We start from the raw sequence: 57671 nt of genomic DNA on the forward strand, positions 1-57671 counted from the left end.
GCGACGCCATTGCGCTCGGCGTTGTCCAGTGTGGCGGTCAGTGCCTGCGGGTCGTTGTCCACGCCCACCGCGCGTGCCGCGCCCAGCTTCAGCGCGGCGAGTGCGAGAATGCCGCTGCCGCAGCCGAAGTCCAGGACCGGCGCGTTGCGCAGCACTCCTTCCTCGGCCAGCGTGTCCAGCCACTGAAGGCACAGCGCCGTGGTCGGGTGGGTGCCCGAGCCGAAGGCCAAGCCGGGGTCGAGGCGGACGATGGCCGGTGCCCGTCGTGGATCGTCGCCGGCGGCGTCGAGTTGCCGCTGCGCGTCCTCCGGCAGGTCCGCATTCCACGGCACGATCCAGGTGCGCTCGCCGAAGCGCAGCGGCTCGTACTGGTCCATCCATGCGCGTTCCCAATCCTGGTCCTCCACCTCGCGAAACGTCGCGCGCGACCAGTCCAGCCCGGCGTCGGCCGCCGACAGGGCGTATAGCAGCAGCGCCTGGTTGGTGCCGCCCTCGAACAAGGCGGTAAGTACCAGCTCATCCCACAGCGGCTGCTCGCCCACGCCCGGTTCGAAGATCGCCTGTTCGTCGGGGGCATCGGCGTGTGCATCGGCCAGCGTCACCGCCAGCGCGCCGACGTCCTCCAGCGCGCGCTCGTATCGCGGCTGCTGGGTTTCGGTGCAGGGCAGGGTGAGTTCAAGGAAGGGCATGGCGGCGGTCGTGATGGCAGGTCGCCATTCTAGCGGCCACGGTCCCGGCATGCCGGGCAGGGAGTCCGTGGCACGCGTCTACGTCGCCGCGATGCGCTCGCGTGACGTCGGTCCGCCTTCCGTTCGACTCACGCGACGACGCGTCGTGCGCGCTGCTCAGCCACCGCCCAGCAGGCCGCGCAGCAGCCGCTTCATCTGCTTCTTCTTGTCCTGCGGCTGGTCGGTGCGATTGGCTTCGTCATGGGTGGCGATGTCCATGCCCAGCGGTGCGAAGGCCGTGGACTTGGTGCGCACGCGCACGCTCCATTCCGGCGTCCATGGCGCCTTGCCGGCGGGGCGGGGCGGGTAGGTCAGCGTGGTTTCGGGGCCGTACGCGATCATGCGCAACATGGCACCTGCGTCATCGCCCTGGCCGAAGATGCCCTTGGGCAGCGCGCACGAGGTGCGGTCCGTCCCCAGCAGCACCTTTTCCCGCACCCATTTGTCCACGGTGGCCTCGGGCAGGTAGTCGAACATGCCCATGCCCGCGTCGGCCGACTCCGCGCTGCTCCAGAGCACCATCGCGTCACCGCTGACGCCCATGGCGTGCAGGAAGTAGCCACGGGCGCGGGCCACCGGCTGCCAACCCAGGTTGAAGCCGCCGGCGAAGGAGCCGCTGCTGCTCAGCGCAATCGTGGGCATGAAGTCCTGCGCCTGCTGCAGGTCGAAGCGCAGCGATTCGGGGATCTGGGGCCCGGTGAGCCGGTGGCTGCCCACGAGTGAGGCGCCTTGCGGCACGGATCGTTTGTCCCGGTCATTCGGCCACAGCGCATAGGCCGGGCCGACATCGGGGCTGCGATCGGGCGCATAGCGGCCCTGCAGCGAGCCACTGACCTGGACCTGCCCATCCTTGCTGCTGACGGTGATCACCCGCGGCTGTCCCGCACGCACTTCAGTACCGCAGCCCCAGTAGACCAGGATGCGTGACTGGTGGTCCTGGGGCTTGCCACCCGGCTGCGTCGGTGCACGCGGCGTGGCTACGGGCGGCAGCAACGGCAAGCGCTCGCCCAGACGCAGGCCGGCGGGGATGTGCTGTTCCGCGTCCTTGCCGGGTGCCGCGCCGTTCCACAGGCTGATGTCGACGAAGCGCCCTGGCATCGCGCCGTGGCGCGCCGCGCCGTAATGGTTGCCCATGCCTTGGCCGCCCAGCGCGCCCATGGCGGCGCCGGCCAAGCCATCCAGCTCCGGCATGCCCGCCATGCTGTGGGTCGCGACGTCCATCCAGACCTGGGTCTTGGGCCCCTTGCTGGTCTGGCTGGCAGCGGGCTGGGCGAGCAGGCAGGTGGCCGCCACCAGGGCGGCCGTGCGGAGCGGGGCGTGGGGCATGGCAAACCTCGTGGCGCGGACGGGGACGAGGTCGGCCGTCGATCATTGCCGCGACCTCTGCGGGATCAACGTGGCCGCATCGGGGGGCAGGTCAGGGCCGGCGGACCTCCGTCTCGCAGGGCGGGCCGGCGCTTGAAACGACAACGCCCGCGACCTGGGTCGCGGGCGTTGCGTGGGGCACGGCCTGGCAAGTGGATCAGACGATTGAGATCGTCTTTTCCTTCTGCTCCTTCAGGCGCTTTTCCAGGTAATGGATGTTCTGCCCACCCTGCTGGAAACCGACGTCGGCGAGGATGCGCTGCTGCAGCGGGATGTTGGTCTTGATCCCGTCCACCACCATCTCGCTCAGCGCTACGCGCATGCGCGCGATCGCGGTCTCGCGGTCGGGGCCGTGCACGATCAGCTTGCCGATCATCGAGTCGTAGTTCGGCGGCACACGGTAGCCCTCGTAGATGTGGCTGTCGACGCGCACGCCAGGGCCGCCCGGGGCATGGAAGTGCTGGATCAGGCCGGGGCACGGCAGGAACGAGTCCGGGTCCTCGGCGTTGATGCGGCACTCGATGGCGTGGCCTTCGAGCACGATGTCTTCCTGCTTCAGGCTCAGCTTGTGGCCGGCGGCGACCATCAGCTGCTCCTTCACCAGGTCGATGCCGGTGACCATCTCGGTGACCGGGTGCTCCACCTGGATGCGGGTGTTCATCTCGATGAAGTAGAAGTGGCCGTTCTCGTACAGGAACTCGAACGTGCCCGCGCCGCGGTAGCCGATGCGGATGCACGCTTCCACGCACACCTTGCCGATCTCGGCACGCTGCTCGGGCGTGATGCCCGGCGCCGGCGCTTCTTCCACCACCTTCTGGTGGCGGCGCTGCATCGAGCAGTCGCGCTCGCCCAGGTGGATGGCGTTGCCCTGGCCGTCCGCCAGCACCTGGATCTCCACGTGGCGTGGGTTCTCCAGGAACTTCTCCATGTACACCATGTCGTTGCCGAAGGCGGCCTTGGCCTCGGACTTGGTGGTCTGGATCGCGTTGTTGAGGTGCGCTTCGGTGTGCACCACGCGCATGCCGCGGCCACCGCCACCGCCGGCGGCCTTGACGATCACCGGGTAGCCAATGTCACGCGCGATCTTGATGTTGGTCGCGGCGTCATCGCCCAGCGGGCCGCCGCTGCCGGGCACGCACGGCACGCCGGCGGCCTTCATCGCCTTGATCGCCTCGACCTTGTCGCCCATCAGGCGGATGGTGTCGGCCTTCGGGCCGATGAAGATGAAGCCCGATTCCTCCACGCGCTCGGCGAAGTCGGCGTTTTCCGACAGGAAGCCGTAGCCCGGGTGGATGGCCTGCGCGTCGGTGACTTCCGCCGCGGCGATCAGCGAGGCCATGTTGAGGTAGCTGTCGGTGGACGCGGCCGGACCGATGCACACCGATTCGTCGGCCATGGCGACGTGCTTGAGGTTGCGGTCCACGGTGGAATGCACCGCGACCGTGCGGATGCCCAGGGCGTGGCACGCGCGCAGGATGCGCAGCGCGATCTCGCCGCGGTTGGCAATGACGACTTTATCCAGCATGCGCCGCGCCTCAGCCGATGACGAACAGCGGCTGGTCGAACTCGATCGGCTGGCCGTTCTCGGCCATCACCTTGAGTACGGTGCCCGACACGTCGGCTTCGATCGGGTTGAACATCTTCATGGCCTCGATGATGCCCAGCGTGTCGCCGGCCTTGACGGCCTGGCCGACGGTGACGAACGCGGGCTTGTCCGGCGACGGGCTGGCGTAGAACGTGCCGACCATCGGCGCGCGCACCACGTGGCCGGCCGGGAGGTCGGAAGCGGGCTTGGGCGCGCCGCCGCTGGCGGCTTCGGTCGGGCCCTGCATCGGCATGACCGGCGCGGCGGCCGGGGCGGCGTGCATCACCGGCGCGGCGACGGCGATGCCGCCCTTCGGCGTACGGGCCAGGCGCACGGACTCTTCGCCTTCCTTGATCTCGATTTCAGCGAGGTTGGATTCTTCCAGCAGGTCGATCAGTTTCTTGATTTTGCGCAGGTCCATGTCGGGCCTCTAGGTCGGGCCCCGGCGGGCGGGGCGTGGATGCGAAAGGAGGGTGGCGCGGCGCCGTGGGGGCAGCCGCGGCCGCGTCAGGAAGGTTTGGTCTTGGAGACCGAGTGGCTGTCCAGCCACGCCAGCGCCGCGTCGAGGGCGAAGCGGTAGCTGTTCTCGCCGAAACCGGCGATCACGCCCAGCGCCAGGTCGCTGAAGTAGCTGTGGCGGCGGAACGGTTCGCGGGCATGCGGGTTGGACAGGTGGATCTCGATGAACGGAATCTCCACCGCCGCGAGCGCGTCGCGCAGGGCGACGCTGGTGTGCGTGAACGCCGCGGGATTGATCAGGATCAGCGACGTGCCGTCGTGCCGGGCGGCGTGGACGCGCTCCACCAGCACGTGTTCGGCGTTGGACTGCAGGCTGTCGTACTGGTGGCCGGCACGGTGGGTGCCGGTGCGCAGCGCCGCATCGATCTGCGCCAGCGTGGTGCGGCCGTAGATGCCCGGCTCGCGGTCGCCGAGCAGGTTGAGGTTGGGGCCGTTGAGTACCAGCAGCTTCGCCATGGCCGTCCATACGGGCATCGGGAAGGCGGCAGTGTGCGCGATGGCGGCCGGGCTGTCCAGAAGTTCGCCGCCATTTCGCAGAAGTTGTCGCGATTTAATCAGTTGCTTGAGTTTTGGCTCTAAAGTGCTGACCAGCCTTCGATTTCGCCGTGCGTGAACGGGCCGATGCGTTGCTTGAGCAGCCGACCGTCGGCCGAGACCAGCACCGAATAGGGCAAAACGCCCTTGGGATTGCCCAGTTGCACGCCGCTGTCCCGGGGGCCGGCGGTGTCCAGCAGGATGGGGTAGCCCACCGGGGTGCGCCGCAGGAACGCGCGGACGGCCTCGGCGTCGTCGAGCGCGATGCCGACCACTTGCGTGCCGTTCGGCCCCTGGGCCCTGGCGTAGCGATCCAGCTCGGGCATCTCCTGAATGCACGGCCCGCACCAGCTGGCCCAGAAGTTGATCAACAGCGGTCGCCCGGGATAGGCCGAGGGGAGTTCGACGACGTTGCCCGACAATCCCTTCAGGCGCAGGGTCGGGATGGTCTCGCCCCGCTGGGCGACGGGCAGGCCTTCGGGGGCGGCGGGCGCGTTGGCGCTGACCACCGCCTGCAGCGCGCGCTGGCCCACCTCCGAGCGCAGCAAGGGGCCGGGTCCGCTGGTCAGCAGGCTGGCGCCGATGCCCGCCACGCCGGCGGCCAGCGCCACCAGCACGATCTTCGTGGTCGGGGTCATGGTGCGGCCGCCGCCTCGCGCAGCGCGCCCTCGACGAGACCTTCGGTCAGCACCGTGGGCAGCACCCGGCCCTCGCCACCCCCACGCGGGAACATCACGTACAAGGGCACGCCCACGGCCTTGTAGCGCTGCAGGAAGGCGGTCAGGGTCGGGTCGACATCGGTCCAGTCGCCGACCATGTAGACGGCGTTGGCGGCCTCCATGGCCTCACGGAACGCGACGCCCTTGAAGACCGATTTCTCGTTGACCTTGCAGGTCACGCACCAGTCGGCGGTCATGTTGACGAAGACCACGCGGTTGGCGGCGCGCAAGTCGGCCAGGCGCTGCTCGCTGTAGGGCACGGCGGTGATGCCTTCGGCCGGCGCGCTCGGCGCGGTGACCTGCGCGGTGGGGCGCGGCAGTCCGTGGATGGTGTGCAGGGGCCACGCCAGCGCCAGCAGCGCGAGCAGCGCGCTGGCGGTGGCCCAGCGGTGACCCGTGCGGCGCGAGCGGGTCCACGCCCATGCGGCGAAGGCCAGCAGCACGGCGGCCATCAGCCACCAGCCCACCGCATCGGCACCGCGCTGGCGGGCGAGCACCCAGGCGAGCCATGCGGCGGTGAGGTACATCGGGAAGGCCAGCGCCTGCTTAAAGGTTTCCATCCATTCGCCCGGCCGCGGCAGCCGATGCGCCAGCCCGGGAATGAAGCCGATCAGCAGGAACGGCAGGGCCAACCCCAGGCCCAGGGCCAAGAACACGGCGATGGCGGTACCGGTGGAGGCGGTGAACGCCCAGGCCAGCGCCGCCCCCATGAAGGGTGCGGTGCACGGGGTCGCCACCACCACCGCCAGCACGCCGGTGAAGAAGTCGCCCATCGGCCCGCTCTGCGTGGTCAGCGCATGGCCGGCGCCGGTCCAGCGGCCGCCCACGTGCCACACACCGGACATGCTCAGGCCCAGGCCGAACATCACCAGCGCCAGCACCGCGATCACCACCGGCTGCTGCAGCTGGAAGCCCCAGCCCAGCGCGAGGCCGGCGTGGCGCAGGGCGAGTGCGATCGCGCCCAGCGCGGCGAAGCTCAGCATCACGCCGGCGGTGTACCAGAGCGCGTGGCGGCGCGCGCGGGTCGGGTCCTGGCCGTTGCCGGCGAGCGAAAGCGCCTTCAGCGACAGGACCGGCAGCACGCAGGGCATCAGGTTGAGGATCAGTCCGCCGAGCAGGGCCAGCAGCAGGGCCGACCAGAGGCTGAGGTCGGCGCCGCGCGGGGCGGCGCCCAGTGCGGAGGCGCTGTTGGCGGCCGGTGCGTGGCCCGGGGCCGCCGTGCCGGTGTTGGCGGCGGTGCTGTCGGCAACGGAGGATGCGGCGGGGCCCGCGGCGGCGGTGCCGTCATCGCTGGCGATCGTGCCGGGCGGCGTCACTGCCGCGTCCGTGCCGGACAGCGTCGTGCCATTGCCCACGGCGCCGGTCGCCAACCCGGCCGCGTCGGCCGGCGTCACCGTGCCACGTGGCAGCGACACCGCGACAGTGCGGGTCATCGGGGGATAGCAGATGCCGTCGTTCTGGCAGCCCTGGAACGTAGCAGTCAGGCGCAGGTCCACCGCGTCGGTGCGGGTGCGGACCACCGGCACCGGCACGTCGATCTGGTCGAAGTAGACCGTGGTGCGGCCGAAATACTCGTCCTGGTGCGCGGTGCCCTTCGGCCAGCGCGGTGCGCCCAGGCGCAGGCCGGCCCGGGCGGCGGCGGCATCCAGCGCCAGGCGGGTCTTGTCGCGGTACAGGTAGTAGCCGCGCGCGGGGGTGAAGCGCAGCAACAGCGTGTTGCCGTCGCCGGCGATGGCTTCAAAGCCATACGCCTGCTCCGGCGGCAGCGGCAGTGCGTCCGTGCCCGTCGCCGTGCCCGCCCAGCCGGCGCCCGCCAAGGGGGCGCCACCGCCGGCGTTGCCGAATGCCACCACCGGGGCCTGCGCGGCCGCCGGCAGCGCGACCGTGATGCGCCGCGTCTGGGGCGGGTAGCAGATGCCCGCATCGGCGCAGCCCTGGTATTTGATCGTCAGCGTGGTGCGTTCCGCGTTGGCGGTGCCCGGCAGGGTCGCGACCAGCTGCCCGCGGTAGGTTTCCACGTCGCCGAAAAACTCATCGCGATACGCCTTGCCCTTGGGCAGCTGCAGTGCCCCGGCGGTGAAGCCCGCATCGGCCTGCACCGACGTGCGGTGCCGATACAGGTAATAGCCGTTGGCGATCTTCCACTGCACGTTGATCCGGCCCGCGTCGGTGGCCTGCGCGCTGAGGACGAAGACCTCGTCCACTGGCGGCAGCTGGTCCGGCGTCACGGCGGCGGCCGGGCCGGCCAGCAGGGCGGCGAACAGGGCGAAGGTGGAGCGGAGGCGCGTGGGGCGCGGGAGCGGCGCGGTTTCAGTCATCGTCTCGGGTCTGTTGGGCCACCCAGTCCAGGTACTCGGGCAGGCCGGCGCTGGCTTCGACCGCCAGCACCTCGGGGAGTTCATAGGAGTGCAGTTCGCGCAGGCGCGCGGTCAGCGCGTCCAGCCGGGCGGCAGTGGTCTTGATCAGCAACAGGACCTCGTCGGCCTGTTCGACCTGTTCCTTCCAGCGATAGGTGGAGCGCACGCCCGGCAGCGCATTGACGCAGGCGGCCAGGCGCGCCTCGACCACGGCCCGTGCCAGTCGGTCGGCGGTGGCGGCATCGGGGCAGGCGCAATACACGAGCATCGTGGACATCCGGCGATTCTAGCGGTCCGGCCGGGCGGTTATTCGGCGGCGCCGTGGAGGCGTTCGTCGCCACGGCGGCCGCGCCCGGTCCGCATGCCGGCCAGCTGCTCGGCCAGTTCCACCAGCGGTGGGCGCGCACGCATCGGGGTCTCGCGGAACGCGCGGATCAGGCGCACCTCGATGGGGTCGTCGACCAGCAGGGCATCCGCGGCGGCGATGGCGTCCAGTTCCTGCTCCGCCGACTGGCGCATCAGTCCGCGCCCAGTGGCGAGCCATTCGAACTGCACGCCCGTGGACAGGGCGATGGCGCGCAGGTGGTTGACGCTGGGATGTTTGCCATTGGTGGCCTCCCAGTGGCTGACCGCGCTGCGCTGGACGCCGACGGCGGCACCCAGGGCGGCCTGGGACAGGCCGGCGTGACGGCGGGCGAGGCGGATGCGCTGTTGTGGGGTCATCGTGGGCTTGGAGGGGGTGGTGGCGGGAGGGTGGCACCAAAAGTAACCAGGTGATCAATAGACACGCAACGTGTGCGCTTGTGGTAGCCACCCTGCTCATTGAGCGCCATGTATTCACGTTTTGTTGCGACATCTGTCGCGGTATGGACACCCGAAGTGGCGTCCTGCGCCGCGGGCAGGGCTGTTGACGTGACGCAGCGTGGTCAATACTGACGCATGCCGGCAGGAGGCCGGTGCGACATGGGGTGTCTGGTCTGGGGAGGGGGCGCGGGATTGCGCCAAGCTGAGGATGGCCATCTCCGTACCGGAAAGGGCGTGGACCTTCGGGGGCACGCCCTTTCTTTTTGCGCCGTGCATGCCCGTGCCGGGCAGGCCCTTGAAAGGCTTCCCGGGGCGCCCCATCTCTGCGCGGTCCCGGTTCGACCGGGCGCTGCCGTCCCGGGTTTTGGCACTCGCCTTGGCCGACTGCTAATATTTGTAATCTTTCCCCACCCTTTCAACCACTTACGAGGTTGTCATGTCGAATATCAAGCCGCTCTACGACCGTGTTGTCCTGAAGCGCATGGAAGAAGAAAAGATGTCCGCCGGCGGCATCGTCATCCCCGACTCCGCCACCGAGAAGCCCATCAAGGGCGAAGTCGTCGCCGTGGGCGAAGGCAAGGTGCTGGACAACGGCAGCGTGCGCGCGCCGAAGGTCAAGGTTGGCGACAAGGTGCTGTTCGGCAAGTACAGCGGCACCGAGGTCAAGCTCGACGGCAACGAGTACCTGGTGGTCAAGGAAGACGACATCTTCGCGATCCTCGGCTGATCGCACGCGGCGTGGGCCGTGCCGGGCGCGACCTCGCGTCCGCGACCGGCGACCGCCTCGGCGGACCCCGCGCCGCACCGTCGCATTCCCCTTCTTCAATCCAATCTTTTTTTGCTGAGGTAATCCGCAATGGCTGCCAAGGAAATTCGTTTCGGTGAGGACGCACGCGCCAAGATGGTGCGCGGCGTCAACGTGCTCGCCAATGCCGTCAAGGCCACCCTGGGCCCGAAGGGCCGCAACGTCGTGCTCGAGAAGAGCTTCGGCGCGCCGACCATCACCAAGGACGGCGTGAGCGTCGCCAAGGAAATCGAACTGGCCGACAAGTTCGAGAACATGGGCGCGCAGATGGTCAAGGAAGTCGCTTCCAAGACCTCCGACAACGCCGGTGACGGCACCACCACCGCCACCGTGCTGGCGCAGGCGTTCATTCGCGAGGGCATGAAGGCGGTCGCCGCCGGCATGAACCCGATGGACCTCAAGCGCGGCATCGACCAGGCCGTGCATGCCGCCGTCGCCGAGCTGAAGAAGATCAGCAAGCCGTCGTCGACCTCGAAGGAAATCGCCCAGGTCGGCACCATCTCGGCCAACTCCGACGCCAACATCGGCGACCTGATCGCCCAGGCGATGGACAAGGTCGGCAAGGAAGGCGTGATCACCGTGGAAGACGGTTCGGGCCTGGAGAACGAGCTGGACGTGGTCGAGGGCATGCAGTTCGACCGCGGCTACCTGTCGCCGTACTTCATCAACAACCAGCAGTCGATGCAGGCCGAACTGGACGATCCGTTCATCCTGCTGCACGACAAGAAGATCTCCAACGTGCGTGACCTTCTGCCGGTGCTGGAAGGCGTCGCCAAGGCCGGCAAGCCGCTGCTGATCATCGCCGAGGAAGTGGAAGGCGAAGCGCTGGCGACCCTGGTGGTCAACACCATCCGCGGCATCGTCAAGGTCTGCGCCGTCAAGGCCCCGGGCTTCGGCGACCGTCGCAAGGCGATGCTGGAAGACATGGCCATCCTGACCGGTGGCACCGTGATCTCCGAGGAAGTCGGCCTGTCGCTGGACAAGGCCACGATCAAGGACCTCGGCCGCGCGAAGAAGGTGCAGGTCTCGAAGGAGAACACCACCATCATCGACGGCGCGGGCGACACCGCCGGCATCGAGTCGCGCATCAAGCAGATCAAGGCGCAGATCGAGGAGACCTCCTCGGACTACGACCGCGAGAAGCTGCAGGAGCGCGTGGCCAAGCTGGCCGGCGGCGTGGCGGTGATCAAGGTCGGTGCCTCGACCGAGATCGAGATGAAGGAAAAGAAGGCCCGCGTCGAAGACGCGCTGCACGCCACCCGCGCTGCGGTCGAGGAAGGCATCGTCCCGGGCGGCGGCGTCGCGCTGCTGCGCGCCAAGGCCGCCATCACGGGCCTGAAGGGTGCCAACGAAGACCAGAACCACGGCATCCAGATCGCCCTGCGCGCGATGGAAGCCCCGCTGCGCGAGATCGTGACCAACGCCGGTGAAGAGCCGTCGGTGGTGCTGAATCGCGTGATCGAGGGCACCGGTGCGTTCGGCTACAACGCCGCCAACGGCGAGTACGTCGACATGCTGGAAGCCGGCATCCTGGACCCGACCAAGGTCACCCGCACCGCGCTGCAGAACGCCGCGTCGATCGCCGGTCTGATGATCACGACCGAGGCGATGGTCGCCGAGCTGCCGAAGAAGGACGAGCCGGCGATGCCGGGCGCCGGTGGCATGGGCGGCATGGGTGGCATGGACTTCTAAGTCCGGCCGCACCGCGCAGTACCCGACAGGCCCGCTTCGGCGGGCCTGTTTTTTTTGTCCGCCGCGGGGCGCCGGGTGTGGCCGGTCATTCCCGCTTTATGCGTGGAGATTCTTTGACGCCGCCGCTTCGCCACTCCCCACGTCGGGAGGTCGCCGGGCGGGGCGTTGCTTCAACCAGGGATCACTTCTTCCATAGGGGACAACCATGACCACGCTCAACCGGGCCATCGTGCTCGCGCTGGGCTGCTTCGGCGCCGCATCGGCCCAGGCAGCCACGTACGTCGTTACCGCCAACGCCCAGTCGTTCGACAAGTCACTCGCCAACAAGGTGGAAGCCGCCGGGGGACGCGTGACTGCGCGGCTGCCGCAGATCGGCGTGGCGATTGTCGAATCCGACGATGCCGGTTTCGCCGTGCGCGCATCGCGGGTGCCCGGCGTGCGCTCGGCGGTGGCCGACATCGCGCTGCAGTTCGATATCCCCGAGTCCACCGAGGTGATCGGCCCCGACATCGCCAACCCGCCGGCGTCGGGCGACGACGACACCCGCTTCGACCTGCAGTGGGGCAGTGCGGCGATCGACGTGGCCGGTGCCTGGAACGCCGGCTACCGCGGCGCGGGCGCCACCGTGGCCGTGCTGGACTCGGGCGTGGCGTGCCAACATCCGGACATTGCCGGCAACCTGTTGCTGACACAGTCGGCTTCGTTCGTCCCCAATGAGGGTGTCTGCCGCGTCTACACCAACGGCTTCAACCACGGCACCCACGTGGCCGGCACCATCGCGTCACCTGACAACGGCATCGGCACGATCGGCGTGGCCCCGCAGGCCAAGGTCATTGCGGTGAAGGTGCTGTCGGAGTTCTCGGGCAGCGGCAGCTTCGGCGGCATCATCCAGGGCATCGTGTACGCCGCCGATCAGGGCGCGGATGTCATCAACATGAGCCTGGGCGTGCGCGGTGGCTTGCCGGTGAATGGCAAGGGCGCCAATGACGTCGCCGAACTGGTCAACGCCACCAAGCGCGCCGTGCAGTACGCGCGCCGGCACAACGCGCTTACCGTGGTGTCCGCGGGCAACGATGGCCGCGACCTCGACCACGACAGTGGCGTGGAAGTGTGCGACGTCGACGGCTGCTACCGCGCGAACCTGCGCGCGTTCCCGGCGCAACTGCCCGGAGCGCTCGCGGTGTCGGCCACCGCGCCGAACGGCTGGGCAAAGGCGCCCACGAGCACCGGATTGGACGGTCTGGCCTCGTACTCCAACTGGGGCCAGTCGGTGATCGCGTTCGCGGCGCCCGGTGGTGACAGTGCGTATGCCGGCAACGAGAACTGCACCGCGTCGGGCCTTGTTCGTCCGTGCTGGGTGTTCGACATGGTCTTCGCGTCGGGCGGCTATGCCATCAGCGGCGGGCAGGTTTTCGCGTCGTACTCCTGGTCGGCCGGCACCAGCATGGCCGCGCCGCACGTGTCGGGCGTGGCCGCGCTGGTCATCGGCAAGCACGGCGGCGAGATGGCGCCCGCGGACGTGGAGCGCATCCTGCGGGCCTCGTCGGACGATCTGGGCAAGCCGGGTAACGATGATGCCTTCGGCGCCGGGCGGGTGAACGCTGCGCGCGCCGTGCGCTATTGATCGCAGCGCCCGTTCTGCCGCAGTAAACAAAACGCCCCGCGGGTTCGCGGGGCGTTTTGCATTGCCACGCGCCGTCAGGCGCGCATGCTGCCCGTGTCCAGCCACCGCTGGTGCCACGACAACGCCTCCGGCAGCAGGTGCGGCGTGTGCTTGCCGTAGCTGTCGCGGCTGGCGCGATCAAAGTAGTCCTGCAGCGCATCGCGATAGTCCGGGTGCGCGCAGTGCGCGATGACCTGCCGTGCGCGCTGCTTGGGCGACAGCCCGCGCAGGTCCGCCAGGCCTTGCTCGGTGACGAGGATCGAGACGTCGTGTTCGGTGTGGTCCACGTGGCTGACCATCGGCACGATCGAGGAAATGGTGCCTCCCTTGGCCGTGCTCGGGCTGAGGAAGATTGACAGGAAGCCGTTGCGTGCGAAGTCGCCCGAGCCGCCGATGCCGTTCTGGATGCGCGTGCCCATGATGTGGGTGGAGTTGACGTTGCCGTACAGGTCGGCCTCCACCATGCCGTTCATGCCAATGCAACCCAGACGGCGCACCAGTTCGGGGTGGTTGGAGATTTCCTGCGTGCGCATCACGATCCGCTGGCGATAGAAATCGATGTCCTGCTTGAAGCGTTCGTTCGCGTCCGGGCTGAGTGCGAAACCGGTGCAGGAGGCGCTGGTGATGATGCCTTCGCGCAACAGGTCGAGCATGCCGTCCTGGATCACTTCGGTGAAAGCGGTCAGGTCGCGGAAACCGCTCGCCGCCAGCCCTTCCAGCACGGCGTTGGGGATGTTGCCCACGCCGGACTGCAACGGCAGCAGGTTGGGCGGCAGGCGGCCGGCCTTGACCTCGTGCTTCAGGAATTCGACCAAGTGCGCGGCGATCTGCTGGCTGGTCGCGTCGGCCGGATTGAACGGACTGTTGCGATCCGGGCCGTGGGTGCGCACCACCGCGACGATCTTGGCCGGGTCGCAGCGCAACGCGGTCTCGCCGATGCGGTCGTCAGGATTGACCAGCGGGATCGGTTTGCGATGCGGCGGCAGCGCGGTCCCGTAGTAGATGTCGTGCATGCCGTCGACGCCGGCGGGCTGCCAATCGTTTACCTCGACGATCACCTTCTTCGCCAGGTCCAGCCAGGTCTTGTTGTTGCCCACGGACGTGGAAGGCACCAGCGCGCCATCCTCGCGGATCGCCGAGACCTCGATCACCGCGGTGTCGATCTCGCCATAAAAGCCGAACCACGCATGCTGCGCGACATGGCTCAGGTGCGCGTCGATGTATTCCAGCGTGCCTTCGTTGATGCGCTTGCGCGCGTCCGGGTCGGACTGGAACGGCAGGCGCAATGCCAGGCCATTGGCCTTGGCCAGCGCGCCGTCGAGCTCGGGCGCGGTGGAGGCGCCGGTCAACAGGCGGATCTGGAATGGCTGGCCCTGGGCATGCACGTGTTCGATGCGGCGGGCCAATGCCATCGGCACCACCTTCGGGTAGCCGGAGCCGGTGAAGCCGCTCATGGCGACGGTGGTGCCGGGCTCGATGAATTCGGCCGCCGCCTCGGCGGACATGACGCGGTCCAGAAGGCGGGGGTCGCGGATACGGTCGGGGGTCATGGAGGGAAAATGGCCGGACACGAGGGCATTATCGCCCCGGGTATGGCGGGGGACTGTACGCCCAACGTAGGGCTTGCATTGCGTTTCTGTACCGGATAGTTCTTTTTTGCACTGCAGCGTGCAATCCCCCTAACAAATCCTTCACGATCGACCTGCATCCCGACGTGGGGGAGGGAGCAGGCCCGCAACCGGTTCGACCGGGGCGGGCTTTTTTATTGCGCGATCCTCGGGGGTGGCGCTGCGCCAAACAGCTCTGGTGCCCCGCGGGTTTCGCGTGCCAGTGATCCGTGTCCCGCCATCGGCCGCGGAAGCGGGCATGACAGAATCGCGCCATGGATTCCGCTCCCCACGCCGTCGCCTCGCAAGCTCCTGTGTACTCGCCGCACGTGGAGCGGGCCTTCGTGCGCCTGCGCGCCAGCGGCCCCGGCGTCGCCGAGCGACTCGACCAGCCCGAAATCGCCGCCCGGGTGGCGCAGGTGGTCCAGGTCAGCGATTTGGCCGCCCACACCCTCGCCTCCCAGCCGTCCCTGCTGGATCGGCTGCTGGAAGACGACGGCGGTGACTGGCCGGTCCCTGCGCTCACCCTTGAGCAGCGTGCGGAATGGCCTGCGCTGTTGCGGCGCCACCGCACCGCGGTGTCGACCCGGCTGATATGGCGCGACGTGCTGGGCTTCGACGATGTCGCCGCCACGCTGCGCGGCGCCACCCAGCTGGCCGACGACTGCCTGCAGGCAGCGCTGGCGGCACTGGAGGGCGAATTCACCGCCCGCCACGGCATCGTGCGCGATGCGGAGGGGCGCGCGCAGCGGCTCGTGGTGTTCGGGCTGGGCAAGCTGGGTGGCGGCGAACTCAACTTCAGTTCCGACGTCGACCTGGTCTACGCCTATGAGCACGAAGGCGAATCCGACGGGCCCAGGCCGTTGCCGGCCGAACAGTATTTCGCGCGACTCGGCCAGCAACTCGCGAAGCTGCTGGACGACATGACCGCGGACGGTTTCTGCCACCGCGTGGACCTGCGCCTGCGCCCGTATGGCAATGCCGGTCGCGTGGCCTGGTCGTTTGCCGCAATGGAGCAGTATTTCCAGCGCGAAGGCCGGGACTGGGAGCGCTATGCATGGCAGAAGGCGCGGCCGGTGGCGGGTGACATCGAGGCGGGCGAGCGATTCCTCGATGCGCTGCGCCCCTTCGTCTACCGCCGCTACCTCGATTACGGCGCACTGGATGGCCTGCGCGCGATGAAGGCCGCGATTGCCGCGGAAGTGGCGCGCAAGGAGATGGCGGACGACATCAAGCGTGGACCCGGCGGCATCCGCGAGATCGAGTTCCTGGTGCAGGCGTTGCAGCTGATTCGCGGTGGGCGCGAGCCGGAACTGCGCGGCCGGCAGTTGCACCCGGCGCTGCAGGCGCTGGTGGCCGCGCACCAGGTCACCCCGGAAGCGGCGCAGGCGCTGGTCCAGGCCCATCGCTACCTGCGGCGTCTGGAGAACCGGCTGCAGATGCTGCGCGATGCGCAGACCCACGCCCTCCCCACCAGTCCGGAGGACCGCGAGCGAATCGCCAGCGGCTTGGGGTATCCCGGGTGGGATGCGCTGCGTGCCGAACTGGACACGCACCGTCACCGCGTGAGCGAGGAATTTGCCGCGTTGTTGTCACCGCGCCAGCGCAGCAGCGCGCCCGACGCGCTGGCCACGTACTGGCAGTTGCTGCCCGACGGCGGTGAGGCCGAAGTCTTGGCCGACGCGGGTTTCGTCGAAGCCGGCAACGCCGACGCGATGCTGCGCGACTTCTCCCGCAGCCCGGGCGTCCGCGGCTTGTCCACGGGCGCGCGGCAGCGTCTGGATCGGGTGCTGCCGGCATTGCTGCAGGGTGCGGTCACGGCGACCCAGCCGATGCTGGCGCTGCGGCGATTGCTCGACCTGCTGCACAACGTGCTGCGCCGAAGCGCGTACCTCGCGCTGCTGGACGAACAGCCGGCAGCCTTGGCCCGGCTGGTCGAAGTGGTGGGACGCAGCGCGTTGCTGGCCGAACGCCTCGCCACCCATCCTTTGCTGCTCGACGAACTGCTGGATGCGCGTGTCGCCGGCCCACTGCCCGGGCGCGAGGCGCTGTTCGAAGCCTGCACCGCGGTGGATGGCGGCGATGACACGGAAGCCACGCTGCAAGCACTCAACGAGGTGCGTCAGGCGCTCAGTTTCCGCATCGCATTGGCCCAGCGCGACGGCCGCCAAGGAGCGGTGGACAGTGCGCGGCAACTCGCCTGGCTGGCCGACGGCGTGGTCGCGCGTGTGCTGCAACTGGCGCAACAGGAGGTACGCGGCGCCCACGGTGACGTGCCCGGCGCGCAGTTCGCGGTGATCGGTTACGGCAGTCTGGGCGGCGAGGAACTGGGCTTCGGTTCCGACCTCGACCTGGTCTTCCTCTACGACGCGCCGGCAGATGCGCAATCCGATGGCGGCCGACCGCTGGAGGCCGTGCGCTGGTTCGCGCGCCTGGCGCAGAAAGTGGTGGCCTTGCTGGGCGCGGTGACCGCCGCTGGCCGCCTGTTCGACGTGGACGTACGCCTGCGCCCGGACGGGGCGAAAGGGCTGCTGGTGTCCAGTCTGGCCAGCTACAGCGAGTACCAGCGCGAGCGCGCGTGGACGTGGGAACACCAGGCGCTGGTGCGTGCCCGCGGCGTGGCGGGCGACGCGGCGCTGCTGTCCCGCTTCGAGGCCGTGCGCGCGGAGACGCTGTCGCGTCCGCGCGATCCCGCCAAGGTGGCCGAGGAAGTGGTGGCGATGCGCCAGCGCATGCGGGCCGAGTTGGACCGCACCGACGGCGCGCTGTTCGACCTCAAGCAGGGCGCGGGGGGTCTGGTGGATCTGGAGTTCCTGCTGCAGGCCACGGTGCTGGCGCATGCCGGCGCGTGCACCGCGCTGCAGGTGCCGCGCGAAACCGCCGAGTTGATCACCGCCGCCGAGGCCTGCGGCCAGCTGGGCGCCGACGAGGCCGCACGCCTGCGGCAGGCGCACATCACGCTGCTGACGCTGGGGCTGGAATGCACGTTGGACCGTCGCCCGCGGCGAGTGCCTTTTGACGAGCGATTGGAGGCGGCACGTGCGGCGGTGCAAGCGGTGACGCGGACCCACGGGCTGGCCTTCGACGTCGGCTGACCCCGACCGGCGCTGTCGGTCAGCGCTGCTCCTGCCACCCCAGCCGTTGCATGACTTCGGCCGCCACGCGGGGCGTCTCACGGAGGGCGGTGACGTCGTAAGGCGTCAGCCGGTCTGCCAGTGGACGCACCCGCCCCAGCGTGTGGAGTCGCTCGACGAATCGCCTGGGACGTCCCTGGGCCTCCCCCGCGACAAACACCGGGACATTGGTCGCCGCGGCCTCCGACAGCATGTTGACCGAGTCAGCGGTGCACACGATGCGGTCCGCCCAGCCCAGCAGGCCGGGGTAGGGGTTGGCCTCCCCGGCGAGGGCGGTTCCGGTCCACATCACGCCAGGCACCTCCGCCAGATGCGCCTGCATCCGCTCGATGGCCGCGGCCGGCGTGCGTCGCGAGGCGGTGGCCAGCACGCTGCCGCCCTCGGCACGCACGAAAGTCACCAACGCCCCCAGCCACCGCTCGAACGAGGTCACGTCGAAGTCGCCCGCATGGGTCGCGCCGCCCACCAGCAGCGTCGTTCGCGGGCCCGGCAGCGCGCCCAGCGGCGCGAAGTCACGGCGGGCCGCCGCGAGCCACAGGTCATCGACCGGGTTCAGGCTGCCCGTCACCGGGATCACGTTGTCGCCGCTCAGGCCGTCGTGGGTGGGCACCACCAGCAGATCCCAATGCGTGGGCGGGAGGCGAGGGTCAAGGATCTGCACGGCGCGTGCGCCGCCCTCGCGCGCGAGGCGGGTGGCCAGCGCGGCCTGTCGCCCGCAGCCGATCACCAGCGCGGGTGGGTGCGCCAGCGCGTTCGCAAACGCAGGTCCGAAGGCATGTCGGCTACCGGGGCAGCGACGGGGTGCCACCCAGCGCCAGGGCGCCCGCGACTGCAGCGTCCACGCCTTGGCGGCGAGGCCCAGGGCACTGGCCAGCGCCTCGGCCTGGCGAACGTTTCCGGCGGCGCCGTCGGTCAGCGTCCAGGCGTCGGGCGGGCGCCGCCCCCCGCGTTCCTGCCGGTCGGGTTGTTGCACGTTTGTCATCAATCCGTTCCGGAAGGCGTCACTGTGCCGCTGCTCGCGAGACTCTACACTTTCCTCCAACGGTCGCGTCACCCGGCGCGACACCCATGGAGATGATGATGTCCCGGACCCTGCCCACCGCGTCGCTCGAGCAACTGTTCACCACCGCCCGCACCCACAACGAACTGGGCGGCGAAGTGAGCGACGACACCCTGCGCCAGCTGTACGAACTGGCCAAGTGGGGCCCGACCAGCGCCAACTCCTCGCCGGCGCGCTTCGTCTTCGTGAAGTCCGCCGAAGCCAAGGCCAAGCTCGGCCCGGCGTTGGACGAGGGCAACTACGCCAAGACCATGGCTGCCCCGGTCACCGTCATCGTCGGCTACGACCTGGCGTTCTTCGAGAAGCTGCCGTTCCTGTTCCCGCACACCGATGCCAAGGGCTGGTTCGACACCAAGCCCGACGACGTGCTGGAGACCATCTGCCTGCGCAACGGCAGCCTGCAGGGCGCGTACCTCATCCTGGCGGCGCGTGCGCTGGGCCTGGACTGCGGTCCAATGTCGGGCTTCGACAACGCCAAAGTCGACGCCGCGTTCTTTGCCGGCACCCGGATCAAGTCCAACTTCCTCGTCAACCTCGGCCACGGCGATCAGGCCAAGTTGTTCCCGCGTTCGCCGCGCCTGCCGTTCGACGAGGCCGCGCAGATCCTCTGATCGTTCGCGGGCGTTGCCGTCGAAACGGCCTGCAATGTCCAACGCCGTGCGTGCCGTCCACCCCGACCGGGGGCGCGGCACGCCCTGCGACCCCTTCCTCCCCCGCTCGACCTTCCACCCCACGCCCGGAGCACCCCATGTTCAAGCGCCTTGTCCTCGCCACTGCCCTGTTTACCGCGACCGCCGCCGCCTTCGCCGCGCCGGTCAGCTACAAGATGGACCCCAACCACACCGACGTCGTCGCCAGCTGGAACCACTTCGGCTTCTCCAACCCGATCGCCCACTTCGGCCAGGTCGACGGCACCATCGTGTATGACGCCGACAACGTCGGTCAGTCCTCGGTCAACGTCACCATCCCGCTCGCGGGCCTGAACGCCAACGTGGCCGCGTTCAACGAGCACTTGCGCAGCGCCGACTTCTTCGACGCCGCCAAGTACCCGGCCATCACCTTCAAGAGCACCAAGGTCGAGGCCGCCGGCGACGGCAAGCTGCGCGTGTTCGGCGAGCTGACCATCAAGGAAACCACCAAGCCGGTGGTGCTGGACGTGACCATCAACAAGATCGGCGAGCAGCCGATGGCGAAGAAGCTGGCCGCCGGTTTCGATGCCAGCACCACCATCAAGCGCACCGACTTCGGCGTGGGCCTGTACGCCCCCAATGTCAGCGACGAGGTGACCATCCGCATCACCACCGAAGCGCTGGGTCCGAAGGTCGAGGCGGCTGCGCCGGCCAAGGGCAAGGGTAAGGGCAAGTAAGCATCGGCAAGCCACCGCCTGCGGACCACCGTCCGCAGGTGGTCGCCGGGCCGTCATCGCGCTTGGCGAACCTGCCGCGAGGCGTGATCCTCTAAACTGCACGGATGATCATCGAACGCCCATCCTCGGCCCGCGGCCACGTGCGCGCGGGCTGGCTCGAGAGCCGGCACACGTTCTCGTTTGGCCACTACTACGACCCGGCCTGGATGGGCTTCGGCCCGCTGCGGGTGATCAACGAAGACCGCGTCGCCCCCGGCGCGGGCTTCCCGCCTCACCGCCACGCGAACATGGAAATCCTCAGTTACGTGCTTGAGGGCGGACTGTCGCACCAGGACAGCAGTGGCGGCGGTGGCGTGATCCGCCCCGGAGAGCTGCAGTGGATGAGCGCCGGACACGGCGTGGAACACAGCGAGTTCAATGCGTCGCAGGACGCGCCGGTGCACTTCCTGCAGATATGGATTCAACCCGACCGGGTCAACGCCGCGCCCACCTATGCGCAGCAGGCCTTCGATGCGGCCGAGCGCCACGGCGCCTGGGCCACGCTGGCCTCCGCCGAGGGCCGTGAAGGTGGGCTGCCGATCCGCCAGGACGCGCGCCTGGTTGGCGCATTGCTGGCGGCCGATGACGAGGTCGATTACCCACTGGAGGCGGGACGGCTGTACTGGCTGCAGGTCGCCACCGGCGAGGTCGAGGCCAACGGCCGGACGCTGGCCGCTGGCGATGCGCTGGGCTTCGCCGACGAAAGCGGCACGGTGTCGGTGCGTGGTCGCGGCGCGGGCCGCGCCGACGTGCTGTTGTTCGACCTGCCGCGCTGAGGCCCGTCGGCCGCGATGCGGCCCCCCGGGGCCGCCGCTGGTAAACTGCCGGTCCAAGCCGCATTGCTTCCCACGACCGCCATGACCGCAGCCAACACGCATCCCACCCAGGCCAACGCCGAGCAGCGTTACGTCGTGCATCGCAGCGACCTGCCGCTGAGCTGCCCGATGCCGTCGATGGCGCTGTGGAATTCGCACCCGCGCGTGTACCTGCCGATCGAAGCCGAGCGCGAGTGCCAGTGCCCGTACTGCGGCGCGCACTACGTGCTGGAAGACTGATCCCCGGTCCGCACGTCGCGACGACGCGTGTCCGCGCGCCTGACCGTCGTGCAGTTGCTGCCCGCGCTGGAGTCCGGCGGGGTAGAGCGCTCCACCCTTGAGATTGCCGAGGCGCTGGTCGCAGCCGGCCACCGCGCCATCGTGGTGTCCGCCGGCGGCCGCCTGGTGCCGCGCCTGCTTGCCAGCGGCGCCGAACACGTCGCGCTCGACATCGGCCGCAAGTCCCTGCTGACACTGCGTCACGTGCGCACGCTGCGCACGCTGTTGCGGCGCGAGCGCGTGGACATCGTGCATGCCCGCTCGCGCTTGCCCGCATGGGTCGGGCGCCTGGCGCTGCGCGGGATGCCGGCGGCGACGCGGCCGCATTGGGTCACCACCGTCCATGGTCTCAATTCACCCTCGCGCTACAGCGCGGTGATGGCCAGCGGCGAGCGGGTGATCTGCGTGTCCGACACGGTGCGCGAATACGTGCTGCGGCACTACCCCGACACGCCGCGCGTGCGCCTGCGGGTGATTCCGCGTGGCATCGCGCCCACCGCCTTCGCGCGCGCGCCGTCGGAGGATCCCGAGGCGCGGGCCTGGGCGGCGATGCAGCACCCGGCATTGGCTGGCGATGCCCCGCTGTTGCTGCTGCCCGGCCGGGGCACCCGACTCAAGGGCCACGCGGATGCATTGGCGCTGGTGGCGGCACTGCGCGACGCCGGTCGTGACGTGTGCCTGTGGCTGCCGGGGGCGCGCGAGCCGGGGCGCGAAGCGTATATCGCCGAACTGGAGGCCGAGGCCGCGCAACTGGGCATCGCCAACCGCGTTGCCTTCACCCCGCCCACCGACGCCATCGCCCGCGCGTATGCGGCGAGTGCGCTGGTGTTGCAGCTGTCACGCAAGCCGGAGGCCTTTGGCCGCACCGTGATCGAGGCCCTGGCCGTCGGGCGTCCGGTGCTGGGGTGGGCCCACGGTGGCGTGGGCGAGCTGCTGCGCGAGTTGCAGCCCGGTGGCGCGGTGGCACCCTTCGACCCGGAGGCCTTGCGGATAACAGCGCAGCAACTGCTCGCCCATCCGCCACCGCCACCCGTTACGATGCCGCACACCTTGCGTGCTATGCAGGAGGCCACGCTTGCCGTCTACGCCGAACTTGTCCGCTGATCCCGCTCGCCTCGCAGGCGCCGGTCCGCGCCCGCAGCCCGTGCAGGGTTGGCGCTGGGCGCCGGCATGGATCCTGGCGCACGTGGCACTGTGGCCCGCGGCGGGGTATGCCGAAGGCGTGCTCGCGCTGGGCGCACTGGTGGCCCTGGCCAAGCTGATCGTGTCCCGCTTCCGCGGCGGAGACCAGCTGCTGAGCCACCAGGCCTGGGCGCTGACCAGCGTACTGTTCTTCGCCTACTGGTTGCCTGAGCTGGTGTCGGCCTTCGACGCAGTGGATCGCGTGCACGCCTTCGCCCAGACCGCCGAGGACCTGCGCTACCTGCCGTTCCTGTGGCTGGCCGCCTCCGCCGTCGCCAACGAGCATGGGCGACGGGTGACGTTCGGCGGGCTCGCCGTGATCCTGGCGGTGTGGGTGGTCGATGCGCTGTTGCAGGCCTTGTCCGGGACCAGTCCGCTGTTTTTCGGCATCGATGCGATCAAACAGGCCATCAGTGGGCACGGCATGTGCAGCGCCCAGGAAGTCGCCGCCCTGGATCGGCTCAGCGGTGTGCTGGGGCCCTGCAACCTCAAGTTGGGCGTTGTCGTGGCCAGCCTGTCTCCGTTCCTGCTGTATGCCGCGGCCGCGCGCCTTGCGACCGCGGGATGGCTGATCTCGGCCGCTTTGGTCGGCCTGGTCGTGCTGCTGGCGGGCGCACGCGCGGCGTGGCTGACCTATGCGCTGGTGCTGGTCTGTTCCGGTTGGCGGCTGCTGGGCTGGAAGAAGCTGGGGCTCACGCTGGCCTTTGGGGCCGTCGCCCTGGTGGTGGTCGGCATCGGTTCGCCGCAGGTGCGCGAGCGGTTGGCACGCACCGCGCATGCCCTGGACGCGGACTCGTCCGGCGTGGACCAGGCCTTGTCGGGTCGCGGGCGTATCTGGGCCGCCGCCGCGTGCATGGTGCGCGAACATCCGGTCAATGGGGTGGGCGCCCGCGGCTTCCGCGACGCCTTCCCGGCCTGTGATGCCGAACATGGCCAGCCTGCCGCCTGGGGCGAAGGCCCCGCGTTCCACGCGCACCAGATCGTGCTGGAGATCCTGAGCGAGACCGGCGGGTTTGGCCTGCTGATGTGGCTGGCCGGTGCGGCGATGGCGTGGCGGGCCTGGCGGTTCTCGGCGCCCGCGGCGCGCGAACGGGCGCGGCCGGCCATGCTGGCGCTGGGCGTCACGGTGTTCCCGCTCAACACCCACCTGGCGTTCTATTCCACGTTCTGGGGCGGGTTCACCCTGCTGCTGGCCGCACTGTATGCGGGCAGTCTGTTGTCCGGCAGCGACGCGTCTCAGGCGGCCGGCGGCGAAAGCTGACGCAGCGCCGCCTCCACGACCGCGTCGATCGGAAGCGCGGCGAGGGGGCGGGCATCCAGGCAGTACGCGCCCCGTGCTTCGGCGCCGGTGCTGATGCGCGCCGGGTTGTCGGTGTCGAACAGCACCAGGCAGGGCGTGCCCAGGCAGGCGGCCAGGTGCGTGGGGCCGCTGTCGTTGCCAATCACCAGCGCGGCCGCCTTCAGTACGCCGGCCAGATCGTGGAGGCCCAAGGCCCGTCCCTCGCGCCGGAGCACGGTTCCCGCGAACCCGTCGCCCAGCGTGGGTTCGTCGATCCCGGGAACGGTAACCACGGTCAGGCCGTGCGCGGCCAGCCGATGGGAGCACGTGGCGTAATGCGGCCAGCGTTTGTGCGGGTTGCGTGCCGATGAGCCTGGCAAGAGGGCGATGAAGGGCGAGCCGATGCCGGCGTCGCGCAGCAAGCCGTGGACGTCGTCGGCGATCCAGTCCGGTGACGGTCGATCGGTGTGCAGGGTGGTCACACCGGCCTCGGCCAACTGCGCGGCATGGCGGTCGGTGACAGCGCCCTGCCGCAGCACGCCGGGGGGCTCCTGCGACCAGTGCACGCCCGGCGGCGACAGCCACCGTCGATAGAACCGGGTGCGTCGGGAGTTCTGCAGGTCATAGACGCGCGTGAACCCCGCCGCGGCCAGTTGCCTGCGCAGGGCAAGCATGCGGTCCAGGCGCCAGCGCGGCGCGTTGTCATCCGCTATCACCTCGTCCACCCAAGGGCAGCGACGCATGAGCGGGACGAAACCGCGCCGGGTCAGCAGGGAGATGCGCGCATTGGGATGTTGCGCGCGGATGTCGCGCAGCGCGCCATCGGCGAACACGATGTCGCCCAGCGCGCCAAGCTTGATCACGAGTACGTTGTCGCGGTCGTCCATGGCCTGCGTGTCAGAGATAGGGTGAGGTGCCGTCCGGCTGGCGCTTGAAGCGTCGGTGGATCCACAGGTACTGCTCGGGCGCGCGTCGCGCCATCGCCTCGATCGTGGCCATGACCCGCGCGGTATCGGCGGTGGCGTCGCTGGAGGGAAACGCGTCCAGCACCGGCGACAGGCGCAGGGTGTAAACGCCATCGGCGCGGCGCTCGTGGCCGAAGGCGATCACGGCGGCGCCCGACAAGCGCGCCAGCTGGTGAGTGGAGGTGAGGCTGTGCGCGGGGCGGCCAAAGAACGGCACGTACACCGCATCGCCGCGGCTGGGGTCCTGGTCGGGCGCGTACCAGAGCAGGCCACCCTGCTTGAGATGCTTGACGACCGGTCGCAGCTCGGACTTGGTGAACATCGCGGCGGCATAGCGCAGGCGGCCGCGCTTGACCGCCCACTCCATCGCCGGTTCCGCATGCGGACGGTACATCCCCGCCAGCGGCACGAAGTCGCACATCAGGCGACCGCAGACTTCCAGTGTGGTGAAGTGGCCGGAGACCACGATGACGCCACGACCTGCGGCGTGCGCCTGTTGGATATGTTCCAGGCCTTCCACCACGAGCCCGCGACGGAGCGGCGCGACCGAACCCCACCAGGCCCGCGCAAACTCGAACACGCCGATGCCGAGCGCGGCGAAATGGTCGCGCAGCAGGCGGCCGCGCGCGACGTCGTCCAGCGCCGGAAAACACAGCGCGATGTTGCGCTCGGCAATGCGGCGTCGTGCGGGCAAGGCCACGCGCAAGACCTGGCCCATGCCCCGGCCGATGGCCCGCTGCAGCGGCCACGGGATGCGCGCCAGCAGCGCCAGCGTGCCGATGCCCAGCCAGGCGGGCCAATGGCGGGGTGCGAGGGGCGGCGAGGGCATCGCGGGTGGCGTGGACATGCGCCGATTCTAGCGTCGCGTTGACGCGGGCGCCGGCGTCGCACCACGGGGGTGCCGGCTTCGCTATCCTTTCGCGATGCCCAACGACCCCATCGAACGCCTGCTGCGCGCCCTGTATTCGGCCGCGTTGTATGTGTTGGTGCCGATCACGCTCTACCACCTGGTGTGGCGCGGCTTTCGCCAGCCGGCCTATTTCCATCGGTGGCCGGAACGCTATGCGATGTACCGGGGCGCGAAGGCCTTTCCGCGCACGCTGTGGGTGCACGCGGTCTCGGTGGGCGAAGTCAACGCCGCCGTGCCGCTGGTGAATGCGCTGCGTCGGGTTCGTCCCGACCTGCGTCTGCTGGTCACCACCATCACCCCCACCGGGTCCGAACGCGTGCAGGCGCTGTGGGGCGGCGATGTGGAACATGTCTACCTGCCGTACGACCTGCCCGGCGCGGTGGGCCGCTTCCTCGAGCATTTCCGGCCGTGTGCGGCATTGATCATGGAAACGGAGTTGTGGCCGAACCTGCTGTTTGGCTGCCGCGACCATGGGGTGCCCACTTTCATCCTCAATGCGCGCCTGTCCGAGCGATCGCTCAGGGGCTACCGCGTCCTGGCGCCGCTGGTGGGGCGGGCGCTGCGCACGGTGACGCGCGTGGCCGCCCAGTCGGCCGCCGACGCGATCCGCTTCGTGCGGCTGGGGGCGCGCACCGAGCAGGTCGCCGAAGTGGGCAACCTGAAGTTCGACGTCGCCGTGCCGGACACGCTGGAACCGTTCGCCCGCGAGTGCCGTGCATCGTCGGGGACGCGCCTGGCGTGGATTGCCGCCAGCACCCATCCCGACGAGGAAGCGGCCGTGCTGGCCATCCATCGGCAGCTGCGCGCGCGTCATCCCGATCTGTTGCTGTTGTGGGCGCCACGACACCCGGAGCGGTTTCGCAGCGCGGTCGAAGGCGCGCGCGCGTTGGGCTGGCGCGTGTCGACGCGCTCGCGTTCGAAGTGGCCGGGCACGCACGACGACGTGTTCGTGATCGACACGTTGGGCGAACTGCTGCATTTCTACGCCTGTGCCGACGTGGCGTTCGTGGGCGGCAGCCTGCAAGCCATTGGCGGGCACAACCTGCTGGAACCGGCCGCGGCCGGGGTGGCCACCGTCACCGGCCCGCACCTGCACAACTTCGAGGAAATCTCGCGACGGCTGGACGAGGCCGGCGCGTTGCGCGTGGGCGCGGATGCCGCGGCGGTGGAGGCCGCGCTGACGCTGCTGCTGGCCGATCCTGTCGCGCGGGAGCGCATGGTGGAGGCCGGGCGGTCCCTGGTGGAGCGCGGGCGCGGCGCGTTGGCGCAGACGCTGATTCTGCTTCAGCCGGCCTTGCCGCCCGTGCCGGCGGGCAGCGTGGCAGCCATCCCCGTGCCAGAGGGGCGCTGAGGGGCACTGCGCCCTGCGCGTGTTGGCCGGGCTCCGATGTGGTGTTGGCGGGGTTTTGCTGGTGCTAATAGCCGAACGGCCCGCGCAAGGCGGGCCGTTCAGGGTGCCAGTAGACGGCGCATGCGCCGCCGATGCGGCGTCAGCGCGGCTGCGGAGCCTGCACGTCCACCGTCAGCAGGCGGTTGATGTCCTGCAGGTCCTCGGCGTCCAGCGTGCCTGCGGCCTGCTCCAGCGCCAGGCGGCTCTGCAGGAAGTTGTACTTGACCTGCGCATAAGCCAATTGCGCATTGAACAGGTTGCGCTGGTTGTTGAGCACGTCCAGCACGGTGCGGGTGCCCACCTCCAGACCGACCTGCGAAGCGTCGTACGCGCTCTGCGCCGACACCAGCGCCAAGCGGCGCGCCTCGACCTCGCTGATGCCGGCGATGACGGTCTGGTAGGCGTTGCGGGTGTTGCGCTCCAAGGCGCGCTTCTGCTGCTCCAGGCCATCCTGCGCGGCATCGCGCTGGGCCAGGGCCTGGCGCACGCGCGACTGGGTGGCGCCGCCGGAGAAGATCGGTACCGACAGGGTCAGGCCGACCGACGGACCGCGGCTCTCGTTGTCGATGGGGTTGGTGGAGGAGAACTGGTTGCCCCCGAAACTGCCACTGAAGGTGTTCTCACCCCAGGACTTGCTGTCGTTGTAACCGGCACCGGCGTAGAGCGTGGGCAGGTGGCCGGCACGCGCGGTCTCGACGCTGGCGTTGGCGGCGTCGACACGTGCCTGGTTGGCGGCCAAGGCCGGGTTGTTCTCCAGCGCGGCCTGCACCCAGCCATTGATGTCGCGGCCTTCCGGCGCGCTGGGCTGGAAGTCGCTGGGCAGGGCCTTCAGCGTGCGGATCGGCTGGCCGGTGATCTCCGACAGCGCCTGGTAGGCATCTTCCACCGCGTTGCGGGCCAGGATGGTGTTGGCGCGCGCACTGTCGAACTGGGCGCGAGCTTCATGCACGTCGGTGATCGGGGCCAGGCCCACTTCCAGGCGCTTGGAGGCGTAGTCGAACTGCTTCTTCAGCGCCGTTTCCGCCGCTTCGGCGGCGGCCAGCGTCTCCAGCTGCACCAGTACCTTGAAGTAGGCGGCCGACGTGCGGGTGATCAGCGAATGGCCTTCGGCCGTCAGGGTGAAGTCCCCGGCGCGGCTCAGCGCCTTCTGGCCCTTGAGCGAGGTGAATCGCGAGTGGTCGTAGACCATCTGGTCCAGATTGATGCCCATCCGGCGCGACGTGGTTTCCGTTTCGCTGTCGCCGGAGAAGCGGATCTGCGTACCCGTGTCGGGATCGAACTGGGTCTGCGTGGCAGGCCCCTCGCTGCGCGAGCGCTGCAGGGTGGCGCTGCCGTTGACCTGCGGCAGCATCGCCGCCCGCGCCTGGACCGCGCCCTCGCGGGTGGCCAGGCGGTTGGATTCGGCAGCGGCGAACTGCGGGTCGCCCGCGCGCGCCAACTCGTAGGTCTGCATCAGGTCCTCCGCCGAAGCGGTGGCCGGGAGCAGGGTGGCGGTGCCGACAACGGCAGCCAGGGCAATTACGAGCGGGCGACGGGTCATGCGGGGGGTCCTTTAGAACTCGAAAGTCGGCGCCGGCGCGGCGCCGGCAAGGTAGGGGAGGTCCGTCTCAAACAACGATTGGATGCGCGGACCGTTGACGTCGTTGTGAAGCAGTACGGCTTCCATGGCCGGCGAACGGCCGCGCACGATAAACATGCGACCGCCCGGCTCCAGCCAGTGGATGAACTTCTGGGGGATGGCGTCGACCGCGCCGGTGACGCAGACGACCTTGAACTTGCGCGGCGTATCCCACGCCATGGCGTCGGCGTTGACCACCTGCACGTTGTTGAGGCCCTGCGCCTTGATCGCGGCCTCGGCGGCGGCGGCGCGCGTGGCGTCACGCTCGACGCTGACCACGTCGCGGGCGAGTTGGCCCAGGCAGGCGGTCAGGTAACCGTTGCCCGTGCCGATCTCGAGCACGTCCTCGCTGCCGTCCAGGCCCAGGGCCTGCAGCACGCGGCCGACGATCACCGGCTTCAACGCGAACTCGCCTTCGCCCAGCGGCAGCGGCACGTCGGTATAGGCCAGCGCGCGCTGCGCGGCGGGCATGAAGTCCTCGCGCGGCAGCGTCCCGAGCACGTCGAGCACCCGCAGGTCGAGCACGTCCCACGGCCGAATCTGCTGTTCGACCATCAGTGCACGGGCGTGGGCGTAATCGATCGTCATGGTGCTGTCTCGCGGGGGTGGAACCGCGAATTGTACCGGGCGGGGGGCAGGGTGTCGGCAGGGGCCGGGGTGGACAGGATCGCCGGCCGGACGGGGCCGCACTGAGTGCCGGAAGTCACCGGGACTGTCGGCACGACGCGGGTGAGGTGTTGGGCGGCCGCCATGGCCGCGCCCCGGCCAAGGGCGCGCGGGGAAGGCGCGACGGGTGCGCCGCGGCTCATCCGGCGTTGTCGTCCGGCCGCCGCGCGTAGGCCCGCAGGAACATGTCCACCGACCCCTGTAGGTGCGCTTCCACGTCCAATGCCGCCGTGCAGCAGCCGAACACCAGCTGGTTGTAGGGCTCGCCCTTGAGTAGGGTGAAGAACTGCGCCGCAGCCACGCGGGTATCGGGAATCTCCAGCTCGCCGGCGGCCACGCGGCGCTCCAGCAGCGCGGCGAACTCGCCCTGCACGCGCATCGGTCCGCCTTCCCAGAACACCTGCGGCAGCTGCGTGCCCGCCATCTGTGGACTGCACAGGAAGCGGTGGCCGGCAATGGCTTCGGGGCTGCTGACCATGGCATAGAACGCACGGGCGATGGCCAGCAGTCGCTCGCGCACGGGGGTGCCGGGCTCGGCCGTGAACAGCGCCGACGGCACCTGCTGCTCACAGTAGCTGCGGGCCACGGCGACGAACAGCGTCTCCTTGTCGCCGAAGTGGCTGTACACGGTCAGCTTGGACACGCCGGCGGCGGCCGCGATCTGGTCCATGCTCACGCCATCAAAGCCTTGTTCGATGAACAGCCGGGTGGCCGCGCCCAGGATGGCGGCGCGTTTGCCCAGGTCCTTGGGGCGGCCAGGTCCAGTCGATTTGGCGGCGGTGGCGCGGGTGCGTTCGGCGGACATGACTGAATACTAGACTAGCAAGTTCGATATTTATACAGTACCGCCAAGTTCATTAATTCCACCTGAGGCCCCCATGCGCAGCCGCCACTCCCACGGCGCCGTCCTTCGAATCGCTGCGCCGGCCCTCGCTGCCGCGCTTCTGCTGGCCGCTTGCGGCCAAGCGCCCGCGCCGGAAGAGGCACCCCGCCCCGTGCTGGTGGCGCACCCGATGGAAAGCGCGCACGCCGTTTCGGCTTTTGCCGGCGATGTGCGGGCCCGCGAGGAAAGTCCGCTGTCGTTTCGCGTGGGCGGCAACCTGATTGAACGCCACGTGGACGTGGGTGATCACGTGCGCCGCGGCGAACTGCTGGCGGTGCTGGACGCCGGTGACCTGCAGGCGCAGGCACGTGCGGCGCAGGCGCAACTGGTGGCGGCGCAGGCCGAACTGGGCCGCGCGCGCGCAGACCAGTCGCGCCTGGCGAAACTCGCGGGGCAGCAACTGATCAGCCGCTCCGCGCTGGATGCGGCCAACGCCGCGGCGACCGCGGCGCAGGGCCAGGTGAATGCCGCGCGCGCGAACCTGGACGTGGCGCGCAACCAGGCCGGGTACACCCAACTGCGTGCGCCGCGCGACGGCATGATCGCCGCGCGCAATGCCGAAGCGGGACAGGTGCTGGGCGCCGGGCAAGCGGTGTTCGCGCTGGCCGCCGATGGCGTGCGCGAAGTGGCCTTCGCCGTGCCCGAGAGCGTGGTGAGGGACGTGAAGCCCGGCCTGCCGGTGCTGGTGGAAGTGTGGTCCAAGCCGGGTGAGCGTTGGCCGGGTAAGGTGCGCGAGATCGCGCCAGCGGCCGATCCCGCGTCGCGGACGTATGCGGCGCGGGTGACGGTGGACACGCCTGCCGGTGCGTTGGAGTTGGGGCAGAGCGCGCGCGTGTACCTGCCGAAAAACGGTAACGGTGCGTTGAGCGTGCCGCTATCCGCGCTCCAACGCAGTGGGGGCGCCGCCGCGGTGTTCGTGGTCGATGCCACGACTTCGGTGCTGAAATTGCAGCCGGTGCAGGTCGGGCCGTACGGCGACGAGCGCGTGCCGGTGCGCAGCGGCCTGTCGGCCGGCGACTGGGTGGTGACTGCGGGTGGCCACCTGCTGCGCGCCGGACAGAAGGTGGTACCGGTGGACCGTGACAACCGACCGGTGCTGACGCCGGTGGCCGCCGATGGCGCGGCGCCCGCCGCGACCGCGCGCTGAGGCCACGACCATGCGCTTCAATCTGTCCGAATGGGCGCTGCGCCACCGCAGCCTGGTCGTGTACCTGATGCTGGTGATGGCGATCGCCGGCACGATGTCGTATCTCAAGCTGGGCCGCAGCGAGGACCCGGCCTTCACCTTCAAGGTGATGGTGGTGCGCACGCTGTGGCCGGGCGCGACCGCCGACGAGGTGGCGCAACAGGTCACCGAGCGCATCGAGAAGAAGCTGATGGAGACCGGCCAGTACGAGTTCATCCGCTCGTACTCGCGGCCCGGCGAGTCGCAGGTGATCTTCATGGCGCGCGATTCGCTGCGCAGCAAGGACATCCCGCCGCTGTGGTACCAGGTGCGAAAAAAGGTGGGAGACCTGAAGCCGATGCTGCCCGCCGACGCGGTGGGGCCGTTCTTCAACGACGAGTTTGGCGACACGTTCGGCAACATTTACGCGCTCACTGGCAAGGGCTTCGACTACGCGGTGATGAAGGACTACGCCGACCGCGTGCAGCTGGCGCTGCAGCGCGTGCCGGACGTGGGCAAGATCGAGCTGTTCGGCGTGCAGGACGAAAAGGTGTGGATCGAGCTGTCCAACACCAAGCTCGCCACGCTGGGCGTGCCGGTGAGCGCGGTGAAGGAGGCGCTGGACCAGCAGAACGCGATGCTTCCGGCCGGGTTCTTCGAGACCGGCAGCACGCGCGTGGCGCTGCGCGTGGGCGGCAAGTTCCAGTCGGTGGACGAGATCCGCGCGTTCCCGGTGCGGGTGGGTGACCGCACTTTCCGCTTGGGCGACGTGGCCGAGGTGCGCCGCGGCTTCTCCGACCCGCCGGCGCCGCGCATGCGCTTCATGGGCGAGGACGCGATCGGCCTCGGCGTGTCGATGAAGGAAGGCGGCGACATCCTCAAGCTGGGCAAGACGCTGGAGACCGAGTTTGCGTCGCTGCAGAAGACGTTGCCGGCAGGCATGGAGCTGCGCAAGGTGGCGGACCAGCCGGCGGCAGTGAAGGAATCGGTGGGCGAGTTTGTGAAGGTGCTCAGCGAGGCGGTGGCCATCGTGCTGTTGGTCAGCTTTTTCTCGCTGGGCCTGCGCACCGGGTTGGTGGTGGCGTTGTCCATCCCGCTGGTGCTGGCCATGACCTTCGCGACGATGGCGTTCTTCGGCGTGGGCCTGCACAAGATCTCGCTGGGCGCGCTGGTGCTGGCACTGGGCCTGCTGGTGGACGACGCGATCATTGCCGTCGAGATGATGGCGATCAAGATGGAGCAGGGCTTCAGCCGGTTGAAGGCGGCGGCGTTCGCGTGGGAGAGCACGGCGTTTCCGATGCTGACCGGTACGCTGATCACCGCCGCGGGCTTCCTGCCGATCGCGACGGCCAAGTCGAGCACCGGCGAATACACGCGCTCGCTGTTCGAGGTGGTGACCATCGCGCTGCTGGTGTCGTGGGTGGCCGCGGTGATGTTCATTCCGTACCTGGGCGACAAGCTGCTGCCGGACTTCCAGAAGGCGGCGCAGCCGCCGGCGCCGGGTTCGCTGGCGGGCTGGTGGCACCGCAAGCGCTTGGCGTGGGCCGACCGGCATCCGGCCTTCCATGACCTGATTGCACCCAAGCCGGCCCACGACGGGCATGCGCACGACCCGTACGCCAGTCGCTTCTACCAGCGCTTCCGCGGCTGGGTGCTGTGGTGCGTGCGCTACCGCAAGACCGTGCTGGCCGTGACCGCGGGCGCATTCGTGGCGTCGGTGCTGCTGTTCCGGTTCGTGCCGCAGCAGTTCTTCCCGGATTCGGTGCGGCCGGAGTTGATGGTGGACATGGAGTTGGCCGAAGGCAGTTCGCTGAAGGCGACCACCGAGCAGGCCGCGCGATTGGAGGCGATCCTCAAGGCGCGCAAGGACCTGACCAATTACGTGGCCTATGTCGGCACCGGTTCGCCGCGCTTCTACCTGCCGCTGGACCAGCAGCTGCCGGCGGCCAACTTCGCACAGTTCGTGCTGATGCCCGAAAGCGTGGAGGCGCGCGAGGCGGTACGCACGTGGCTGATCAAGGACGTGATTCCGCAGTTCCCCGAGTTGCAGCTGCGCGTGACGCGGCTGGAGAACGGCCCGCCGGTGGGCTACCCGGTGCAGTTCCGCGTGTCCGGCGAGCACATCGAGCGCGTGCGTGCGATTGCCTACCAGGTACGCGAGAAGCTGCGCGAGAACCCGCACGTGGCCAACGTCAACCTGGACTGGGACGAGCCGAGCAAGGTCGTGCGCCTGCAGGTCGACCAGGAACGCGCGCGGGCGATGGGCATCAGTTCGGCGGCACTGTCGCAGTTCCTCTCCAGTTCGTTGTCGGGCTCGCACGTCAGCACGTATCGCGAGGGTGACGAGCTGGTCGAGATGCTGCTGCGCGGGCCGGAGGAAGAGCGCCTGAACCTGTCGATGCTGGGCAGCCTGGCGGTGCCGACGGCCAGCGGCCGCAGTGTGCCGCTGAGCCAGATCGCCACCCTGGAATACGGCTTCGAGGAAGGCATCATCTGGCACCGCGACCGGGAGCCGACGATGACCGTGCGTGCGGACATCTACGACGGCACGCAGCCGGCGACGGTGGCGGCGCAGATCTCGCCGACGCTGGACCCGATCCGCGCAACGCTGCCGTACGGCTATTCGATCAAGGTCGGTGGCACGGTGGAGGACTCGGCGCGCGGGCAGAACTCGATCAACGCGGGCATGCCGCTGTTCCTGTTCGCGGTGTTCACCCTGCTGATGCTGCAGTTGCGCAGCTTCTCGCGCAGCGTGATGGTGCTGCTGACCGCGCCGCTGGGGCTGATTGGCGTGACGCTGTTCCTGCTGGTGTTCCGCGTGCCGTTCGGCTTCGTGGCGATGCTGGGCACAATCGCGCTGGCGGGCATGATCATGCGCAACTCGGTGATCCTGGTGGACCAGATCGAGCATGACCGCGCCGATGGCGCCGAGCCGTGGCAGGCAATCGTCGAGGCGACGGTGCGCCGTTTCCGCCCGATCGTGCTGACTGCGCTGGCGGCGATCCTGGCAATGATCCCGTTGTCGCGCAGCGCGTTCTTCGGACCGATGGCGGTGGCGATCATGGGTGGCCTGCTGGTGGCCACGGCGCTGACCCTGCTGTTCCTGCCGGCGCTGTACGCGGCGTGGTTCCGGGTGAAGGTGCCGGCACCGGCCTGACGGACGCGGTGCCGTGGAGGGTGGCGCCAACGAGCGCTGCCCATCCCCACGTGTACTGACTGGCGATACAACGGGCCAGGAAAGCGGGCGCGCCCGGCCGGACTTCGCGTTGCGACGGTGTGGCGCCGGTCAAGCTGGAAGGCGCCATCGGGCGCCTTCCCCGATGGCCCTCAGTTTTCGCTGCCCCACGGCGCCGGCGGCGGCGTGATTGGTCGCGTGAGGTCGAACTCCACGCGGAACAGGCGCCCGGGACGTGCCAGCTCATAGACGAAGCTGCGGCCGGGGTGCACTTCCATCGCCCAGGTGTTGGTGTTGGAGACCGTGCGCCCTTCGCGGGTGAACATCGCCTGCGATTCGGCATCCACCGGGAATTCCTGGCGATCGGTGCTGCCGGCGCTGGCGGTGTCACCGCCGTACATCGTGGTGGCGTCGGGGGTGCCATCGGCGTGGCGATGGTCATGCTTCAGCCGCAGGCCGCCGGCGCTGCGGGTCAGCACCCAGGTGCGCGAACGGTCGTCGCCCACGTGGAACGGGATACGGATCTCGTCCGCACTGCATTGGCGCACGTGCATCACGAGGGGCTTGCCGACAAAGGGGTCATTGCCGGTGGGGGTGGGTGTGTCCGCGACAATGCGCCCGGCGAAGGCGCGGCCGCAGAGCGCTCGGAGGTCTTGAAAGAACGCGTTGGCGGGTGTTTCAGCGCTTGGCGGCACGCTGAGGCGTGAATCGCCTTGGGTCGGGGTGGCTGCACAGCCGGCGGTGATCGCCAAGGCCAGCGAGAGAAGGGCAGTGCGCGAATACGTGTTCATCCCGCCACCGTAGCCGGTCCGTGGGGCGATCCACAATCCAGGGTCACGGCCACGTTGAGCGAGCCGCGACCGTCCCGGGGACGGGCAGGCGGGCCATGACGCATCGGTGGTAAATTGGATCGGAAAGCAGGCGCAGGCCTGCACGGCGAGGCCTACAGGGGGGCTTGCTTGCCAATCGGTTCGATCGACCGCAGCGGATCCATCCGGGTGTTCCGCCAGGCGTGGGCGCGCCTGTCGGTCCTGCTGGTGGTCTTGCTGCTGGCGATGCCGGTCGCGTCGGCAGGCGCCGGACCGCGCCATTACACCGTGACCGGCTGGTCCATGGAGCAGGGGCTGCCGCATCCGCTGGTGCATTCCGTTGCCCAGGATCGCGACGGCTTCCTGTGGGTGGGCACGTGGGAGGGCGTGGTCCGCTTCAACGGCCGCGATTTCTCGCTGTTCGACCGCCAGAACACGCCCGGGGTGGAATTGGCGGGCGTGTTCAGCATCGTGCCCGAGGCCGACGGCGGTGTGCTGTTCGGTACCGCGCGCGATGGCCTGTTCCGTTACCACGAGGGCCGCTGGCAGCGGTTAGGTGGGCCATCCGCCACCAAGCTGAGAGTGATCGCGATGTTGCGCGATCGCCGCGATGGCGTGCTGTGGATCGCATCCGGTTCGCGCCTGTTGCGATTGGCCGCAGACGGTCGCCTGTCCGAGGTGGGCGCGGGTGCAGGCCTGCCGCGCGCCGAGATCACCGTCCTGGCGCAGGATCCGGCCGGCAACCTCCTGGTGGGCGGCGAGAAAGGTGTCTTCCAGTGGGGCCCCGGCGGTGCACGGCGTTGGGGTGCCGATTGGATTGGCAGCGCCCCGGTCCGCGGCCTGGTCTCGGATGGCGCCGGCGGCTGGCTTGTGGCCAGCGACGATGGCGTGCGCTGGCGTCACGCCAATGGCCGGGTTGAACACCTCTTTTCCGGGCAACGGGCCAGCGCGGCCATTCGCGATGCCCGCGGCGTGTTGTGGGTGAATCTCTCCAGCGGTGGTCTGCAACGGCGCGATCCGGACGGAAGCGTGCGATCGATGTCGGTGCCGGGCGTGCTGGGCACCGCCCTGATGGTGGATCGCGAGGGGCTGGTCTGGACGGGCAGCACCGATGGCCTGTATCGGGTGGCCGATGGCATGGCAAGTGGCCTGACCCGCAAGGATGGGCTGGGCAGCGATTACGTGCGCGCCATCCTGCAGGACAGCGCGGGCGCGTACTGGATAGGCCATACCAACGGATTGAGCCGTTGGGCGCAGGGGCGATTGGAGGCCATTGGGCTTGAGGTCGACGGCGTCGCGCAAGGCACCTCGGTCCTCGCGCTGGCATGGAAGGACGATGCGCTGTGGGTCGGCACGTACGATCGCGGTGTGTTCCAGCTGGACCCAGAAGGTCGTGTGCGGGAGCACATCCGCGTGGGCGAAGGCGTGCAACCACTGGTGCGTGCACTGTTGCCCGAATCGGATGGCAGCGTCTGGATTGGCGGCAGCCACGGGTTGGCGCTGTATCGGGATGGCCGCCTTCGGTCGTACATCGGTGGTGGGCAACGGCCCGCCGCAACGGTACAGGCGCTGTACCGTGATCCGGGCGGCGCGCTGTGGATCGGATCGGACAATGGCATGGCGCGGCTGGATGCACGAGGCACGCTGCGCAGTTGGCAGCCTGGCCCGGACTTCCCCGCGCAGAACGTCTTCGACTTTCTGCGCGATGAGAGTGGCGACCTGTGGGTCGCCACGGACCGGGGGCTGCTGCGCATGCGCGGTGGAACCTTCCGGATGTACGACCACCGCGTGGGGCTGCCACGAGACAAGCTTTTCAGGATCATCGACGACAAGGCTGGCAATTTCTGGTTGTCGAGCAACATGGGCGTGTTCCGGGTGGCCCGTCGCGAGTTGGACGAAGTCGACGCTGGAACGCGTCGCCTGCTGGCGGTGCACGTGATCGACCGCAGCGACGGCATGCCCGGCAGTCAGTGCAACGGCGCCAGCATGCCCGCGGGCTGGCGTGGAATGGATGGCACCTTGCTGTTTCCAACGTCTGCGGGGGTGGCGCTGATCGACCCGTCCAGCGCAGGCAGCGGGCGCGTCGGTGGACCGCCGGTGGCTTTCGAGAGCGTCACCGTTGACGGCGTGCAGCAGCGCCTCGCACCGGCACTGCGCCTGTCCCCCGGGGCCAACCGCTTGGCCATTGGCTATGCCGGCATGAGTTTCCGGGCGTTGGACAAGCTGCGATACCGTTACCGGCTGCATGGCTTCGACCCGGAGTGGGTGGATGCGGGTACGAGCACGGAAGCGGTCTATACCCGCCTGCCGCCCGGCAGCTACCGCCTGGAAGTGCAGGCGATGCCGTTGCCGCTGGACTGGAGCCGAAAGGGGGAAGTGGGGTCCACTTCATTGCAGCTGGAGGTGCTACCCGCACTCTGGCAGCGCCCGGCGGTGCGTGCGTTGGCCGTCTTTGCATCGCTATTGGTCGCCGTGCTGCTGGGCTGGATGCGCACCGCGAGCTATCGCCGCAGGCAGATCCGGCTGAGCCAGGAGATTGCGGAGCGTACCGAGGAGCTCAGGGAGAAGAATCGCCAATTGCAGACGGCAAGTTTCCAGCTGCAGTACCAGGCCAGTCACGACGATCTGACGAGGCTTCCCAACCGCCGCGCAGGTGACCGTCACTTCAACGAGGCCGTCGCCCGCGCCCATGCTGCGCAGCGCCCGCTGAGCGTGGTGCTGCTGGACATCGACCGCTTCAAGCAGGTCAACGATCAATACGGCCATGCCGCCGGCGACGCGGTGCTGCAGGCGTTCGGTGGCCTGTTGGCCCGGTTTGCCGCCGAGCACGGGTTGTTCGCGGCCCGCTTTGGTGGCGAAGAGTTCCTGGTCTGCCTGGAGTCGCTTGGCCTGCACGCGGCGGAGCAGCGCATGCAGGATCTCTTGGAGCGTGTCCGCAGCCATGAGATTCCGGTCGGGGGCGGCACCGTCCTGCGTTGCACGTTCAGTGCCGGCATCGCCGAGTTGACGCCGGGCCAGGCGGCCCACGCATTGCTCGCGCAGGCGGATGACCGCCTGCGGCGCGCCAAGCAAGCGGGGCGTGACCGTATCGAAGCCGACTGACCGTTGGCGTGGATCAGTCGCGCAGTTCGACCACGTGGCAGGGCTGCCCGATGCGCTCCAGCACCGCCGCGGCCACGGCCTGCGTGCCCACCGGCGGCCGGCCCGTGGCCAGGTCCGCGGTGGCGACGCCCGCGTCCAGTGCATCGCTCACGGCCTTTTCCACGCACCGCGCCTCGTGCTCCAGCCCCAACGAATGCCGCAGCAGCAGCGCCACGCTCAGGATGGTCGCGTAGGGATTGGCAATGCCACGTCCGGCGATGTCGGGCGCGGAGCCGTGGATAGGCTCGTACAGGCCCATCACGGTGCCCTGTGGGCGCGTGGCAGTGCCATGGGCGCGTTCCGCACGCGTTGAATCGCCCAGCGAAGCGGAGGGCAACAGGCCGAGCGAGCCCGCCAGCATGGAGGCCTCGTCGGTCAGGATGTCGCCGAACATGTTCTCGGTGACAATCACGTCGTATTCGCGCGGCTTCGCCAGCAGGTGCATGGCCATCGAGTCGACCAGCTGGTGTTCCAGCGTGATGTCGGGGAACTCGTCGCGGGCAATGCGGGTGGCGGTTTCGCGCCACAGCCGCGAGGTCTCCAGCACGTTGGCCTTGTCCACCGACGTGACGTGTCCACGGCGCTGGCGCGCCAATGCGCAGGCGCGGCGCACCACGCGTTCGATTTCGTCGACGCTGTAGGTGCACAGGTCGCTGGCGGTGCCGTCGCCGCGGCGCTTGTCGCCGAAGTAGATGCCGCCGGTCAATTCGCGGACTACCAGCAAGTCGACCCCGTTGAGCAGGTGCGGCTTGATCGGCGAGGCGCCCAGCGCCGCCGGGTGCGGCTTCACGGGCCGCAGGTTGGCATACAGGCCCAGCGCCTTGCGAATGGCCAGCAAGCCCTGTTCGGGGCGAACCTTGGCCTGTGGGTCGGACCACTTCGGCCCGCCGACCGCGCCGAGCAACACGGCGTCGGCCTGCTGGCAGGCCTTCAGTGTGGCGGCTGGCAGCGGGTCGCCCGTGGCGTCGATGGCCGCGCCACCGATCAGGTGCTCATGGAGGGTGAAATGGTGGCCATAGCGCTTGCCGACGGCGCGAAGCACCTGCAGGGCGGCGTGCGTGACTTCGGGACCGATGCCATCACCGGGCAGGACGACGATCTCAGCGTGCATGGTGCACCTCGGGCGTGACGTGGGAATGTGCAGGGGAGAAGCGGTCGCCGACGTCGGCGGTGGTCGCCGAGACGGCATCGCGCCGGGCTTCGAAGCGCGTGATCGCGGGGTCTTGCTTGAGCAGATAGCCCAGCTGGTCCACCCCTTCGATCAGGCAGGTCTGGGCGAAGGCATCCAGCGCAAAGCGGAAGGTGCGGAAATCGGGCAGCACCACCTCGCGCTTGGCGACGTCGAGGTGCAGTTCGATGCCGGGGTTGGCCAGCAGCTCGTCGACGATTGCCTCGTCCAGCACCACCGGCAGCAAGCCATTCTTCAGTGCGTTGCTGCGGAAGATGTCGGCGATCTCGGCGCTGATCACGGCGCGCAGGCCGAGGTCGGTCAGGGCCCAGGGTGCATGCTCGCGCGAGGAGCCGCAGCCGAAGTTGCGGCCGGCGACCAGGATCTGCGCGCCGGCGTTGGCGGGGTCATTGAACGGGAATTGCATGTTCGGCGACCCGTCGGACAGCGTGCGCCAGTCACTAAATGCGTGCTGGCCCAAGCCCTTGCGCTCGGTGGTGGTGAGGAAGCGTGCGGGGATGATCTGGTCGGTGTCGATGTTGCGCTCGCGCAGCACCACGGTGCGCGAATGCAGGCGGGTGAAGGCGGTCATGGGTGTGTCATGCGACATGGCGTTCGGCCTCGTGGCGGGCGAAGGTGCGCGGGTCGGTGATCTCGCCGGTGACGGCGCAGACAGCGGCCGTCAGGGGCGACGCCAGGACCGTGCGCGCGCCCTTGCCTTGGCGACCTTCGAAATTGCGGTTGCTGGTGGAGACGGCCAGTTGGCCGGCGCCGACCAGGTCACCGTTCATGGCAATGCACATCGAGCAGCCGGGTTCACGCCATTCGGCACCCGCGGCACGCACGATGGCGTCGATCCCTTCGGCTTCGGCCTGGCGCTTTACCTGTTCCGAGCCGGGAACGACGAGCATGCGCACGCGTGGGTGCACCTTGTGCCCGCGCAGGACCGAGGCGGCCACGCGAAGGTCGCTCAGGCGCGAGTTGGTGCAGCTGCCGATGAACACCACGTCCACGGGCTGCCCGGCGACGGGCGTGCCGCCGCCAAACCCCATGTAAGCCAGTGCCTTCGCCTCGTCGTCGCCGTTGGCGGCGGGCAGCGGTGCTACGACCGCAGTCACCTGGCCCGGGTGCGTGCCCCACGTGACGGTCGGCGGGATGTCACGGGCGCTGATGAACACCTCGCGGTCAAAGCGTGCCCCCGGGTCGGTATGCAGTTGCTTCCACTGCGTCACGGCGTCATCGAAGGCCTTCCCCTGCGGCGCACGTGGCGTGCGGCGCAGGTAGTCGAAGGTGACCTCGTCCGGCGCGATCAGCCCGGCGCGCGCACCGGCCTCGATCGACATGTTGCATACCGTCATGCGCTCGTCCATCGACAGTGCACGTATGGCTGAGCCGCGGTACTCGATCACGCAGCCGGTGCCGCCGTTGACGCCGATCACGCCGATCACGTGCAGGATCAGGTCCTTGGCGCTGACGCCCGGCGCCAGTTGGCCTTCAACGGTGATCGACAGCGTCCTGGGCTTGCGCTGCAGCAGGCACTGGGTGGCCAGCACGTGCCCAACCTCGCTGGTGCCAATGCCGAAGGCCAGCGCGCCGAATGCACCGTGCGTGGCGGTGTGGCTGTCGCCGCAGACGATGGTCATGCCGGGCTGGGTCAGGCCCAGTTCCGGGCCGATGACGTGGACGATGCCGCGGTGTTCGCTTTCCAGGTCGAACAACTCGATGCCATGACGCGCACAGTTGCGCGCCAGCGTGTCGACCTGGGCCTCGGCTTGCGCGCTGTAGTAGGGCAGCGTGCCGTCCGCGCGCCGCGGCAGGGTTGGCGTGGAGTGGTCCATCGTCGCCTTGGTGCGGTCGGGGCGGCGCACGGGCAGGCCGCGAGTCTCCAGCTCAGTGAAGGCCTGTGGCGAGGTGACCTCGTGGATCAGGTGCAGGTCGATGTAGAGCACCGCGGGCGCGGCGTCGCTCTCGGGCTCGACCAGGTGGGCGTCCCACAGCTTTTCAAACAGGGTCTTGGCTTGGCTTACGGTCATGGCGGCGAGATCAGTGGGCGAGTGTCAGGGCTGGAATGGCGATTGGCCGCAGCGGCCGATGCGTCTTGCGCGAAGTAGCAGCGGGCGACCGGCGGCAGGCGCGGGTAAATGACGGGGTCAACCCGGTCATGCGCTGGCCACCTCGGGCATCGAGCGCCGCGCGGCGCTGTCTCGGTGCTGGTTGCGATACACGCGGTTGGCCACGTCCAGCCACGCCAGCGCGCTGGCCTCCACGATGTCGGTGCTCGTGCCGGTGCCGGTGTACTCGGTGCCGCCATGGCGGACGGTGACGCGGGCCTGGCCCTGCGCGTCGTCGCCGGTGGTGACGCTGGACACCTGGTAGTGGTCGACCTGCAGCTGCAGATTGGTGGCGCGCGACAGGGCCGCGAACAAGGCATGCACGGGACCATCGCCGACCGCCGCCTCACTCAGTGCGCGGCCTTCCGGATCGACCACCTGCACGCTGGCGGTGGGCAGGGAATCACCGGCCGCGCCTGTGCTGACGTGCAGCCGCGCCAGGCGGTAGCCGCGCGCAGGCGTGCCATCGTTGCCCAGCGCCAGGGCCTCCAGATCCGCGTCAAACACTTCGCGCTTCTTCTCGGCCAGCGCCTTGAACGCACCAAACACGGCGTTCAGTCGCGCTTCGTCCAGTTCGAAACCCAGCGCCTGCAGGCGGTCCTTCAGCGCGGCACGGCCGCTGTGGCGGCCCAGCACCATCTGCGACTGCGACCAGCCCACGGTTTCCGGGTGCATGATCTCGTAGGTGCCGCGGTGCTTGAGCATGCCGTGCTGGTGGATGCCCGACTCGTGGGCGAAGGCGTTCTGGCCGACGATCGCCTTGTTGCGCTGCACGGCCATGCCGGTGATGTGGGACAGCAAGCGCGAGGTCGGGACCAGACGGCAGGTGTCGATGCCGGTGTGTGCGTTGTAGTAACCCCGGCGCACGTTCAGCGCCATGACCAGCTCTTCCAGCGCGCAGTTGCCGGCGCGCTCGCCGATACCGTTGATGGTGCACTCCACCTGGCGTGCGCCGCCCTCGATGGCGGCCAGGCTGTTGGCGACCGCCAGCCCCAGGTCGTTGTGGCAGTGCGCGCTGAAGGTCGCGCGGTCGGCGTCACGCACATTGGCGCGCAGGTGCTCGAACAGGGCGCGGATCTCCGCCGGGGTAGTGTAGCCGACGGTGTCGGGGATGTTGATGGTGCGCGCGCCTGCGGCGATTGCAGCGCTGCTGATTTCGACCAGGAAGTCGTGCTCGGTGCGCAGCGCATCCTCGGCCGAGAACTCGACGTCGTCGACGTAGCGGCGGGCGCGCTCCACGCCCAGGACCGCACGTTCCAGCACCTGCTCGCGGCTCAGTCCCAGCTTATGCTCTCGGTGCAACGGGCTGGTGGAGATGAAGACGTGGATGCGCGGCTTGTGCGCGTGCTCCAACGCACGGGCGCAGGCGTCGATGTCGCCATCGTGGCAGCGCGCCAGGGTGGCAATCGAGGCATTGCGCACCTCGCGGGCGATCGCCTGCACGCCTTCCAGGTCCGCGCTGGAGCTGGCGGGGAAGCCGGCCTCAATGACGTCCACGCCCAGCTCGTCCAGCGCGCGGGCAAAGCGCAGCTTCTGCGGCGCGGTCATGCTGCAGCCGGGCGACTGCTCGCCGTCGCGCAGGCTGGTGTCGAAGATGGTTACGCGGTCGTCGGTGTGCATACGGGGTGTCCGGGCGGCGGGGATCGGCGGTCATGGGGGACGGACAGGAGCAGCGGACGGAGTCGGAGTTGAAGCAGTTGCATGGCGGGGACCTCAGGCGGTGATGCGGATGGCAGGGAAGGCGGGGGGGGAGGAGGGCGAGGTGGACAGCGGGTAGGCAGTCTGTGACCCGGAGCCGGATGGACTTCGACGGCCCTTCAGTGCCTCCCCGGTGGTGTTGGGATCAGTGGGGGCGCGGCGCACATCGAGCGCCACGATGGCCGGCTCCAAAGCGGTGGCATTGCGCACGCGCTGGCGCGGCTTGCGAGGTGCCCGCGGACGGACGTCCGCCAGCAGGTGCGCCAGCACGTTCGCATCGATGTTGCCGCCGGAGACCACCGCGCACTTGCGCTTGCTGGCCACGCGGCGGCCGGCCGCCAGCGCCAGCGCGCCCGCGCCTTCGGCAATGACGTGTTCTTCCAGCGCCAGCCGCACCAGCGTCTCGCGCAACTCGGCTTCGCGGACGATCACGATGTCGTCCAGCAATTCGCGCAGCACGCGCTGGGTCAGCTGGCCGGGCTCCTTGACCTTGACGCCGTCGGCCAGCGTCTGCGCGGACTCGCGAACCTCTCGGTCACCGCGCAGGGCACGGGCCATCGCGTCCACCCCTTCGACCTGCGCGCCAATGATGCGCACGCCCTGCGACTTCAGCGCCAGCGCCACGCCGGCGGCCAGCCCACCGCCACCGATCGGCACCAGCACCGTGTCGGGCGCCAGCGCGGCCATCTCGAGGCCCACGGTGCCCTGCCCGGCGATCACGTCCCGGTCGTCGAACGCGGACAGCAGGCGGTAGTCATTCTGTTGCGCCAGCTCGTTGGCGAAGGCCTTGGCCTCGTCGTAGTTGTCGCCGTGCAGGCGCACGGTGGCGCCCCAGTGGGCGACGCCGGCGATCTTGGTCTGCGGTGCGCTCCGCGGCATCACCGCGATCACCGGGTGGCGCAAGCGGTAGCCGGCCCATGCCAGGCCCTGCGCATGGTTGCCGGCTGATGCGGCGACGATCGGGCGCGTATCGCCGCGTTCGCGCGCCGCCAGCAAGGCGTTCATCGCCCCGCGCACCTTGTATGACCCGGTGCACTGCAGGTTTTCCAGCTTCAGCCAGCAGCCGAAACGCTCGGCGAAATGCAGCGGCGTTGCCGCCAGGTGCGGGCGCAGGCGTGCTTGCGCCGCCAAGACGTCGGAGGCGGTGACGCGTACGTCACCGGGCGTGGCGGTACCGTCAGACATGGGTCAGCCATCCCGTATAGGCGGCGTCCTCGCCATGGACCACACGCTGGTAGGCGGCGGACACTTCGTTGCCCACGCGGGTGGCGTCGAAGCGGCGTTCCTCGATCGCGGCGATCCGCGCCACTTCAGCCGCAGTGCCGACGATGAACACCTCGTCGGCCTGCTTCAGTTCTTCCAGCGTCACCGCGCGCGACTCGGCGCCGGTCAGCGTGACCAGCGTGTCGCGGGTGATGCCCGGCAGCGCGTCGCGGTGCTCCACCGCGGTGATGCGGCCATCGCGCACCATGAACACGTTGGCGCCGGTGCACTCGACCACGTAGCCTTCGGTATCGGTGAACAGCGCTTCGTCGAAGCCCCGGCGCTTGGCCTCGTGCTTGGCCAGGATCGAATTGATGTAGGCGCCGCCCAGCTTCAGCGGTGGCAGCGAGGTGGCGGGATTGCGCTTCCAGCTCGACACCGCCAGCCGTGCGCCTTCGCCGCCGATGTGCAGCAGCGTGGGGAAGGTGGCGACCATCAGGTGCTGCGACTGCGGGCCGACGTCCAGGCCGATGGACCCCGTGCCGCACCACGCCAGCGGGCGGATGTAGGCGTCGCGGTGGCCGTTGCGGCGCAGGGTGGCCAGCGTGGCCTCGGTGGCCTGCGCGGGATCGAAGCGAATGCCCAGCAGCTCAGCGCCCTTGCGCATGCGCTCCAGGTGTTCGGGCAAGCGAAACACCGCGGCGCCGCCGTCGGCCAGCGCATAGCTGCGGATGCCTTCGAACACCGAGCTGCCGTAGTGCATAGCGTGGGTGGTCACCGGCGACTGCGGTGAATCGGCGTCGACGAAGGCGCCATCCAGCCACACTTGCGGCGCGCGCTGCGCGATGTCGGTGGCGGCGTGCTCCGGCGCAGCGGCCGGGGCGGTGTCGTTCAGCGACATGGCGAAACCTCGACGGCCAGGCAGTCATACAGCTTTTCCAGCTGGCTCTGCAGCGATTCGGCCGGGCGCTCGCCTTCCACCGCCAGGCGCAGGTGCCAGCGGTCGCCGTCGGATTGGGTCTCGCCGTCCACGCTCACGGGGCGGAAACCGCGACGCTCGGCGGTGCCCAGCACGCGGGTCAGGGCGCCTTCGGCGCGGCGCAGGGTCAGGTCAAGTTGGTAGCGTTGCATGGCGCACCTCGGGGGCTTGGGGACGGGGGTCGAGCATCATCTGGGCGTTGTTGCGGTTGGGGGGGACCAGCGGCCACACGTTGGCGGCGGCGTCGATCGCCACGTGCAACAGGGCGGGGCCGGGGGTGGCCAGCAGCTGGCGCAGCGCGGATTCCACGTCGCACGCCTGGTCGAGGTGGAAGCTCTTGATGCCGAAGGCTTCGGCCAGTGCGACGAAGTCGGGGTTGTCCGACAGGTCGGTCTCCGAATAGCGCTCCTCGAAGAAGATCTCCTGCCACTGGCGGACCATGCCCAGGCGCTGGTTGTCGAGCAGCACGATCTTCACGGGCAGCTGGTAGCGGCCCAGCGTGGCCAGCTCCTGCACGTTCATCAGGAACGAGCCGTCGCCGCTGACGCACACCACCTGCGCGTCGCGGTTGGCCATCTGCGCGCCGAAGGCCGCAGGCAGGCCGAAGCCCATCGCGCCCAGCGCGCCGCTGGTCAGGTGCTTGCGCGGGTCGTTGAAGCGCCAGTGTTGCGCCACCCACATCTGGTGCTGGCCGACGTCGCAGGCGACCACCGCCGATGGCGCCATCTCCGACAGCCGCTTCAGCAGCGCCGGCGCGTAGACGTCATCACCGGGGGCGTCGTAACGCACCGCGTACTGGCGCTTGCGCTCCAGGCACAGCGCGCGCCATGCCGAGCACTCGGGCATCGCGGTGGCCAGCTGGTTCAGGCTGGTGCGCAGGTCGCCGCGCACGCCGACGTTCGCGTGACGCAGCTTGCCGATCTCCGCCGCGTCGACATCCAGGTGGATGACCCTGGCGTTGGGCGCGAACTCGCTCAGCTTGCCGGTGGCGCGGTCGTCGAAGCGCGCGCCGACCACCACCAGCAGGTCCGCCTCCTGCACCGCCAGGTTGGCCTCGCGGGTGCCATGCATGCCCAGCATGCCCAGGTTCAGCGCGTGGCCCGCGGGCAGCGCGCCGATGCCGCGCAGGGTCAGCACGGTCGGTGCCTGCGTGGCCTCGACGAAGGTGCGGAACTCGGCCACGGCATCGGCCAGCGCGATGCCGCCACCGCCATAGATCACCGGCCTGCGCGACTTCGACAGCAGTTCCAATGCGGCGACCAGCGTGGCGTTGTCCGCATGCGGCACCGCGTCCACCGCCGCCGGCACGTGCGCGGCGAGGTGTGCGGCATCGGCGACCTGCACGTTCTTCGGCAGGTCGATCAGCACCGGTCCCGGGCGGCCCGAACGCGCCAGACGGAACGCCTCGCGCAGCATCTCCGGCAGCTCATCGACGCTCCGCGGCAGGAAGCTGTGCTTGACGATCGGCATCGTCATGCCGAACACGTCCACTTCCTGGAACGCGTCGGTGCCCATCAGCGTGGTCGGCACCTGGCCGGTGATCACCACCATCGGCACCGAGTCCAGCATCGCGTCGGCGATGCCGGTGATCAGGTTGGTGGCGCCCGGGCCGGACGTCGCCACGCACACCCCGACCCGCCCGCTGGCGCGGGCGTAGCCGTTGGCGGCGAAGGCGGCGCCCTGCTCGTGGCGCACCAGGACGTGCTTCAGGCCGGAGCCGTACAGCGCGTCGTAGAAGGGCATGATCGCGCCGCCGGGATACCCGAACAGCGTGTCCACGCCTTCCGCGGCCAGTGCGCGCACCAGCCACTGCGACCCGTTCATGCAGCGGCCTGCTCGGTTTTGGAGGCGGTGTTGGCCGCGGTGGGGGACGCCGGCTGTGCGGTGGGCTGCGGCGCGGTGGACAACCACGCCATCGCCGCGCGCAACTTCTTGCCGGTGGCTTCGATCGGATGGTCGAGGTCGGCCTGTTTCATCGCCTTGTAGTTGGCATTGCCGGCCTTGTACTCGGCGATCCACTGGCGCGCGAACGTGCCGTCCTGGATCTCGGTCAGCACCTTCTTCATCTGCGCCTTGGTGTGTTCGTCGACGATGTACGGGCCGCGAGTCAGCGCGCCGTACTGCGCGGTCTCGCTGATGAACTCGTGCATGCGGGTGATGCCGCCTTCGTAGAACAGGTCGACGATGAGCTTCAGTTCGTGCAGGCACTCGTAGTAGGCGACTTCGGGCTGGTAGCCGGCCTCAACCAACGTCTCCCAGCCGGCCTGGACCAGCTTGGTCGCGCCGCCGCACAGCACGGCCTGCTCACCGAACAGGTCGGTCTCGGTCTCTTCCTTGAAGGTGGTCTTGATCGCGTTCTGGCGCGCACCGCCGATGCCGCCGCAGTAGGTCAGCGCGAACTGCTCGGCCTTGCCGCTCTTGTCCTGGTACACCGCGTACACCGACGGCACGCCGCGGCCAATCTCGTATTCGCGGCGGACCAGCGCGCCCGGGCCCTTCGGCGCGACCAGCACGACGTCGAGGTCGGCGCGCGGGGTGATCTGGCCGTAGTGCACGTTGAAGCCGTGCGCGAACAGCAGGCACGCGCCCTGCGCGATGTTCGGCTCGATCACGTCGGTGTAGAGCTGCGCCTGCACCATGTCCGGCGTCAGCACCGCGACCAGTTCCGCGCCGGCGACGGCGTCGGCCGGGGTCTTCACGGTGAAGCCGTCGGCCTTCGCCTTGATCTCGGTCGGGCCGCCGGGGCGCAGGCCGATGGTCACGTCGAAGCCGGAGTCGCGCAGGTTGAGCGCGTGCGCGCGGCCCTGGCTGCCGTAGCCGACGATGGCGATGCGCGGGCGGAAGGAGGAAGTGGTCATCGGGTTGTCCTTAAGGGGCGGAATTGAAGGAGGGCAGTGGAGCGGCCGGAACGCGGGAGTGAACGTCGGGTGCGAACGCGGCAGTGGGGGAGGTGTTCTGGGTCAGGGTTGTGATGCGTGAAGTCAGGGGGTGCGAGCCAACAGGTCGCAGGTGCAGCGCGATCAGGCGGTGGCGGCCTCCTTGCTCGGGCGCGGCGCCGATGCGGCATCAACCAACGTCGCGGCGATGCCGCGGTCCTGCAGCGGGCCGGGCGCGGTGACCGCACCCTGCGAGGCCGAGCTGACCAGGCGCGCGTACTTGGCCAACGCGCCGGTGGTGACGCGCGGGCTGATGCGCTTGGGTTCGCGCGCGGCCAGGTCTGCCTCAACGTCGATGCGGCGCGTGGCGACGTTGATGCGCACGCGGTCACCTTCGCGCAGCCGCGCGATCGGTCCGCCATGCGCCGCCTCCGGCGCGACGTGACCCACCATGAAGCCGTAGGTCGCCCCGCTGAAGCGGCCGTCGGTGATCAGCGCGACGTCGTTGCCCAGGCCCTGGCCCACCAGCGCGGCGGTCACCGCCAGCATCTCGCGCATGCCGGGGCCACCGGCCGGTCCTTCGAAGCGGATCACGATCACGTCGCCGGCATGGATCCGGCGCGCCTGCACCGCAGCGAAGCACGCGTCCTCGGAATCGAACACGCGTGCCGGCCCTTCGAAGTGGGCACGGCCATGGCCGGCCAGCTTGACGATGCAGCCTTCCGGCGCGAGGTCGCCGTACAGAATGGCGAAGCCGCCGCTGGGCTTGAGCGGCTGCGCGACCGGACGCACGACGTCCTGCGTCGCGGCGACCGGTGCGTCGTCCAGTTCGGCGAAGAACGAACGTCCGGTGACGGTCGGCACGTCTTCGATCATCCTGGCGGTGCGCAGTTCGCGCGCGACCAGCGCATTACCGCCAAAGGTGAACATCTCCGCCGCGGTGTAGCGCCCGCCGGGCTTCAAGTCGGCGATCACCGGGGTGGTCGAGGCCGACTGGAATTCCTCCAACCCAAACTCCACGCCCGCCTCGTGCGCGATCGCCAGCAGGTGCATGGCGCAGTTGGTGGAGCCGGCAGTAGCCGACACTGCACGCGCGGCGTTGCGCAGCGATGCGGACGTGATCAGCTGGCGCGGGCTGGCGGCGCCATCGCGCAGGCGCTGCATCACCAGCTCGCCGCAACGGCGCGCGGCGGCGGGCTTGTCCGCATGCACCGCCGGGATGTCATTGGCCTGCAGCGGCGACAGGCCCAGGAACGTCAGCACCATCGCCATCGTGTTGGCGGTGAACTGGCCTCCGCAGGCGCCCGCGCCGGGGCAGGCGTGGGTCTCGACCTCGCGCAGGCCGGCGTCGTCGATGCGGCCGGCAGCGTGCGCGCCCACCGCTTCGAACACGTTCTGCACGGTCAGGTTCTGTGTGCTGCCATCCTTCGCGTGGCACTGCCCCGGCATGATCGTGCCGCCGTAGAGGATCACGGTCGGGATATCCAGGCGCGCCGCCGCCATCGCCGCCGCGGGAATGGTCTTGTCGCAGCCGACCAGCAGCACCATCGCGTCCAGGCAATGGCCATTGACCGCGATCTCGATGGAGTCGGCGATCACCTCGCGCGACGCCAGCGAATTGCGCATGCCCTCGCTGCCCATCGCGATGCCGTCGGTGACCGCGATGGTGTTGAACTCCACCGCAGTGCCGCCCTCGGCCTGGATGCCGGCGCGCACGTCGCGTGCCAGGTCACGCAGGGTGATGTTGCACGGCGAGACATCGGTCCACGTGCTGACCACCGCGACCAGCGGCTTGGCGATGGCGGCATCGTCCAGCCCGGTGGCGCGCAGCATGGCGCGTGCGGGGGCGTGGGCGGGACCGGCTTTGATGGCGTTGCTTCTCACGAACTGGATTTCCATGCTGGGAAAATTCCAGGCCGCAGAAACGAAAAACCCCGCGCCTTTTTGGGGCGCGGGGTTCAGGTTCTGCTTCCTGGGCTGTTTGTTGGCTTGTTGCCTACACGTGCCCGAACCCCGCGCCTTTTAGGACGGTAATGAGGGTAATAAGTACGAGTACGAGGGCCGTTAGCGCCATACCATCCACGACCGTCGCGCCGGTCGGCGCGATCGAGAGGGTCTGCTGATGGTTGTTGCGCTGCGTCATGGAACCGAGAAAACCACGGCGTTCGAAGCGGTGTCAACAGTTGCTTTAGAAACTGGGCGCTTTTCAGACCATGGTCTTATCCGGCCGTGTTTCGCAGTGGAAAAACCGGTCACCGGGCGCGTGAATCGCACCCGTCAATACAGTTTCCGCGGCAACAGTCCGGGTTGCTGAATAGCTAAGATCGAGCCTGCCCGTCCCTTCGGCTGAGGCTGGATCAGCCCGATGTGCACCAGTCAGCTGAATCAGCCGGCGGGGACACTCCGTCGCATCACTCGCTTCGCATCCGGCGCAATGCCTCGCACAACGCTGCGTAGTCCAAGGGCAATGCCAGGGAGGATGCCGGCCGCGCGAGGGTTTCGGCCAACGCCGGCGGCGGTTCTACCGCATGCCCCACCAGTGGTTCGACGATGCCCTCGAACTTGGCCGGATGTGCGGTTGCCACCACTGCCCACGGCCGCGTGTCGCCGGCGGCACGCAACTGCTCCAGCACGTGCAGGCCGGTCGCGGTGTGCGGGCAGGGCACCACACCGTGACGCGCCGGCGCATGGCCAATCACCTCGCGGATGGTGGCGTCATCCACTGACGTGGCGGAAAAGCGCGCACGCAGGTCCGCGTCGTCGGGGTGCCAGTGGTGCAGACGCTCGAAGTTGCTGGGCGCGCCCACGTCCATCGCGTTGGCCAACGTGGCGCGAGTGGGCTGCGGCGCATACGTCTCGCCGTGGAAGTAGCGCGCGAGCACGTCGTTGGCATTCGTCGCCAGGTGGATCTCGCCGATCGGCAGGCCCATCAGCCGCGCCACGTGCGCGGCAGCGGCGTTGCCGAGATTGCCGGTCGGCACGATGAAGTTCAGCGGCTGCCCATGCGTCGCCGCGAAGCGGCACGCCGCCTGCGCGTAGTACGCGACCTGCGGCAGCAGCCGACCCAGGCTGATGCTGTTGGCCGAGCCCAGCGGCACGTCGCTGCGGAACGCCTCGTCCGCCAGCGCTTGCTTGGCCAGCCGCTGGCAGTCGTCGAAGGTGCCGTCCACGCGGAACGCCTGCACGTTGTCGCCCCAGCACTCCAGCCCGTGCGCCTGTCGCGGCGACACCCGGCCCTCGGGATACAGGATGGCGACGGAAAAACCCGGGCGGCGGTGGAAGGCCGACGCCACGGCGGCGCCGGTATCGCCGGAGGTCGCCACCACAATCGTGGTTGGCGGCGTACCGGGCTCGCGCAGCCGCGACAGTGCCTCGGCCAGGAAGCGCGCGGCGAAGTCCTTGAACGCCGCCGTGGGGCCATGGAACAGCTCCAGCAGGTAATCGGCATCGCCAGGCAGCGCACGCAACGGCGCGGGGGGCTGGTAGGCATGGGCGCAGATCGTGCCCAGCGCGTCTTGCAAATGCGAACCGGCGAAGAACGGCGCCAGCACCTGCTCGCCCACCTGCGCCAGCGAGAGCGTGGCGAGCGTGTCGACGTCCCACTGCCGCCGTGGCAGCTGCGCGGGCACATAGAGTCCGCCATCCGGCGCCAGTCCTGCGACCAGCGCGGTGTCGATCGTCACCGCCGGGGCCTGGCCACGCGTGCTGACAAACAGCGGCGCGGCGACCGGCGCGGGCACGGCGCTCATGCCAGTACCTCCGCGCGCGGTCCGCGCACCGGCGACACGTACGCGCGCGAGCCAAACCCGGCCTCGGCGAACGCGGCCCGCATGGCCACCGCCGCAACCTCCGCGGCCGGCTTCGATGTGAACCAGGCGAAGGTGCTGGGTCCGGCGCCGGAGATGCTCGCGCCCAGTGCGCCATGGTCGAGCGCGGCCTGTTTCACCTGGGCGAAGCCCGGCACCAATGCGGCGCGACGCGGCTCCACCAGCAGGTCTTTCAACCCTTCGCCGATCAGCGCCGCATCGCCGCGTTGCAGCCCGGTGAGGAACAGGGCCAGACACGCGCTGTGTGCCACCACTTGTGACAACGGATACGGCTCGGCCAGCACCGCACGTGCGCGCCGGGTCTCCAGCATCTGGTCCGGATGCACCACCACCGCATGCAACCAGTCCGGCGCCTCCAGCGCGACCATGCGCGAGGCCGTGGCCAGCACCACGCCCCCGAGCAGCATCGGCGCCACGTTGTCGCCGTGGCGGCTGCCGCTCGCCACCGCCTCGCCGTCCAGCGCGAAGGCGTACAACGCCTCGCGCGACAGCGGCGCATCCAGCAGCGCATTGGCCGCCACCAGCGCCGCCACGCACGAGGCCGCCGATCCGCCCAGGCCGGAGCCCAGCGGAATGCCCTTGTCCAGTTCCAGCTCCAGCCCAAAGGGCAGGCCCAGCGACGCGCGCAGCGCGATCAGCGCCTCGCCGGCGGTGTTGCTTGCGGCCTCCAGCGGGATGCCGGCCACGCCCTCGACTTCGCCGCGGATCGCCGCGATGCGCACCTCGGGCGCGTCGATGCGGCGCACGGTGGCGACATCGCGTGGCCCGTCGATGGAATGGCCAAGCAGGTCGAACCCGACGCCGATGTTGCCGACGCTGGCCGGCGCGAACGCGCGGGCTTCGGTGTTGCCAGAATTCATGCGCGTGCTCCCAGCGTCTGCGCAATGGAAAGGATGTCGCCGAACACGCCGGCGGCGGTAACGTCGCGTCCCGCGCCCGGCCCCTGCACGACCAGTGGATTGGCGGCGTAGCGGCGGGTGCGGAACTGGATCAGGTTGTCGGTCAGCTGGCTGTGCAGGCTGGCGTGCGTGGCCTCCGGCGTGACCAGGCGCACGCGCGCCTTGCCGTCGCGATCCAACTGCGCAAGGTACCGCAAGCCGAGCCCGCGCTGTTGCGCATCGGCGAAACGTACCTGCATCGGCGCGTCCATCTCGCCCAGGCGGGCAAAGAATTCGTCACGTGACACGTCGCGCAGCGCTTCCGGCACCAGGCTCTCCACCTCCACGTCCTGCAGCGACAGCGTCCGGCCGGCCTCGCGCGCCAGGATCACCAGCTTGCGCGCCACATCGGTGCCGGACAGGTCATCGCGGGGATCGGGCTCGGTGTAGCCCAGCCGATGCGCCTCGCGCACCAGATCGGAGAACGGTTGCGAACCATCAAAGCGATTGAATAGCCAAGCCAGCGTACCCGACAGCACGCCTTCGACCTCGGTGAGCTCATCGCCGGTGTCAATCAGTGAGCGCAGCGTCTGGATCACCGGCAGGCCAGCGCCCACCGTCGCCTCGTAGCGGAACTCGCCGCCGCTGCGGCTTGCGGCGCGGATCGCCTGGTAACGCGCCAAAGGCCCGCTGCCGGCCTGCTTGTTGGGCGTGACCACGTGGATGCCCGCGGCCAGCCATTCGGGATAACGCTCGGCGATGGCGTTGCTGCCGCTGCAGTCCACGATCATCGCGTGCGGCAGGTGGTCGGCGCGCACGTGGGCGACGAAACGGTCCAGATCGAGGGCCTCGCTCTCGGCCAATGCATCGGCGGCGGTGGCCGGGTCCAATTGGCGGGCGGCCAGCAGCATGCGTTTGCTGTCGGCCACCGCGCGCAGGCGCAGGTCGAGCTGGCGTTCCGGGCGCTGTTCGTGGGCGAAGCGCGGCAACGCATCGGCAAACTGTTCAAGCAGTGCACGGCCAACGTTGCCCGGCCCGATCAGCCCCACCGACAGCGTGGCCGGCGACAACCAGAACGCGGCGTGCACCGCGCGCAACCCGCGCTGCGCGTCCGCCCGCGCGATGGCCACCGAGATGTTGCGCTCGCTCGCACCCTGTGCGATGGCGCGGATGTTGACCCGCGCCTGCGCCAGTCCTGCCAGCAGCCGCGCGGCCACGCCCGGCGTGCCCACCATGCCATCGCCCACCGCGGCCAGCACCGCGATATCCGGCGTCACGCGCACACCTTCCACCAGACCATCGGCGATTGCCTCGGCGAACGCGGCCTCCACCGCTGCGCGTCCCGCGTCGGCCTGCGCCGCGCGCACGACGCAGCAGATCGAATGCTCGGACGAGCCCTGCGAAATCATCGCCACCGACACGCCCGCGCGGTGCAGCGCGGAGAACAGGCGCTCGGCGGTTCCCGGCACGCCGATCATGCCGGCGCCGCTGAGCTCCAGTACGGCCAGGTCGTCGACCAGGGTCAGGCCCTTGACCGGCGACGCGGCCGCCTGCGATTGCGCGGTGATCAGCGTCCCCGGTGCCTCCGGGTTGAGCGTGTTGCGGATGCGCAGCGGCAGCCCGCGCTGCATCGCCGGGGCCATGGTCTGCGGGTGCAGCACCTTGGCCCCGAAGTAGGCCAGCTCGCAGGCCTCAGCGTAGGACATCGAGGACAGGCAGACCGCATCCGGCACCAGTCGCGGATCGGCGGAGAGCACGCCATCGACATCGGTCCAGATGGTCAGTTCCGAGGCCTCGAACAGCACCGCGAAGATCGCGCCGGAATAGTCGCTGCCATTGCGGCCGAGGGTGGTGGCGTGCCCGGCCGCATCCCGTGCGACGAAACCGGTCACCACCGCGTTGGGCTGCGGATGCGCCTGCCGCCAATTGGCCAGGCGCTCGCGGGACTGGACCCAGTCGACGCCCGCTCCCAGCTCACCGGGGTGCACCACGAGCACGTCGCGGGCATCCAGTCGCGCCCAGCCATTGGCTTCGGCACCCAAGGCGGTCTGCAGCAGACGTGCCGACCACACCTCACCCAAGCCGGCGATCGTCGCCGCCCCCTCGTCCGACACTGCGCGGACCTCGCCCAGCGCGCTGAGCTGCTGGCGCAACGCGCTGAAGCTGTCCTCCAGCCACGCGAGCGTGCCGGAGGCGTCGGCCGGGTCCAGTTCACGGGCGGCGGCGAAGTGCCGGTCGGCCAGCGCCAGCCAGGCATCGCGCCAGTCGCGGCCGTCTGCCGCGGTCTGCGCCACTTCAATCAAGGCATCGGTGGTGCCGCGCATCGCCGAAACCACGACCACCTGTGCGGGGGCGCCGCCACCGGCCAGCAGCCTCGCGACATGGCGGTAGTGCGCGGCGCTGGCCACGCTGCTGCCGCCGAACTTGTGGGCGAGGCAGGCGTTCACCGACGGAGCGGACACGAGGGTGTCCTCGGCAGCGGGGGAGGGGTCGTTGAGGGACATGCGAAGGCTCCTGTTGAGCCCCGCCTCGATCCGGTGCGCGTTCCGCACCGGGTTCGGTGCGGAGCGGCGTGGTTCTGATTCAGCTGGACACGCCCGTCCGCACCATGGGAATGGTGGTACCGGTGGTGGTAATGGTGGTGGTCGACGCGGGCACGCCCGTACCCGCAATGCCCGGAAGCCTGCGAGTGTGGTGCGTGGCGGTGATGCTGCGATGCGTCATGGAGGCAGAGGACCACGCCGCTTCCGGGGGTGTCAACAGTTACTTGGGCAACGGAGCCGGAGAGTACCGGGGGCCAGATTCCGCGGGGTAGGCGGTCCGCCATAAGCAGGCCGTCCCCGTTCCCGGCGCGGGCGCGAAGGCGGGGCATCGCCGCCGGCCGCGGGCCCACACTGGCCCCCACGGCCCGCCCATGGTCAAATGCACCCCGAAGCGGGGGTACCGGCCCGCGCCCTGGGCGCGCCGGTTGAGACACACCCTTCGAACCTGATGCGGTTGAGACCGCCGTAGGGAAGCTTCGCCGGACGCCCGTCGTCCCGCGCCGCCGCTTTGACGCGACCCCGTCGCTCCGCCGCCCCCGGCGGCTTCCTCCAGAAGCGGAACTACACGATGAACGCGGTGCCCTCCCAGCTGCAGCAGCAGGCCGAACAGCTTTCGGCCGACGTCACCCGCCCGATCCCGGGCTCGTGCAAGATCCATGTCGAAGGCTCGCGCCCCGACATCCGGGTGCCGATGCGCGAGATCGCGCTGGCGAAGACGCCGACCCTGTTTGGCGGCGAGGACAACGCCCCGCTGGCGGTGTACGACTGCTCCGGCCCGTACACCGACAGCAATGCCGACATCGACCTGGCGCGCGGCCTCGCCCCGCTGCGCGCCGCATGGATCGCCGAGCGCGGCGACACCGAGCAGCTGGCCGGCCTGAGCTCCGAGTTTGGCCGCCGCCGCGAAGCCGACCCCAAGCTGGACGCCGTGCGCTTCCGCCACCGCCCGGCCCCGCGCCGCGCCATCGCGGGTGCCAACGTCACCCAGATGCACTACGCCCGCCGCGGCATCGTCACGCCGGAGATGGAGTACATCGCCATCCGCGAGAACCAGCGCATCGAGGCGATCCGCGAGGCGCACCTGCTGCGCCAGCACGCGGGCGAGCCCTTCGGCGCCGCGATCCAGAAGCTGATCACCCCCGAGTTCGTGCGCGATGAAGTCGCGCGCGGCCGCGCCATCATTCCCAACAACATCAACCACCCGGAAAGCGAGCCGATGATCATCGGCCGCAACTTCCTGACCAAGGTCAACGCCAACATCGGCAACTCCGCCGTGTCCTCCGGCATCGCCGAGGAAGTGGAGAAGCTGGTGTGGTCGATCCGCTGGGGCGCGGACACGGTCATGGACCTGTCCACCGGCAAGCACATCCACGAAACCCGCGAGTGGATCATCCGCAACTCGCCGGTGCCGATCGGCACCGTGCCGATCTACCAGGCGCTGGAAAAGGTCGACGGCAAGGCCGAGGAACTCAACTGGGAGATCTTCCGCGACACCCTGATCGAACAGGCCGAGCAGGGCGTGGACTACTTCACCATTCATGCCGGCGTGCTGCTGCGTTACGTGCCGCTGACCGCCAGGCGCGTGACCGGCATCGTCAGCCGCGGCGGCTCGATCATGGCCAAGTGGTGCCTGGCGCACCACAAGGAAAACTTCCTCTACACGCACTTCGAAGAGATCTGCGAGATCATGAAGGCCTACGACGTGGCCTTCTCGCTGGGCGACGGCCTGCGCCCGGGAAGCATCGCCGATGCCAACGACGCCGCGCAGTTCGGCGAGCTGGAGACGCTCGGTGAGCTGACCCAGATCGCGTGGAAGCACGACGTGCAGACCATGATCGAAGGCCCCGGCCACGTGCCGATGCAGCTGATCAAGGAAAACATGGACAAGCAGTTGCGCGAGTGCGGCGAAGCGCCCTTCTACACGCTCGGCCCGCTGACCACCGACATCGCGCCGGGCTATGACCACATCACCAGCGCCATCGGCGCCGCGATGATCGGCTGGTTCGGCACCGCGATGCTCTGCTACGTCACGCCCAAGGAACACCTCGGCCTGCCCAACAAGCACGACGTGCGCGAAGGCCTGATGGCGTACAAGATCGCCGCCCACGCCGCCGACCTGGCCAAGGGCCACCCC

The 57671-nt window shown here is 69.4% G+C and carries 46 protein-coding genes and 1 riboswitch (2 of these 47 running past the window's edge); of the genes, 15 read left to right on the forward strand and 31 right to left on the reverse strand.

Annotation, left to right across the window (positions count from 1 at the left end; genetic code table 11):
* The 9 genes from prmA to ACYVBS_RS11755 form a co-directional block, all read right to left on the reverse strand.
* Positions 1–689, reverse strand: the 5' portion of a protein-coding gene (gene prmA / locus ACYVBS_RS11715; RefSeq protein WP_460823821.1) for a 50S ribosomal protein L11 methyltransferase. The gene continues 262 nt to the left of window position 1, outside the view; the window shows 689 of its 951 coding nt (coding positions 1–689); its start codon is at positions 687–689; the stop codon falls past the left edge of the window.
* Between the two features lie 156 nt (positions 690–845).
* Complete coding sequence (locus ACYVBS_RS11720) at positions 846–2054, reverse strand: hypothetical protein (protein WP_460823822.1); 1209 nt, start codon at positions 2052–2054, stop codon at positions 846–848.
* Between the two features lie 196 nt (positions 2055–2250).
* Complete coding sequence (accC, locus tag ACYVBS_RS11725) at positions 2251–3618, reverse strand: acetyl-CoA carboxylase biotin carboxylase subunit (RefSeq protein ID WP_460823823.1); 1368 nt, start codon at positions 3616–3618, stop codon at positions 2251–2253.
* Positions 3619–3628: 10 nt separating this feature from the next.
* Positions 3629–4099 carry an acetyl-CoA carboxylase biotin carboxyl carrier protein gene (accB, locus tag ACYVBS_RS11730; RefSeq protein ID WP_460823824.1) on the reverse strand — a complete coding sequence of 157 codons (471 nt, stop codon included), beginning with the start codon at positions 4097–4099 and terminating at the stop codon, positions 3629–3631.
* A gap of 86 nt (positions 4100–4185) precedes the next feature.
* On the reverse strand, positions 4186–4653 hold the full coding sequence (gene aroQ / locus ACYVBS_RS11735) for a type II 3-dehydroquinate dehydratase (RefSeq protein ID WP_460823825.1): 468 nt from the start codon (positions 4651–4653) through the stop codon (positions 4186–4188).
* Between the two features lie 119 nt (positions 4654–4772).
* Positions 4773–5369, reverse strand: coding sequence for a TlpA family protein disulfide reductase (locus ACYVBS_RS11740; protein ID WP_460823826.1), 597 nt, complete (start codon positions 5367–5369; stop codon positions 4773–4775).
* Positions 5366–7768, reverse strand: a complete 2403-nt coding sequence (locus ACYVBS_RS11745) for a protein-disulfide reductase DsbD family protein (RefSeq protein ID WP_460823827.1) — start codon at positions 7766–7768, stop codon at positions 5366–5368. The genes ACYVBS_RS11740 and ACYVBS_RS11745 overlap by 4 nt, the downstream gene beginning before the upstream one ends.
* Entirely contained in the window at positions 7761–8084 is a 324-nt protein-coding gene (gene cutA, locus ACYVBS_RS11750; RefSeq protein ID WP_460823828.1) for a divalent-cation tolerance protein CutA, read from the reverse strand. The genes ACYVBS_RS11745 and cutA overlap by 8 nt, the downstream gene beginning before the upstream one ends.
* Before the next feature lie 29 nt (positions 8085–8113).
* Positions 8114–8530, reverse strand: a complete 417-nt coding sequence (locus ACYVBS_RS11755; RefSeq protein ID WP_460823829.1) for a helix-turn-helix transcriptional regulator — start codon at positions 8528–8530, stop codon at positions 8114–8116.
* A gap of 517 nt (positions 8531–9047) precedes the next feature.
* On the opposite strand from ACYVBS_RS11755, the gene groES reads away from it, so the two are divergent.
* The 3 genes from groES to ACYVBS_RS11770 all read left to right on the forward strand — a co-directional run bounded on the left by groES (position 9048) and on the right by ACYVBS_RS11770 (position 12732).
* Positions 9048–9338: a co-chaperone GroES gene (gene groES / locus ACYVBS_RS11760; RefSeq protein WP_460823830.1), complete on the forward strand. Its 291-nt coding sequence runs from the start codon at positions 9048–9050 to the stop codon at positions 9336–9338.
* A gap of 129 nt (positions 9339–9467) precedes the next feature.
* Positions 9468–11108: a chaperonin GroEL gene (groL, locus tag ACYVBS_RS11765; protein ID WP_460823831.1), complete on the forward strand. Its 1641-nt coding sequence runs from the start codon at positions 9468–9470 to the stop codon at positions 11106–11108.
* A gap of 205 nt (positions 11109–11313) precedes the next feature.
* Positions 11314–12732 carry a S8 family peptidase gene (locus tag ACYVBS_RS11770; RefSeq protein WP_460823832.1) on the forward strand — a complete coding sequence of 473 codons (1419 nt, stop codon included), beginning with the start codon at positions 11314–11316 and terminating at the stop codon, positions 12730–12732.
* A gap of 74 nt (positions 12733–12806) precedes the next feature.
* Here ACYVBS_RS11770 and ACYVBS_RS11775 read toward each other — a convergent pair whose 3' ends face one another.
* Positions 12807–14321, reverse strand: coding sequence for an acetyl-CoA hydrolase/transferase family protein (locus ACYVBS_RS11775; RefSeq protein WP_460823833.1), 1515 nt, complete (start codon positions 14319–14321; stop codon positions 12807–12809).
* A 332-nt stretch (positions 14322–14653) separates the two neighbouring features.
* Between ACYVBS_RS11775 and glnE the strand changes: the two genes are divergently transcribed.
* Positions 14654–17473 carry a bifunctional [glutamate--ammonia ligase]-adenylyl-L-tyrosine phosphorylase/[glutamate--ammonia-ligase] adenylyltransferase gene (glnE, locus tag ACYVBS_RS11780; protein WP_460823834.1) on the forward strand — a complete coding sequence of 940 codons (2820 nt, stop codon included), beginning with the start codon at positions 14654–14656 and terminating at the stop codon, positions 17471–17473.
* A 19-nt stretch (positions 17474–17492) separates the two neighbouring features.
* Here glnE and ACYVBS_RS11785 read toward each other — a convergent pair whose 3' ends face one another.
* The gene (locus ACYVBS_RS11785; RefSeq protein ID WP_460823835.1) at positions 17493–18494 is read right to left on the reverse strand and encodes a mitochondrial fission ELM1 family protein; all 1002 of its coding nucleotides are present in this window, start codon (positions 18492–18494) and stop codon (positions 17493–17495) included.
* Between the two features lie 98 nt (positions 18495–18592).
* On the opposite strand from ACYVBS_RS11785, the gene ACYVBS_RS11790 reads away from it, so the two are divergent.
* From ACYVBS_RS11790 to ACYVBS_RS11815, 6 genes are all read left to right on the forward strand, one after another.
* Positions 18593–19183, forward strand: coding sequence for a malonic semialdehyde reductase (locus ACYVBS_RS11790; protein ID WP_460823836.1), 591 nt, complete (start codon positions 18593–18595; stop codon positions 19181–19183).
* On the forward strand, positions 19180–19938 hold the full coding sequence (locus ACYVBS_RS11795) for a YceI family protein (protein ID WP_460823907.1): 759 nt from the start codon (positions 19180–19182) through the stop codon (positions 19936–19938). The genes ACYVBS_RS11790 and ACYVBS_RS11795 overlap by 4 nt, the downstream gene beginning before the upstream one ends.
* A 104-nt stretch (positions 19939–20042) precedes the next feature.
* A complete protein-coding gene (locus ACYVBS_RS11800) occupies positions 20043–20753 on the forward strand; it encodes a pirin family protein (RefSeq protein WP_460823837.1) in 711 nt (236 codons plus the stop codon).
* An 81-nt stretch (positions 20754–20834) separates the two neighbouring features.
* Complete coding sequence (locus tag ACYVBS_RS11805) at positions 20835–21032, forward strand: zinc-finger domain-containing protein (RefSeq protein WP_460823838.1); 198 nt, start codon at positions 20835–20837, stop codon at positions 21030–21032.
* 27 nt (positions 21033–21059) lie between these two features.
* Positions 21060–22175: a glycosyltransferase gene (locus ACYVBS_RS11810; RefSeq protein ID WP_460823839.1), complete on the forward strand. Its 1116-nt coding sequence runs from the start codon at positions 21060–21062 to the stop codon at positions 22173–22175.
* 40 nt (positions 22176–22215) lie between these two features.
* Positions 22216–23514, forward strand: a complete 1299-nt coding sequence (locus tag ACYVBS_RS11815) for an O-antigen ligase family protein (protein WP_460823908.1) — start codon at positions 22216–22218, stop codon at positions 23512–23514.
* On the opposite strand, the gene ACYVBS_RS11820 is transcribed toward ACYVBS_RS11815, so the two are convergent.
* Together ACYVBS_RS11820 and lpxL are read right to left on the reverse strand one after the other, a co-directional pair.
* Entirely contained in the window at positions 23490–24419 is a 930-nt protein-coding gene (locus tag ACYVBS_RS11820; protein WP_460823840.1) for a glycosyltransferase family 9 protein, read from the reverse strand. The two genes, ACYVBS_RS11815 and ACYVBS_RS11820, sit on opposite strands and share 25 nt — an antisense overlap.
* A gap of 10 nt (positions 24420–24429) precedes the next feature.
* Positions 24430–25344 carry an LpxL/LpxP family Kdo(2)-lipid IV(A) lauroyl/palmitoleoyl acyltransferase gene (gene lpxL / locus ACYVBS_RS11825; protein WP_460823841.1) on the reverse strand — a complete coding sequence of 305 codons (915 nt, stop codon included), beginning with the start codon at positions 25342–25344 and terminating at the stop codon, positions 24430–24432.
* Positions 25345–25420: 76 nt separating this feature from the next.
* Between lpxL and waaA the strand changes: the two genes are divergently transcribed.
* Positions 25421–26758, forward strand: a complete 1338-nt coding sequence (gene waaA / locus ACYVBS_RS11830) for a lipid IV(A) 3-deoxy-D-manno-octulosonic acid transferase (RefSeq protein ID WP_460823842.1) — start codon at positions 25421–25423, stop codon at positions 26756–26758.
* A 139-nt stretch (positions 26759–26897) separates the two neighbouring features.
* Here waaA and ACYVBS_RS11835 read toward each other — a convergent pair whose 3' ends face one another.
* The 3 genes from ACYVBS_RS11835 to ACYVBS_RS11845 form a co-directional block, all read right to left on the reverse strand.
* Positions 26898–28337 (reverse strand): TolC family outer membrane protein, encoded by a 1440-nt coding sequence (locus ACYVBS_RS11835; protein WP_460823843.1) that lies wholly within the window; start codon positions 28335–28337, stop codon positions 26898–26900.
* A gap of 12 nt (positions 28338–28349) precedes the next feature.
* Positions 28350–29003 (reverse strand): protein-L-isoaspartate O-methyltransferase family protein, encoded by a 654-nt coding sequence (locus ACYVBS_RS11840; protein WP_460823844.1) that lies wholly within the window; start codon positions 29001–29003, stop codon positions 28350–28352.
* A 217-nt stretch (positions 29004–29220) separates the two neighbouring features.
* Positions 29221–29886 (reverse strand): TetR/AcrR family transcriptional regulator, encoded by a 666-nt coding sequence (locus ACYVBS_RS11845; protein WP_460823845.1) that lies wholly within the window; start codon positions 29884–29886, stop codon positions 29221–29223.
* Between the two features lie 73 nt (positions 29887–29959).
* Between ACYVBS_RS11845 and ACYVBS_RS11850 the strand changes: the two genes are divergently transcribed.
* Both ACYVBS_RS11850 and ACYVBS_RS11855 read left to right on the forward strand, forming a co-directional pair.
* On the forward strand, positions 29960–31111 hold the full coding sequence (locus tag ACYVBS_RS11850; protein ID WP_460823847.1) for an efflux RND transporter periplasmic adaptor subunit: 1152 nt from the start codon (positions 29960–29962) through the stop codon (positions 31109–31111).
* A gap of 10 nt (positions 31112–31121) precedes the next feature.
* The gene (locus tag ACYVBS_RS11855) at positions 31122–34286 is read left to right on the forward strand and encodes an efflux RND transporter permease subunit (protein WP_460823848.1); all 3165 of its coding nucleotides are present in this window, start codon (positions 31122–31124) and stop codon (positions 34284–34286) included.
* A 170-nt stretch (positions 34287–34456) separates the two neighbouring features.
* On the opposite strand, the gene ACYVBS_RS11860 is transcribed toward ACYVBS_RS11855, so the two are convergent.
* On the reverse strand, positions 34457–35095 hold the full coding sequence (locus ACYVBS_RS11860; protein ID WP_460823849.1) for a hypothetical protein: 639 nt from the start codon (positions 35093–35095) through the stop codon (positions 34457–34459).
* Between the two features lie 168 nt (positions 35096–35263).
* On the opposite strand from ACYVBS_RS11860, the gene ACYVBS_RS11865 reads away from it, so the two are divergent.
* Positions 35264–38215 (forward strand): diguanylate cyclase, encoded by a 2952-nt coding sequence (locus ACYVBS_RS11865; RefSeq protein ID WP_460823850.1) that lies wholly within the window; start codon positions 35264–35266, stop codon positions 38213–38215.
* A gap of 13 nt (positions 38216–38228) precedes the next feature.
* On the opposite strand, the gene leuB is transcribed toward ACYVBS_RS11865, so the two are convergent.
* From leuB to ACYVBS_RS11935, 14 genes are all read right to left on the reverse strand, one after another.
* Positions 38229–39365, reverse strand: a complete 1137-nt coding sequence (gene leuB / locus ACYVBS_RS11870; RefSeq protein WP_460823851.1) for a 3-isopropylmalate dehydrogenase — start codon at positions 39363–39365, stop codon at positions 38229–38231.
* Entirely contained in the window at positions 39355–40014 is a 660-nt protein-coding gene (gene leuD / locus ACYVBS_RS11875; RefSeq protein WP_460823853.1) for a 3-isopropylmalate dehydratase small subunit, read from the reverse strand. Before leuD ends, leuB begins: the two co-directional genes overlap by 11 nt.
* 7 nt (positions 40015–40021) lie before the next feature.
* Positions 40022–41455: a 3-isopropylmalate dehydratase large subunit gene (gene leuC / locus ACYVBS_RS11880; RefSeq protein ID WP_460823855.1), complete on the reverse strand. Its 1434-nt coding sequence runs from the start codon at positions 41453–41455 to the stop codon at positions 40022–40024.
* A gap of 126 nt (positions 41456–41581) precedes the next feature.
* Positions 41582–43153, reverse strand: a complete 1572-nt coding sequence (locus ACYVBS_RS11885) for a 2-isopropylmalate synthase (RefSeq protein ID WP_460823856.1) — start codon at positions 43151–43153, stop codon at positions 41582–41584.
* 93 nt (positions 43154–43246) lie between these two features.
* Positions 43247–44416: a threonine dehydratase gene (locus ACYVBS_RS11890; protein ID WP_460823857.1), complete on the reverse strand. Its 1170-nt coding sequence runs from the start codon at positions 44414–44416 to the stop codon at positions 43247–43249.
* On the reverse strand, positions 44409–45335 hold the full coding sequence (locus ACYVBS_RS11895; RefSeq protein WP_460823858.1) for an aminotransferase class IV: 927 nt from the start codon (positions 45333–45335) through the stop codon (positions 44409–44411). The genes ACYVBS_RS11890 and ACYVBS_RS11895 overlap by 8 nt, the downstream gene beginning before the upstream one ends.
* Positions 45326–45565, reverse strand: a complete 240-nt coding sequence (locus ACYVBS_RS11900) for an ACT domain-containing protein (RefSeq protein WP_460823859.1) — start codon at positions 45563–45565, stop codon at positions 45326–45328. Before ACYVBS_RS11900 ends, ACYVBS_RS11895 begins: the two co-directional genes overlap by 10 nt.
* Positions 45546–47237 carry an acetolactate synthase 2 catalytic subunit gene (gene ilvG / locus ACYVBS_RS11905; RefSeq protein WP_460823860.1) on the reverse strand — a complete coding sequence of 564 codons (1692 nt, stop codon included), beginning with the start codon at positions 47235–47237 and terminating at the stop codon, positions 45546–45548. The genes ACYVBS_RS11900 and ilvG overlap by 20 nt, the downstream gene beginning before the upstream one ends.
* On the reverse strand, positions 47234–48271 hold the full coding sequence (gene ilvC, locus ACYVBS_RS11910) for a ketol-acid reductoisomerase (protein ID WP_460823861.1): 1038 nt from the start codon (positions 48269–48271) through the stop codon (positions 47234–47236). Before ilvC ends, ilvG begins: the two co-directional genes overlap by 4 nt.
* Positions 48272–48433: 162 nt before the next feature.
* Positions 48434–50188 (reverse strand): dihydroxy-acid dehydratase, encoded by a 1755-nt coding sequence (gene ilvD, locus ACYVBS_RS11915; protein WP_460823862.1) that lies wholly within the window; start codon positions 50186–50188, stop codon positions 48434–48436.
* A gap of 512 nt (positions 50189–50700) precedes the next feature.
* Positions 50701–52038: a threonine synthase gene (gene thrC, locus ACYVBS_RS11920; protein WP_460823863.1), complete on the reverse strand. Its 1338-nt coding sequence runs from the start codon at positions 52036–52038 to the stop codon at positions 50701–50703.
* A complete protein-coding gene (locus tag ACYVBS_RS11925; RefSeq protein WP_460823865.1) occupies positions 52035–52976 on the reverse strand; it encodes a homoserine kinase in 942 nt (313 codons plus the stop codon). Before ACYVBS_RS11925 ends, thrC begins: the two co-directional genes overlap by 4 nt.
* The gene (gene thrA, locus ACYVBS_RS11930; RefSeq protein ID WP_460823866.1) at positions 52973–55498 is read right to left on the reverse strand and encodes a bifunctional aspartate kinase/homoserine dehydrogenase I; all 2526 of its coding nucleotides are present in this window, start codon (positions 55496–55498) and stop codon (positions 52973–52975) included. Before thrA ends, ACYVBS_RS11925 begins: the two co-directional genes overlap by 4 nt.
* Before the next feature lie 79 nt (positions 55499–55577).
* Positions 55578–55718, reverse strand: coding sequence for a hypothetical protein (locus ACYVBS_RS11935; RefSeq protein WP_460823867.1), 141 nt, complete (start codon positions 55716–55718; stop codon positions 55578–55580).
* A 202-nt stretch (positions 55719–55920) separates the two neighbouring features.
* Positions 55921–56027: riboswitch (TPP riboswitch) on the forward strand.
* 78 nt (positions 56028–56105) lie between these two features.
* On the opposite strand from ACYVBS_RS11935, the gene thiC reads away from it, so the two are divergent.
* Positions 56106–57671 carry the 5' portion of a phosphomethylpyrimidine synthase ThiC gene (gene thiC, locus ACYVBS_RS11940; protein ID WP_460823869.1) on the forward strand. 312 nt of this gene lie beyond the right edge of the window, so 1566 of the gene's 1878 nt are visible here — the first part of the coding sequence; it begins with the start codon at positions 56106–56108; the stop codon falls past the right edge of the window.

It is taken from the genome of Lysobacter olei (assembly GCF_054777355.1).

Excerpts from the sequence above, each read along its gene's own strand:
- ACYVBS_RS11860 (WP_460823849.1), bottom strand. The coding sequence starts at position 35,095 with ATGAACACGTATTCGCGCACTGCCCTTCTCTCGCTGGCCTTGGCGATC.
- groES (WP_460823830.1), top strand. The coding sequence starts at position 9,048 with ATGTCGAATATCAAGCCGCTCTACGACCGTGTTGTCCTGAAGCGCATG.
- ACYVBS_RS11845 (WP_460823845.1), bottom strand. The coding sequence starts at position 29,886 with ATGTCCGCCGAACGCACCCGCGCCACCGCCGCCAAATCGACTGGACCT.
- waaA (WP_460823842.1), top strand. The coding sequence starts at position 25,421 with ATGCCCAACGACCCCATCGAACGCCTGCTGCGCGCCCTGTATTCGGCC.
- leuD (WP_460823853.1), bottom strand. The coding sequence starts at position 40,014 with ATGACCGCCTTCACCCGCCTGCATTCGCGCACCGTGGTGCTGCGCGAG.
- ACYVBS_RS11900 (WP_460823859.1), bottom strand. The coding sequence starts at position 45,565 with ATGCAACGCTACCAACTTGACCTGACCCTGCGCCGCGCCGAAGGCGCC.
- aroQ (WP_460823825.1), bottom strand. The coding sequence starts at position 4,653 with ATGGCGAAGCTGCTGGTACTCAACGGCCCCAACCTCAACCTGCTCGGC.
- lpxL (WP_460823841.1), bottom strand. The coding sequence starts at position 25,344 with ATGTCCACGCCACCCGCGATGCCCTCGCCGCCCCTCGCACCCCGCCAT.
- ACYVBS_RS11770 (WP_460823832.1), top strand. The coding sequence starts at position 11,314 with ATGACCACGCTCAACCGGGCCATCGTGCTCGCGCTGGGCTGCTTCGGC.
- leuB (WP_460823851.1), bottom strand. The coding sequence starts at position 39,365 with ATGCACGCTGAGATCGTCGTCCTGCCCGGTGATGGCATCGGTCCCGAA.
- thrC (WP_460823863.1), bottom strand. The coding sequence starts at position 52,038 with ATGAGCGCCGTGCCCGCGCCGGTCGCCGCGCCGCTGTTTGTCAGCACG.
- ilvG (WP_460823860.1), bottom strand. The coding sequence starts at position 47,237 with ATGAACGGGTCGCAGTGGCTGGTGCGCGCACTGGCCGCGGAAGGCGTG.
- accC (WP_460823823.1), bottom strand. The coding sequence starts at position 3,618 with ATGCTGGATAAAGTCGTCATTGCCAACCGCGGCGAGATCGCGCTGCGC.
- ACYVBS_RS11800 (WP_460823837.1), top strand. The coding sequence starts at position 20,043 with ATGATCATCGAACGCCCATCCTCGGCCCGCGGCCACGTGCGCGCGGGC.
- ACYVBS_RS11720 (WP_460823822.1), bottom strand. The coding sequence starts at position 2,054 with ATGCCCCACGCCCCGCTCCGCACGGCCGCCCTGGTGGCGGCCACCTGC.
- ACYVBS_RS11775 (WP_460823833.1), bottom strand. The coding sequence starts at position 14,321 with ATGACCCCCGACCGTATCCGCGACCCCCGCCTTCTGGACCGCGTCATG.
- ilvD (WP_460823862.1), bottom strand. The coding sequence starts at position 50,188 with ATGGAAATCCAGTTCGTGAGAAGCAACGCCATCAAAGCCGGTCCCGCC.
- ACYVBS_RS11755 (WP_460823829.1), bottom strand. The coding sequence starts at position 8,530 with ATGACCCCACAACAGCGCATCCGCCTCGCCCGCCGTCACGCCGGCCTG.
- ACYVBS_RS11935 (WP_460823867.1), bottom strand. The coding sequence starts at position 55,718 with ATGACGCATCGCAGCATCACCGCCACGCACCACACTCGCAGGCTTCCG.
- ACYVBS_RS11740 (WP_460823826.1), bottom strand. The coding sequence starts at position 5,369 with ATGACCCCGACCACGAAGATCGTGCTGGTGGCGCTGGCCGCCGGCGTG.
- ACYVBS_RS11850 (WP_460823847.1), top strand. The coding sequence starts at position 29,960 with ATGCGCAGCCGCCACTCCCACGGCGCCGTCCTTCGAATCGCTGCGCCG.
- ACYVBS_RS11745 (WP_460823827.1), bottom strand. The coding sequence starts at position 7,768 with ATGACTGAAACCGCGCCGCTCCCGCGCCCCACGCGCCTCCGCTCCACC.
- ilvC (WP_460823861.1), bottom strand. The coding sequence starts at position 48,271 with ATGACCACTTCCTCCTTCCGCCCGCGCATCGCCATCGTCGGCTACGGC.
- ACYVBS_RS11820 (WP_460823840.1), bottom strand. The coding sequence starts at position 24,419 with ATGGACGACCGCGACAACGTACTCGTGATCAAGCTTGGCGCGCTGGGC.
- cutA (WP_460823828.1), bottom strand. The coding sequence starts at position 8,084 with ATGTCCACGATGCTCGTGTATTGCGCCTGCCCCGATGCCGCCACCGCC.
- ACYVBS_RS11790 (WP_460823836.1), top strand. The coding sequence starts at position 18,593 with ATGTCCCGGACCCTGCCCACCGCGTCGCTCGAGCAACTGTTCACCACC.
- ACYVBS_RS11785 (WP_460823835.1), bottom strand. The coding sequence starts at position 18,494 with ATGACAAACGTGCAACAACCCGACCGGCAGGAACGCGGGGGGCGGCGC.
- thrA (WP_460823866.1), bottom strand. The coding sequence starts at position 55,498 with ATGTCCCTCAACGACCCCTCCCCCGCTGCCGAGGACACCCTCGTGTCC.
- ACYVBS_RS11925 (WP_460823865.1), bottom strand. The coding sequence starts at position 52,976 with ATGAATTCTGGCAACACCGAAGCCCGCGCGTTCGCGCCGGCCAGCGTC.
- glnE (WP_460823834.1), top strand. The coding sequence starts at position 14,654 with ATGGATTCCGCTCCCCACGCCGTCGCCTCGCAAGCTCCTGTGTACTCG.
- ACYVBS_RS11840 (WP_460823844.1), bottom strand. The coding sequence starts at position 29,003 with ATGACGATCGATTACGCCCACGCCCGTGCACTGATGGTCGAACAGCAG.
- ACYVBS_RS11895 (WP_460823858.1), bottom strand. The coding sequence starts at position 45,335 with ATGTCGCTGAACGACACCGCCCCGGCCGCTGCGCCGGAGCACGCCGCC.
- ACYVBS_RS11805 (WP_460823838.1), top strand. The coding sequence starts at position 20,835 with ATGACCGCAGCCAACACGCATCCCACCCAGGCCAACGCCGAGCAGCGT.
- leuC (WP_460823855.1), bottom strand. The coding sequence starts at position 41,455 with ATGACCGTAAGCCAAGCCAAGACCCTGTTTGAAAAGCTGTGGGACGCC.
- ACYVBS_RS11890 (WP_460823857.1), bottom strand. The coding sequence starts at position 44,416 with ATGTCTGACGGTACCGCCACGCCCGGTGACGTACGCGTCACCGCCTCC.
- ACYVBS_RS11855 (WP_460823848.1), top strand. The coding sequence starts at position 31,122 with ATGCGCTTCAATCTGTCCGAATGGGCGCTGCGCCACCGCAGCCTGGTC.
- groL (WP_460823831.1), top strand. The coding sequence starts at position 9,468 with ATGGCTGCCAAGGAAATTCGTTTCGGTGAGGACGCACGCGCCAAGATG.
- accB (WP_460823824.1), bottom strand. The coding sequence starts at position 4,099 with ATGGACCTGCGCAAAATCAAGAAACTGATCGACCTGCTGGAAGAATCC.
- ACYVBS_RS11835 (WP_460823843.1), bottom strand. The coding sequence starts at position 28,337 with ATGACCCGTCGCCCGCTCGTAATTGCCCTGGCTGCCGTTGTCGGCACC.
- ACYVBS_RS11885 (WP_460823856.1), bottom strand. The coding sequence starts at position 43,153 with ATGCACACCGACGACCGCGTAACCATCTTCGACACCAGCCTGCGCGAC.